Annotated in this window: 51 protein-coding genes and 1 pseudogene (1 of these 52 running past the window's edge); 27 read left to right on the forward strand and 25 right to left on the reverse strand. The window is 48.0% G+C overall.

Translation table 11 applies throughout. The features are described from left to right. The coding region (locus tag HUK38_RS00005) for a type ISP restriction/modification enzyme (RefSeq protein ID WP_202985493.1) at positions 1-997 on the forward strand (997 nt) is incomplete at its 5' end. Positions 998-1059: 62 nt separating this feature from the next. On the opposite strand, the gene HUK38_RS00010 is transcribed toward HUK38_RS00005, so the two are convergent. Next, positions 1060-2394 (reverse strand): TRZ/ATZ family hydrolase, encoded by a 1335-nt coding sequence (locus HUK38_RS00010; RefSeq protein WP_182581726.1) that lies wholly within the window; start codon positions 2392-2394, stop codon positions 1060-1062. A 190-nt stretch (positions 2395-2584) separates the two neighbouring features. Between HUK38_RS00010 and HUK38_RS00015 the strand changes: the two genes are divergently transcribed. The 4 genes from HUK38_RS00015 (at position 2585) to HUK38_RS00030 (ending at position 6457) form a co-directional block, all read left to right on the forward strand. Then, the gene (locus HUK38_RS00015) at positions 2585-3607 is read left to right on the forward strand and encodes a LysR family transcriptional regulator (protein WP_182581727.1); all 1023 of its coding nucleotides are present in this window, start codon (positions 2585-2587) and stop codon (positions 3605-3607) included. Positions 3608-3638: 31 nt separating this feature from the next. Continuing rightward, positions 3639-4823: a 5-(carboxyamino)imidazole ribonucleotide synthase gene (locus tag HUK38_RS00020; protein ID WP_182581728.1), complete on the forward strand. Its 1185-nt coding sequence runs from the start codon at positions 3639-3641 to the stop codon at positions 4821-4823. 68 nt (positions 4824-4891) lie between these two features. Further along, positions 4892-5401, forward strand: a complete 510-nt coding sequence (purE, locus tag HUK38_RS00025) for a 5-(carboxyamino)imidazole ribonucleotide mutase (protein WP_182581855.1) — start codon at positions 4892-4894, stop codon at positions 5399-5401. A gap of 18 nt (positions 5402-5419) precedes the next feature. Beyond that, complete coding sequence (locus HUK38_RS00030; protein ID WP_182581729.1) at positions 5420-6457, forward strand: type IV pilus twitching motility protein PilT; 1038 nt, start codon at positions 5420-5422, stop codon at positions 6455-6457. Between the two features lie 28 nt (positions 6458-6485). Here HUK38_RS00030 and HUK38_RS00035 read toward each other — a convergent pair whose 3' ends face one another. Beyond that, complete coding sequence (locus HUK38_RS00035; protein ID WP_182581730.1) at positions 6486-6938, reverse strand: hypothetical protein; 453 nt, start codon at positions 6936-6938, stop codon at positions 6486-6488. A 124-nt stretch (positions 6939-7062) separates the two neighbouring features. Here HUK38_RS00035 and HUK38_RS00040 point away from each other — a divergent pair, with 124 nt between their 5' ends. Continuing rightward, complete coding sequence (locus HUK38_RS00040; RefSeq protein ID WP_182581731.1) at positions 7063-7992, forward strand: phosphoribosylaminoimidazolesuccinocarboxamide synthase; 930 nt, start codon at positions 7063-7065, stop codon at positions 7990-7992. A 116-nt stretch (positions 7993-8108) separates the two neighbouring features. On the opposite strand, the gene nth is transcribed toward HUK38_RS00040, so the two are convergent. From nth to HUK38_RS00100, 12 genes are all read right to left on the reverse strand, one after another. Beyond that, the gene (gene nth / locus HUK38_RS00045) at positions 8109-8747 is read right to left on the reverse strand and encodes an endonuclease III (RefSeq protein WP_182581732.1); all 639 of its coding nucleotides are present in this window, start codon (positions 8745-8747) and stop codon (positions 8109-8111) included. Positions 8748-8784: 37 nt separating this feature from the next. Further along, complete coding sequence (locus HUK38_RS00050) at positions 8785-9903, reverse strand: methyl-accepting chemotaxis protein (protein WP_238787326.1); 1119 nt, start codon at positions 9901-9903, stop codon at positions 8785-8787. Between the two features lie 185 nt (positions 9904-10088). After that, positions 10089-10463 carry a response regulator gene (locus tag HUK38_RS00055; RefSeq protein WP_182581734.1) on the reverse strand — a complete coding sequence of 125 codons (375 nt, stop codon included), beginning with the start codon at positions 10461-10463 and terminating at the stop codon, positions 10089-10091. A 228-nt stretch (positions 10464-10691) separates the two neighbouring features. Continuing rightward, the gene (locus HUK38_RS00060; protein WP_182581735.1) at positions 10692-10955 is read right to left on the reverse strand and encodes a hypothetical protein; all 264 of its coding nucleotides are present in this window, start codon (positions 10953-10955) and stop codon (positions 10692-10694) included. Then, complete coding sequence (locus HUK38_RS00065; RefSeq protein ID WP_182581736.1) at positions 10943-13660, reverse strand: chemotaxis protein CheA; 2718 nt, start codon at positions 13658-13660, stop codon at positions 10943-10945. The genes HUK38_RS00060 and HUK38_RS00065 overlap by 13 nt, the downstream gene beginning before the upstream one ends. Before the next feature lie 48 nt (positions 13661-13708). Continuing rightward, the gene (locus HUK38_RS00070; RefSeq protein ID WP_182581737.1) at positions 13709-14128 is read right to left on the reverse strand and encodes a response regulator; all 420 of its coding nucleotides are present in this window, start codon (positions 14126-14128) and stop codon (positions 13709-13711) included. 6 nt (positions 14129-14134) lie between these two features. Further along, positions 14135-14974, reverse strand: coding sequence for a CheR family methyltransferase (locus HUK38_RS00075; RefSeq protein WP_182581738.1), 840 nt, complete (start codon positions 14972-14974; stop codon positions 14135-14137). Further along, positions 14975-15604, reverse strand: coding sequence for a HEAT repeat domain-containing protein (locus HUK38_RS00080; protein WP_182581739.1), 630 nt, complete (start codon positions 15602-15604; stop codon positions 14975-14977). Positions 15605-15685: 81 nt separating this feature from the next. Continuing rightward, entirely contained in the window at positions 15686-16759 is a 1074-nt protein-coding gene (gene cheB / locus HUK38_RS00085; RefSeq protein ID WP_182581740.1) for a chemotaxis-specific protein-glutamate methyltransferase CheB, read from the reverse strand. 116 nt (positions 16760-16875) lie between these two features. Next, a complete protein-coding gene (locus HUK38_RS00090; RefSeq protein WP_182581741.1) occupies positions 16876-18492 on the reverse strand; it encodes a chemotaxis protein CheW in 1617 nt (538 codons plus the stop codon). 32 nt (positions 18493-18524) lie between these two features. Next, the gene (locus tag HUK38_RS00095) at positions 18525-20474 is read right to left on the reverse strand and encodes a methyl-accepting chemotaxis protein (RefSeq protein ID WP_182581742.1); all 1950 of its coding nucleotides are present in this window, start codon (positions 20472-20474) and stop codon (positions 18525-18527) included. Positions 20475-20760: 286 nt separating this feature from the next. Continuing rightward, entirely contained in the window at positions 20761-21594 is an 834-nt protein-coding gene (locus HUK38_RS00100; protein ID WP_338065333.1) for an undecaprenyl-diphosphate phosphatase, read from the reverse strand. A 312-nt stretch (positions 21595-21906) separates the two neighbouring features. Here HUK38_RS00100 and HUK38_RS00105 point away from each other — a divergent pair, with 312 nt between their 5' ends. From HUK38_RS00105 to icd, 4 genes are all read left to right on the forward strand, one after another. Next, positions 21907-22104 (forward strand): Alvin_2107 family globule sulfur oxidation protein, encoded by a 198-nt coding sequence (locus HUK38_RS00105; RefSeq protein WP_182581743.1) that lies wholly within the window; start codon positions 21907-21909, stop codon positions 22102-22104. A 204-nt stretch (positions 22105-22308) separates the two neighbouring features. After that, positions 22309-23034 carry an MBL fold metallo-hydrolase gene (locus HUK38_RS00110; RefSeq protein ID WP_182581744.1) on the forward strand — a complete coding sequence of 242 codons (726 nt, stop codon included), beginning with the start codon at positions 22309-22311 and terminating at the stop codon, positions 23032-23034. A 58-nt stretch (positions 23035-23092) separates the two neighbouring features. Next, on the forward strand, positions 23093-25012 hold the full coding sequence (gene mnmG, locus HUK38_RS00115) for a tRNA uridine-5-carboxymethylaminomethyl(34) synthesis enzyme MnmG (protein WP_182581745.1): 1920 nt from the start codon (positions 23093-23095) through the stop codon (positions 25010-25012). A 72-nt stretch (positions 25013-25084) separates the two neighbouring features. After that, on the forward strand, positions 25085-26341 hold the full coding sequence (gene icd / locus HUK38_RS00120) for an NADP-dependent isocitrate dehydrogenase (RefSeq protein ID WP_182581746.1): 1257 nt from the start codon (positions 25085-25087) through the stop codon (positions 26339-26341). Positions 26342-26462: 121 nt separating this feature from the next. On the opposite strand, the gene HUK38_RS00125 is transcribed toward icd, so the two are convergent. Next, a complete protein-coding gene (locus HUK38_RS00125) occupies positions 26463-26669 on the reverse strand; it encodes a cold-shock protein (protein ID WP_182581857.1) in 207 nt (68 codons plus the stop codon). Between the two features lie 429 nt (positions 26670-27098). Here HUK38_RS00125 and HUK38_RS00130 point away from each other — a divergent pair, with 429 nt between their 5' ends. Continuing rightward, entirely contained in the window at positions 27099-27434 is a 336-nt protein-coding gene (locus HUK38_RS00130) for a hypothetical protein (RefSeq protein ID WP_182581747.1), read from the forward strand. Positions 27435-27739: 305 nt separating this feature from the next. Then, a complete protein-coding gene (locus tag HUK38_RS00135; RefSeq protein ID WP_182581748.1) occupies positions 27740-28177 on the forward strand; it encodes a hypothetical protein in 438 nt (145 codons plus the stop codon). An 88-nt stretch (positions 28178-28265) separates the two neighbouring features. On the opposite strand, the gene HUK38_RS00140 is transcribed toward HUK38_RS00135, so the two are convergent. Beyond that, a complete protein-coding gene (locus tag HUK38_RS00140) occupies positions 28266-28793 on the reverse strand; it encodes a L,D-transpeptidase (RefSeq protein WP_238787327.1) in 528 nt (175 codons plus the stop codon). 201 nt (positions 28794-28994) lie between these two features. Here HUK38_RS00140 and grxC point away from each other — a divergent pair, with 201 nt between their 5' ends. Genes grxC through HUK38_RS00155 form a run of 3 tightly spaced genes read left to right on the forward strand, consistent with a single transcriptional unit; the run spans position 28995 to position 33549 of the window. Continuing rightward, positions 28995-29267, forward strand: coding sequence for a glutaredoxin 3 (gene grxC / locus HUK38_RS00145; RefSeq protein WP_182581749.1), 273 nt, complete (start codon positions 28995-28997; stop codon positions 29265-29267). After that, positions 29264-29695, forward strand: a complete 432-nt coding sequence (locus tag HUK38_RS00150) for an RNA-binding S4 domain-containing protein (protein ID WP_182581750.1) — start codon at positions 29264-29266, stop codon at positions 29693-29695. Before grxC ends, HUK38_RS00150 begins: the two co-directional genes overlap by 4 nt. After that, complete coding sequence (locus HUK38_RS00155; RefSeq protein WP_182581751.1) at positions 29692-33549, forward strand: PAS domain S-box protein; 3858 nt, start codon at positions 29692-29694, stop codon at positions 33547-33549. The genes HUK38_RS00150 and HUK38_RS00155 overlap by 4 nt, the downstream gene beginning before the upstream one ends. A 70-nt stretch (positions 33550-33619) precedes the next feature. Here the strand turns inward: HUK38_RS00155 and HUK38_RS00160 are convergent, their stop codons facing one another. From HUK38_RS00160 to HUK38_RS00175, 4 genes are all read right to left on the reverse strand, one after another. Further along, positions 33620-34930 (reverse strand): MFS transporter, encoded by a 1311-nt coding sequence (locus HUK38_RS00160; RefSeq protein ID WP_182581752.1) that lies wholly within the window; start codon positions 34928-34930, stop codon positions 33620-33622. A 75-nt stretch (positions 34931-35005) separates the two neighbouring features. Then, positions 35006-35269 (reverse strand): 30S ribosomal protein S20, encoded by a 264-nt coding sequence (rpsT, locus tag HUK38_RS00165; RefSeq protein WP_182581753.1) that lies wholly within the window; start codon positions 35267-35269, stop codon positions 35006-35008. A gap of 132 nt (positions 35270-35401) precedes the next feature. Further along, positions 35402-36286 carry a class I SAM-dependent methyltransferase gene (locus tag HUK38_RS00170; protein WP_182581754.1) on the reverse strand — a complete coding sequence of 295 codons (885 nt, stop codon included), beginning with the start codon at positions 36284-36286 and terminating at the stop codon, positions 35402-35404. Between the two features lie 33 nt (positions 36287-36319). Further along, on the reverse strand, positions 36320-37111 hold the full coding sequence (locus tag HUK38_RS00175) for a TatD family hydrolase (protein WP_182581859.1): 792 nt from the start codon (positions 37109-37111) through the stop codon (positions 36320-36322). Positions 37112-37401: 290 nt separating this feature from the next. Between HUK38_RS00175 and HUK38_RS00180 the strand changes: the two genes are divergently transcribed. From HUK38_RS00180 to HUK38_RS00190, 3 genes are all read left to right on the forward strand, one after another. After that, entirely contained in the window at positions 37402-37665 is a 264-nt protein-coding gene (locus HUK38_RS00180; RefSeq protein ID WP_182581755.1) for an RnfH family protein, read from the forward strand. 351 nt (positions 37666-38016) lie between these two features. Continuing rightward, positions 38017-39216: an efflux RND transporter periplasmic adaptor subunit gene (locus HUK38_RS00185; protein ID WP_182581756.1), complete on the forward strand. Its 1200-nt coding sequence runs from the start codon at positions 38017-38019 to the stop codon at positions 39214-39216. Further along, positions 39213-42395, forward strand: a complete 3183-nt coding sequence (locus HUK38_RS00190) for an efflux RND transporter permease subunit (RefSeq protein WP_182581757.1) — start codon at positions 39213-39215, stop codon at positions 42393-42395. The genes HUK38_RS00185 and HUK38_RS00190 overlap by 4 nt, the downstream gene beginning before the upstream one ends. A gap of 39 nt (positions 42396-42434) precedes the next feature. On the opposite strand, the gene HUK38_RS00195 is transcribed toward HUK38_RS00190, so the two are convergent. After that, a complete protein-coding gene (locus tag HUK38_RS00195) occupies positions 42435-42776 on the reverse strand; it encodes a hypothetical protein (protein ID WP_182581758.1) in 342 nt (113 codons plus the stop codon). Between the two features lie 171 nt (positions 42777-42947). On the opposite strand from HUK38_RS00195, the gene HUK38_RS00200 reads away from it, so the two are divergent. The 3 genes from HUK38_RS00200 (at position 42948) to HUK38_RS00210 (ending at position 46944) form a co-directional block, all read left to right on the forward strand. Continuing rightward, the gene (locus HUK38_RS00200) at positions 42948-43967 is read left to right on the forward strand and encodes a zinc-binding dehydrogenase (RefSeq protein WP_338065334.1); all 1020 of its coding nucleotides are present in this window, start codon (positions 42948-42950) and stop codon (positions 43965-43967) included. A 229-nt stretch (positions 43968-44196) separates the two neighbouring features. Beyond that, complete coding sequence (ruvB, locus tag HUK38_RS00205) at positions 44197-45207, forward strand: Holliday junction branch migration DNA helicase RuvB (RefSeq protein ID WP_238787328.1); 1011 nt, start codon at positions 44197-44199, stop codon at positions 45205-45207. A gap of 126 nt (positions 45208-45333) precedes the next feature. Then, positions 45334-46944 (forward strand): methyl-accepting chemotaxis protein, encoded by a 1611-nt coding sequence (locus HUK38_RS00210; RefSeq protein WP_182581760.1) that lies wholly within the window; start codon positions 45334-45336, stop codon positions 46942-46944. A gap of 668 nt (positions 46945-47612) precedes the next feature. On the opposite strand, the gene HUK38_RS15555 is transcribed toward HUK38_RS00210, so the two are convergent. Further along, on the reverse strand, positions 47613-47678 hold the full coding sequence (locus HUK38_RS15555) for a PEP-CTERM sorting domain-containing protein (protein WP_194365763.1): 66 nt from the start codon (positions 47676-47678) through the stop codon (positions 47613-47615). Between the two features lie 374 nt (positions 47679-48052). On the opposite strand from HUK38_RS15555, the gene HUK38_RS00220 reads away from it, so the two are divergent. From HUK38_RS00220 to HUK38_RS00235, 4 genes and pseudogenes are all read left to right on the forward strand, one after another. After that, a complete protein-coding gene (locus HUK38_RS00220; RefSeq protein ID WP_182581761.1) occupies positions 48053-48604 on the forward strand; it encodes a CinA family protein in 552 nt (183 codons plus the stop codon). Positions 48605-48660: 56 nt separating this feature from the next. Next, positions 48661-48762, forward strand: a pseudogene (locus tag HUK38_RS15470) (DNA polymerase subunit beta); the annotation flags it as partial. Between the two features lie 207 nt (positions 48763-48969). Continuing rightward, entirely contained in the window at positions 48970-49233 is a 264-nt protein-coding gene (locus tag HUK38_RS14845; protein ID WP_238787329.1) for a hypothetical protein, read from the forward strand. Next, entirely contained in the window at positions 49230-49580 is a 351-nt protein-coding gene (locus HUK38_RS00235) for a type II toxin-antitoxin system PemK/MazF family toxin (protein WP_182581763.1), read from the forward strand. The genes HUK38_RS14845 and HUK38_RS00235 overlap by 4 nt, the downstream gene beginning before the upstream one ends. 9 nt (positions 49581-49589) lie before the next feature. On the opposite strand, the gene HUK38_RS00240 is transcribed toward HUK38_RS00235, so the two are convergent. After that, positions 49590-52637 (reverse strand): Eco57I restriction-modification methylase domain-containing protein, encoded by a 3048-nt coding sequence (locus HUK38_RS00240; protein WP_182581764.1) that lies wholly within the window; start codon positions 52635-52637, stop codon positions 49590-49592. Between the two features lie 199 nt (positions 52638-52836). On the opposite strand from HUK38_RS00240, the gene HUK38_RS00245 reads away from it, so the two are divergent. Further along, positions 52837-53109, forward strand: coding sequence for a hypothetical protein (locus tag HUK38_RS00245; RefSeq protein WP_202985495.1), 273 nt, complete (start codon positions 52837-52839; stop codon positions 53107-53109). Positions 53110-53120: 11 nt separating this feature from the next. Beyond that, on the forward strand, positions 53121-53327 hold the full coding sequence (locus HUK38_RS00250; protein ID WP_182581765.1) for a hypothetical protein: 207 nt from the start codon (positions 53121-53123) through the stop codon (positions 53325-53327). Between the two features lie 50 nt (positions 53328-53377). Here the strand turns inward: HUK38_RS00250 and HUK38_RS00255 are convergent, their stop codons facing one another. Next, on the reverse strand, positions 53378-56587 hold the full coding sequence (locus tag HUK38_RS00255) for a helicase-related protein (protein ID WP_182581766.1): 3210 nt from the start codon (positions 56585-56587) through the stop codon (positions 53378-53380). Between the two features lie 152 nt (positions 56588-56739). Next, positions 56740-57671, reverse strand: partial view of a 2-oxo acid dehydrogenase subunit E2 gene (locus HUK38_RS00260; protein ID WP_182581767.1) — the 3' portion only. It continues 841 nt past the right edge of the window; the window shows 932 of its 1773 coding nt (coding positions 842-1773); the start codon falls outside the window, past its right edge; its stop codon occupies positions 56740-56742.

Raw genomic sequence — 57671 nt, forward strand, 5'->3', positions numbered from 1 at the left:
AATAAGTGAATACGAATCACAAGAAAAAGAACGGGAATTTTCTTTATCCATTAAATGGTCAAGAAACTTAAAGCGTCGTTTTGCCAAGAATCTGAAAGAGCCATTTAACGAGAATCTTATTCTAAAAGCAGCTTATCGCCCTTACTCGTCTTTATATTTGTACAACTCCAATTTATTTATTGACGAAAGTGGATCAAACAATGCTATTTTTCCTCCACAAAAATCAAATAAGACTATTTGTTTTAGTAACATTGGTGCCCGCACAAATTATGTAGTGTTGGCGGTGAAAGAAATTGCCGATTTACATTTTGGATCATCAGTAGATACTTACCAACAATTACCATTTTATTACTTTGATGAATCCGGCACTCGCTCCGACAACATCACCGATTGGGCGCTAGAACAATTCACCACCCGTTATCAAACTGAATTAACCCGCACCGCCCGCGCCCTTGATAAACCCGCCATTTTTCATTATTGCTACGCCGTTTTACACGATCCAATTTACCGTGACAAATACGCGCTTAATTTGAAACGTGACTTCCCGCGCATTCCATTCTATTCGGAGTTTTGGCGCTGGGTTGATTGGGGCGCGGCATTACTTGATTTGCATCTCAATTATGAACAGACCGCGCCATTTCCATTCACCCGCATTGACACGCCCGACGACCGCGCCCGCGCTGCCGGCGTCAATCCCAAAGTGGTATTACGCGCTGATGTGAATAATGGCAGCATTCGGATTGATAGCGAAACCACGCTGTGTGATATTCCCGCTATTGCCTGGACATATCAACTCGGCAACCGCTGTGCGATTGAATGGATACTCGACCAATACAAAGAAAAAACGCCGAAAGACCCGACGATCCGCGCTCGGTTTAATACCTACCGCTTTGCCGATTATAAAGAAACAGTAATTGAGTTAATTGCACGGGTGACGACCGTCAGTATTGAAACGATGCAGATCGTCAATGCAATGCGGGAATTGGGGCGGGACTAATTGATCGTTCCCACACTCTCTAGCGTAAGAACGATCAAATAGATTAGACTGCAGTTTAATGGCTACTCAATTGATAATGCTTCATCCCCAGCGGCAATCTTCTCTTGCCATGCTTGCACCCGTGTTAATAATGAATCCATTGCCAACGTGGTCACTGCTCCATCGCGCACCACCTGCCGTCCATTAATCCACACCTGCCGCACTTGATGACTGGACGCGGCATAGACTAATTGAGAACTGGGATGATACAGCGGTTGCGTATGTGGATCACGCAAATCAATTGCCACCACGTCAGCCGCTTTACTAATTTCTAATGAACCGGTATTCGCGCTAATGCCGAGCGCCTGCGCTGCGTTAATTGTCGCCATACGCAACGCTTGCGGCGCGGGTAATGCAGCCGCATCGCCACTCACGCCTTTTGCTAATAACGCGGCGGTGCGCAATTCACCCAACATATTCAAATCATTATTACTCGCAGCGCCATCCGTGCCTAATGCCACATTCACCCCGGCGCGTTGCAATTTCATCACTGGACAAAAGCCGCTGGCTAATTTCAAATTGGATTCCGGGCAATGAATCACATGCGCGCCGGTCGCGGCAAGGCGCACAATTTCGTGATCGTCTAATTGCGTCATGTGAACTGCCATTAAATGCGGATTTAATAAACCCATTTGATCTAAACACGCCAGCGGTCTTTTACCCTGTGTTTTTAATGCTTGCGTGATTTCATCGCTCGTTTCGTGCAAATGAATATGAATTGGCACGTCTAATTTATTCGCCAAATCCCGCACTCGCATTAACGCTGTATCTGACACGGTATAGGGTGAATGCGGCGCAAACGCGGTGGTCACTAATGAATGACCGCGATACTGTTCATGCAATTCTAATCCACGTTGTAAATAACAGTCGGCATCGGCGGCATAGCGCGTGGGGAAATCAACCACAATCATGCCCGCCACCAGTCTCATTCCCGCTTCAGCCGCGACTTGCGCGGTGATTTCGGGAAAAAAGTACATGTCATTAAAACAAGTCACCCCGCCGCGCAGCATTTCGGCAATGGCTAATTGCGTGCCATCCGCCACAAATGACGGATCAACCCAGCGCTGTTCCGCCGGCCAAATGTGTTGATTTAGCCACGTCATTAATGGCAAATCATCCGCCAAGCCGCGCAATAATGACATGGCCGCGTGGGTGTGCGCGTTAATTAAACCGGGAATTAACACATGTCCGGGCAATTCCACCACCGTTGCGGCATTCAATTGTGCAACGGCATCTTGACGCGGTAATACTGCAATGATCCGCCCGTCATTAATGGCGAGGCTGTGATTAACTAGGGTGCGATTATCCGCATCAACGGGAATGATCCAATCGGCATGAATGAGTAATTCAACGTGCATTTGCAATCTCCTATTCGGTCATTGCAATTGCGATGAATTGCAACGCCGGTGTTTAATATGTCATCATCAGATGACTAGCGAATCAGCGCAAAACGGGCTATTCTCCCGCCCGATTGAATTGTCGGGGGGACGGTGCCGCGGCGCCGTTGATGTTTTACCACGCCTCACGCGCTAGGTTTTCACCTTCACCATGCCGGATTTGCATCTCAGTCGCGCCAGCGCCCCCGCCGCCAGTCACAGCGGCGCGGAGTATTTGATCCGTCATACCACGCTGCGGCAGTTGCAATTATTTGACGCCATCGTGCGGCACGGCAGTTTCACGCGGGCGGCTGAGGAATTGTTTTTGACCCAGCCGACGGTCTCGATGCAGGTGAAAAAATTGGCGGACACGCTCGGCACGCCGCTGTTACAACACAACGGGCGGCTGATTGAACCGACCGACGCCGGCCGAGCGGTGCATCAAGCGTGCCGGGTCATTCTCAACCACTTGGCGACGTTGGATACGCAATTGGCGGATTTACACGCGCTGCGGCGCGGGCGGTTGCGATTGGGCGTGATGACCACCGCCGCGTATGTCGCCCCGGAAATTCTCGGCGCCTTTTGTGCTAAATATCCGGGCTTGGAGGTCGCGCTCAACGTCACCAACCGCGATCAGTTACTCGAACGCCTCACCGCGCAGGATGATGATTTGTACGTCATGGGGCAGCCGGATGAGAGTTTGTTGCACGACATCACCGCCACGCCCTTTGCGCCCAATCCGCTGGTGATGGTCGCCCGTAGCGATCACCCGCTCGCCCGCGAGCGCAGCATTCCACTGGCGCGGTTGGCAGAGGAGAATTTGCTGCTGCGCGAGCCGGGCTCGGGCGTGCGCGCCGCGGTGTTAAAACATTTCACCGCCGCCGGGGTGACGCCGAACGTGCGAATGCAGTTAGGCAGCACCGAAACCATCAAACACGCCATCGTCGGCGGATTGGGCATTTCGGCACTGTCATTGCATTCACTGCGGCTGGAAAGCAGCGGCGGCAAATTGGCGTTACTCGACGTGGTCGGCTTTCCCATCATCCGCCGCTGGCATTTGGTCTATTCCCGCGGCCGCGACTTGTCACTGGCGGCCAAAACTTTTCTCGACTTCGCCGTCGCCAGTGAACCCGAGATTCGCGGCCAACTCGGTGAAGCCATGACAGCGTTCGAGCGCCTGCGGTCGAGTGTGTAATTCCTATGTGATCTCAACGAGAACCATCGCCATGCCCGCCAGATCAACCGCCGCCCCGGCACCCGACCGCTACCCCTATCCTGTCGCCCGCATCGGCATCATCGGCGGCGGGCAACTGGGGCGGATGCTGGTGCGGGCGGCCAAACAATTGGGTTGCACCTGCGTCGTGCTGGATCCCACGCCCAATTCACCCGCCGCGCAAGTTGCCGGGCAGCAGATCGTCGCCCACTGTCACGACGCCACCGCGCTGCGCCAATTGGCGGAAATGTGCGATCTGACCACCTTTGATCTGGAAAATATTGACAGCGCCATCCTGCGCCAGCTCAGTGACGAGGGCTGCCCGATTTTCCCGTCACCGGACGTGTTGGCCGTGATTCAGGACAAATTGCGGCAAAAAGAATTGCTGGCCGCGGCCGGCATTCCAACTGCCGAATTCGTGGCGCTGGATCAACCCGATGCGGCGCGCTGTGCGGAATTCGGCTACCCGCTGGTGCAAAAAGCGCGAGTCGGCGGCTATGACGGGCATGGCGTGGTAGTGATGCACACAGCGGCCGATTTCGCCAAGCATCTGCCAGTGCCGGCGTTGATTGAACGGTTTATCAAGGCTGACAAGGAGTTAGCTGTGATGGTGGCACGCGGGCGGTGTGGTGAAACGCGCTGTTATCCGGTGGTGGAAATGCAAATGCACCGCGCCACCAACATGCTCGACCTGTTGCTGGCGCCGGCGCGGGTGACGGATGCGATTGCCGCCGCGGCCACGCAATTGGCAGTGCGCACGGTTGAAGCACTCGACGGCGTGGGCGTGTTTGGCATCGAATTATTTTTGACCCACGACGGGCAGTTGCTGGTCAACGAGGTCGCGCCGCGCACCCACAACTCGGGTCACTACACCATCGAGGCGTGTTTTACCGATCAATTTGAACAGCACCTGCGGGCGATCACCGGGCTGCCGCTCGGCGCCACTGACCTGCTGATGCCGGCCGCGATGATTAATTTACTCGGCGCGGCAGATCACAGCGGGCGGCCGGTGGTCAACGGTTTGCGAGCGGCGCTGGCGCTGCCCGGCGTGGCGGTGCATTTGTACGGCAAGGCAGACACCCGTCCCGGGCGTAAAATGGGACATGTCACCGTATTACATCCCGATCTCGAACAGGCGCGCCAGCTCGCTGAACAGGTGCGCACCCTGATGACCATCACTGGTGAGAATGCGTTGTGAAACCAAGACCCTTGACTGCGATTCAACCCCAAGTGCCGCCCCCGGCCGCCGCTGCCGTTAGCATCATCATGGGCAGCGATTCGGATTTACCTGTCATGCAAGCCGCCGCCGACATTTTGGCGGAATTCGATATTCCATTTGAATTAACGCTGGTTTCTGCGCACCGCACACCGCAACGTTTATTTGATTATGCCCGCACCGCCGCGGCGCGGGGAATTAAAGTCATCATTGCTGGCGCGGGTGGCGCGGCGCATTTACCCGGCATGACGGCGGCATTAACTCCATTACCCGTCATTGGCGTTCCCGTCTGCGCCACGTTATTAAATGGACAGGATGCGCTCTTATCCATTGTGCAAATGCCGGCCGGCGTCCCCGTCGCAACAGTGGCAATTAACGGCGCCCGCAATGCCGGCATATTAGCCGCGCAAATCTTGGGGGTGAATGATGCGGCAATTCAAGCGCGCATTGAGACCTTTAAACGCGCATTAGAAAACGAAGTATTGCGCAAAGTCGAACAGGTAGCGAGTGGTCAACTCACCGCCGCCACTGTCATTGCGCAACGCAGTCCAGTTAAATAAACAGCGGAGCATGTCATTATGGACATCGCCGAATTACTCGCCTTTAGCGTTAAAAACAAAGCCTCCGATTTACATTTATCCGCTGGCTTGCCGCCCATGATTCGCGTGGATGGCGACATGCGGCGTATTAACGTCCCGCCATTAGATCATCGCGCTGTACACGGGCTGGTCTATGACATTATGAATGATAAACAACGCAAGGATTATGATGAGTTTTTAGAAACCGACTTTTCATTTGAAATCCCCGGCGTCGCCCGCTTTCGTGTTAATGCCTATAATCAAAAACGCGGCGCGGCGGGCGTGTTTCGTACCATTCCGTCTAAAGTATTGACGCTGGAAGAATTAAATGCGCCCGCCATTTTCAAACAAATTGTCGAAGTGGCGCGGGGGTTAATTCTAGTCACGGGGCCGACCGGGTCGGGTAAATCAACCACGCTGGCGGCAATGGTGGATTATTTAAATGACAACCGCTACGAACACATTCTCACCATTGAAGACCCAATTGAATTTGTCCACACCAGCAAAAAATGTTTAATTAACCAACGTGAAGTGCATCGTGATACACTGGGGTTTAGTGAAGCCTTGCGCTCGGCATTACGGCAAGACCCCGATATTATTCTAGTCGGTGAAATGCGCGATTTAGAAACCATTCGATTGGCATTAACTGCGGCAGAAACGGGGCATTTAGTTTTTGGTACTTTGCACACCAGTTCAGCGGCAAAAACGATTGATCGTATTGTGGACGTATTCCCCGCGGCCGAAAAAACAATGGTGCGGTCAATGCTATCCGAATCATTACGCTCGGTTATTTCGCAAACGCTATTGAAAAAATCCACCGGCGGGCGGGTGGCGGCGCATGAAATTATGATTGGGACGCCTGCCATTCGTAATTTAATTCGAGAAGACAAGATTGCACAAATGTATTCTTCTATTCAAACCGGGCAGGCGCATGGAATGCAAACGCTCGATCAGTGTTTAACTGAGTTATTGCGCACCGGGCAAATTAAAAAAGCCGATGCGCGCAGTAAAGCACATAACAAGGATACGTTTAATTAACCGGGTTATTATTGGCAGATGATTAAAATTACTCACCGCGTTGTGCTAACCACCGCTGCCACCAACGCCGCCGTTGTTGAGTCATCATGGCGGGTAAATCCACTGGTGCTAATTGACTAATAATCCAACCCGGCAATGGCGGATTATCACTATACCCGCACACCACACCGAGATTATTCGGATCATAAATTTTAATAAAACGCGGCTCAGTCAATGAATCAACATAGACAATCCCGCAAAAGTCTTCTTGATGTTCACGGCGTAATAGCGCATCTATTTCTATAATAAACGCGCCGATTGCCGCAGCCGAACTGGGTGCAATTGGCGGCGGCTCACCAACCGCATAGATATACCAACCAGCATCCGCGCACTCACGCAGCCGTTGCCATACATCATCTAATTGCGACCAACGCAAAGCAGCAGTAAAACTACCGCGCAATGCTATTAAAAATGGGGAATCTGGTAAAGGAGAATGTGTCATGGTGAATATCGTTAACTCGCTTTATTACGGTGATTAATCATAGCATCACCGGTTATAGTCCATTGCAGATATTATTTGCTGCAATCGTACCATTATTATTGCTGCTTTACTTGATCTATCCAGCATGAATACACCACTTTATCAATCTAACTTAAAACAATTCCCGCTCATCAATCGCGGCAAGGTGCGCGACCTCTATGCGGTAGATGACGAACATTTACTCATTATTGCCAGCGACCGCTTGTCGGCATTTGATGTCGTATTACCGCAACCCATTCCCAGCAAAGGCGAAATTCTCACGCGCTTATCCAATTTTTGGTTTGCACGCACCCGCCATTTAATTCCCAATCATCTCAGCACATTAAATGCCGAAGAGATTTTAATTGATGCCAATGATCGGCAACGACTGGGTGAACGCGCAACCGTCGTGCGCCGCTTGCAACCCTTGCCAATTGAAGCAATTGTACGCGGTTATTTAATTGGCTCCGGCTGGAATGATTATCGGCGTACCGGCAGGGTCTGCGGGATTTCATTACCGCGAGGCTTATTACAGGCCGCGCAATTACCCGAACCGATTTATACGCCATCCACGAAAGCCGCCGCCGGCAGCCACGACGCCAATGTCGCATTTGAATACACGGCCAATTTAATTGGCAATGAACTCGCAACGCAAATACGCGACATGAGTTTAGCCATGTATATTGAAGCCGCACAGTATGCCTATGAACGCGGGATTTTAATTGCAGATACCAAATTCGAATTTGGCGTTGATAATGACGGACGCCTGCATCTCATTGATGAAGTATTAACGCCGGATTCATCACGTTTTTGGCCAGTAGATCATTACCGCCCCGGCAGTAGTCCACCCAGTTTTGATAAACAATATGTGCGCGATTATTTGGAAACATTGGATTGGAATAAAACCGCGCCGGGACCAACCTTACCCATCACCGTCATTGCACAAACCGCCGCACGCTATGCCGAAGCGGAGCGGCGCTTGACTGGTCGAGCGGATGCGTTGTATTGCGCAACTAATACCAATAATGATGATTAAGATTACGCACCATTCATTACTAAACAACTGCTATGCGAATAAAAAAACTGCAAAAATCAAATTAAAAACGAACTTTTTTGATGGAGATCTGGATACGATGCTAACCACGTTTTTATTCACGACAGTTGAGATTTTTCCAGCCATTCACACAAATCAGCAATGATACAGTTGGCACATTGTGGACGGCGGGCGGTGCAAATATAACGCCCATGAAGAATTAACCAGTGATGTGCTGACTGTAAGAATAGCACTGGAACTGCTTTTAATAACTGCTGTTCAACCGCCAATGGTGTCGTCCCTCGTGCTAATCCTGTACGATTGGCTACGCGAAAAATATGTGTATCCACCGCAATGGTTGGTTCATTAAAGAGCGTATTTAATAAAACATTCGCCGTCTTTCGCCCCACGCCCGGCAGTGCTTCTAATGCGTCACGAGTGCGTGGCACTTCCCCGTCATGTTCGGCAATTAACTGCGCGCAGGTGGCGAGAATATGACGCGCTTTACTATTAAATAAACCAATGCTACGAATTGCCGCAACTAATCCCGCCTCACCCAATGCCAAGATCGCCTGTGGTGTATTCGCCAGCGCAAATAACTGCGCCGTGACTAAATTGACACGTTTATCAGTTGATTGCGCTGACAGCATCACAGCAATTAACAACTCAAATGGCGTGGTATAGCGCAATTCAGTCGTTGGCTGGGGATTTGCGGCTGCTAGACGTTGAAATAATTCGGTGCATTGCGACTGTGTCATTAACACGTCATCCTATTCATTCATTGCATTTGGCGAATTAAAATAATTCAATTTTAAGGCCAGCACTCGCTTGATCTAATTGATCGGCGAGAGGTTCTGTATTTTGATCTAACACCGATAGATGACAGGTTTCTTCTTGAAGATAACGCTCACGCAATTGGCGCAAGGACTCTGGCAGGCTGAATGCTTCATGGCTCTCTGAGGGCAGGGTATTCATCCAAACTGATATGATTGCATTTCGTTCAGCAAGGGTGCGCTGCATTCGCCCGAGGCGTTGGCTGGCGACATCTTGATATTGCAATTGACCTAAGACGTCGGCGATATGTTCAATCAAGGTTGCATGATGCTGAATCACTGCATTAGACAGCGTTTTATAGGCTTGACTCATTTCGGTATAGCTATCGCGCAGATGTTGAATTGCATCAATTGCACTCGCGGTTTGATCAATTTGTTCAGTCAAATCACCCACGAAATTTAAACTCAGACTTTGATCCACGGCTTTTAATGCCTGACTTAATCCAATTTCAATCGTATTTGCCGCCGCTGTTGCGCGGTTAGCCAATTGACGTACTTCATTAGCAACAACCGAAAATCCCCGCCCCGCTTCACCAGCGCGGGCTGCTTCAATTGCCGCGTTTAATGCCAACAAGTTTGTTTGTTTGCTAATATCTTTAATAGTAACTGCCAAAATTTCTAGTTGCCGAATCTCCGCAACCGTATCACGAATTGCCGTCATATCGTGATTTAATTTATCGGGCAATTCTTGGACAAATTGGCCAATTTCACTAACACTGTTAATACCACGATGAATTTCTTCTTCAAGGTTATCAGTCGTTTGAGTCGCGGTATTGAGATAATTCAATAGCGTCATTACCACTTGATTTAACTCAGACACTCGCGTAATGACATTTAAAGTTGCCGTTTCACTATCTTGAATAGCGATGGTTAATTGTGTTTGAAAAGCATGATCCAGTATTAAACTTTCTTCAAGGTAACAACCCTGCGCCCGCGCTTCAGCACAGGCACTATTGGCACAAACAGTAGACACTGCCTCACGCAATTCACCAGTTGTGCGGAAATACCAGCGAAAAAACAACATCCCGGCGGACCATTGCACAATAGCAAAAAATAGTACAACCACTAAAGGAACAGCCATTCCCCATTCAATAAACTGTTTAATTAACCAACTATGTCCAAGCCAAATAAGGATAGAAACAATCACGGTTCCAATAAGCGTTGATGCAGTAAAAATGCGTCGCAGCGTCCGCGATTGTATTAAAAGTATTTGTGAAAACGGCGATACGCCAACCGTTCCAGTCGAGATGTATCCATCTAGCGACATTAGGCACCCGGTACAACCTGTTTAATCACTTTTAATAAATCAACACCACTCACTGGCTTGACTAACCAACCAGTTGCCCCTAATTTTTTCGCTTCATCGCGTTTATTTTGCTGACTTTCAGTGGTCAAAACTAGAATAGGTATAAACCGTAATCCGGGCAAAGCGCGGGCGGCACGAATAAAGTCTAAGCCGCCCATATTTGGCATGTTAATATCGGTTAGAATTAAATCCGGTTTAAATCCACCGTTTAGTTTATTTAAAGCCTGCACGCCATCATTGGCGGTTTCTACTTTAAATCCAGCCAATTCTAAACTGGTTTTAAGGCTCATCACCATCGTGGCTGAATCATCAACAACAAAAATATTTTTCGACATGATCTTATTTCCAAAGTGGTTAATAGAAAAATCGTGATTATCACGGTGCTAAAAAATATACAAAAAGAGTACCAGCATTATTAACGGAATCACTGAATACATAAGACAATGCAAATGCTAGAGACTATATACAGCCTAAAACTATATCAAAAATCTGCGGGCGTCTCTATTAAAATTTCGTACCAGAATCAGGATTCAGGTGAACAAATCATTCGGTCAATTTCACGCCTAAAAAGGATTACTGACCGCCACATTAGTATTGACTTTCAATGCCACTTGTAACCATGCTGCCAGATCAGCGGCGGGTGGCCATGCAATAAACGTTGGTTGTGCTGCCATTAAAACTTGCAATGTCGCGCTATGCAAATGCGTACAGCCGCTTAAATCAACTTTGCCATGCGGATGCTGCTGTAGCCAAACTAATAATGGCTCGGCATCTTCAACTGCTAAAACATCTGTCACAATTGCTGTGTTGTTTGTTAATTCGAGCATGAAACCAATTCCTGCAAATCTAAAACTAATAACACCGAACCATCGCCTAATAGGGCAGAACCGGCATAGCCTTTGAGCGGCGCCAAAATCCCATTCAGGGGTTTTAAGATAATATCAACTGTCTCACGAAAATCATCGACCAAAATGCCTAAATGTTCATTGCCAATGCGCACAACTAGCGTTGCATACGCATCATCATCATTGGCATGTGGCGGCTCGGATAATCCGAGTAAGTTATTAAGCGCAACTAATGGGACTAACCGCCCGCGTAATACTACCGTTTGTCGATGTTTCACAATAGAAATGCTATTGCGGGGGACGCGCACCGTTTCGACTACAGCGTCCATTGGAATACCAAAACGGCGTTCGTGGGCGCGGACAATCATTACATTGGTTACAGCCATTGATAGTGGTAATGATAGTTTTAATCGTGTGCCTTTGCCACGTTCACTGGTTAGTTCAATATGTCCATTAACTTTTGCAATGGCGGTGCGCACCACATCCATACCAACACCGCGTCCAGAGACATCGGTAATTTGTTCAGCCGTTGAAAACCCAGGTAAAAACACTAGGTTAATTGCTTCATGATCGGTTAAGCGTTCTAATTGCACCTCGTCAATGAGCCCGCGTTCATAGGCTTTGTGGCGAATAACTTGCGCATCAATTCCACGCCCGTCATCAATAATTTCAATCACGACGCGATCAGAAACCGTCGTTGCGCGAATAATCAAATGACCGGTAGTGGATTTACCAACGGCGCGACGTTGTTCGGAGGTTTCTAATCCATGATCGAGGCTATTACGCACACAATGTACTAATGGATCAGCTAAGGCTTCAATGATATTTTTATCTGCTTCTGTGTCTTCACCTTCCATGGTTAATTGCACATCTTTATTCAGTTTTCGGGCCAAATCGCGGACTAAACGTGGGAAGCGTTGTAAAACAAAAGACACCGGCATCATGCGCACTTGCATAATCGCATCTTGCATATCTTCGGCAATTCGGTTAATCACCGCATATTGCGCTTTTATTTCCCGAGCTAATTCCCGCACCCCAAATAAATTTTCAGCACGACCCGCTAAATAAGGCAACGCATTTTTTGCAACCACCATTTCGCCAATTAAGTTCATTAAGCGATCAACTTTGCCCTGATCCACTTTGAGTGTGCGTGGCGCGGGTAAATTATCCTCAGCGCGCCGCCCAAATTTGGCATCGTCGTCTGCTGCCACCGCGCTCGAATGTTGACCATTACGCGCCGCTGGCAGCGAATGTGTTCCGTTACTGATTGGCGAAATCTGCGGGGCAGGCGCGGTGATGGTCTCCGTAAGTACTTGAATTGACGTTGACTGGGCAGCGAGCCACGCTTGCATTGGCGTCGCAGTTCCAGTCATAAGTGATTGTTCTAACGCAATTTTTAAAGTTTCCACCGCTGTTGGCTGGTCCAAACTGGTGAACAACCCCGCAAGCCCACTCGCCAGAGCGTGCATTCGACCCGCCCAGTGTGGCGGGGTGTCGGTCAACTCAGCGATGGTGCGCGCTGCGGTCAAAATGTCTTGCTGGACAGCAAAGCACAGCGGATCAAGCGCGGCAGTTGTATTGATCGCTGCCGCTGGCGGCGTGGCATTTTGGTCACTCAATGTGTAAGAAGGCGCGATACTGGCAAGTAATGCGTGGTGAATAGTGTGGGCAAGCGGTGTTATTTCAGTGGTTAATAATAACCAGCGTAACGCCGATGCAATGCGTGATTCGGGGGCGGTTAATTCTAATAACGTTCGGACAGCGTGTCGTAATCCAGTTAAATCATTTGTGGCAAGTCGTGTTTGCGCTGTGCGAATAAAATCATCTAATGCAATTCCGGCCTTTTCAATACCAACAAGTGGCCAAATTAAATCATTAAGTACAATTTGTTCAATGATAACTTGCTCGGGTATGTAACGAAAGTGTTCAAATAATTCGTCAATTGGCGCGGTGACAATTAACTCAAATTCTAGGTTACAACGATAGGCGTCTAATTCAAATAATGCTGGCCAGGATTCACGGCTACTGACCCGCCGCCAAGAGGGTGTGGGTAATTGCGTGATTAAAAAAAAGGGGTCTTCACCTTTATAAAAACATTCTTCTTCTGGTTGATAACGTACCCAGCAGTTTGTCATGCCTGCTGCAAGCTGCCGGTAATACGTCATGCGCTCACTTTCGGGTAATATTGCGAGGGTTTTTAATAAAGATTGATGTGTTGGTGTATTTCGAGATAACAACGAATTGGCTGGTGCCCCCGATTGAATTTCAATAGGCGGGGGCGTAGTTTCTGAATGCACATCTGACGAATGACGCAGGGTGCGTAATGCAGTGATTAATGTTTGTGCTTCAGTAGCACGTTCTGCTGTATAGCATCCTTGTGTTTGAATTTCATCCAGCAAAATACTAATAAAATCAGCTGCTGCTAATAAATGATCCGCTAAGGTTTGAGTATAGGTAATCTGTTCGTTGCGAACGGCATCCATTAAATCTTCGGCACTGTGCAATACTTTAGTCAGGTCTGGAAAATCAAATAACCCACTATTGCCTTTTAGGGTATGCACCAACCGAAACAATTCGTTGATTCGTGCAGCATCATGCGGTGCGGTTTCCAAACCAATCAATTGATCGCCAACTGCTTCTAATATTTCGCGGGCTTCGGTCAAAAATTGTTGTAATAAAGAAATCATCCATTGCTCCGCAAAAAACATCAATTGAACTTAAACAAGCACACGCTCTCAATGCAAGATGCCTAGTGAATAGTTAGCGATCATCGTTAATGATTTGTATTGTGACAACCGACCAAGTAATATCGCTGTGCAATCTAATAGATAATCTGGTTTGACAGGTTTAATGATGTAAAGATTTGCGCCGGCTTGATAGGCTAATAAACGATCCCGACCAGCTGCTTCAGTGGAAACCATAATTGCGGGCGCTTGTGGCATATCACGGGTGCGCAATTCACGCAATAAACCGTAGCCATCTAATTTGGGCATGTTAATATCAACTAGGTATAAATCGAATGATTCATAGGCGACTTTTTCTAGTGCTTCAATGCCGTTGACTGCTTCTTCAATCATATAACCCGCGGGTTCGAGAATAGACCGATGATAGCGGCGCACCGTGGCAGCATCGTCAACAACGAGGATACGTTTCATAGCAAATTATCTCCCCCATGGCTTTTGATAAACAATGGCTTCTGGAAATTTTCGCACTCGGAATAAGGAAGAAATGCGGCTCATGGATTCAGAATGACCTAAACAAATAAAACCGCCAGGCGCGAGTGCATCATAAAAAGATTCAGCCGCTTGTTTGCGTGACAAATCATCAAAATAAATCAATAGATTTCGGCAAAAAATCACATCAATACCGCGATACAGACGCATTTCAGCCGGCTCCATAACATTCACACGCGTAAACGCAACGGCGTCGCGGAGCATTTGACTAATGTAATAACTATCGCCTTCACGCCGAAAATATTTATTTAACAAATGTGCCGGTAAGTTTTGCACGGCCCGCTGACTATAATGGCCACGCTGGGCTTGATATAAAATTTGTGTGTCAATATCAGAAGAAATAATTTCTACATCCCATGACACCAAACTTGGCCAATTTTCTAAAAGATAAATTGCAATTCCATAGGGTTCTTCACCTGATGAAGATGGAATTGACCAAATGCGTAGTGGCTGGTAACTATCACGACGCGCAATTAGTTCTGGCAACATTGAATTGACTAAACAGGCAAATTGATAGTCCTCACGAAAGAAATAGGTTTCATTGACGGTCATGACATTAACAAGCGCCTGTAATTCTTCACCAGAGGCTTGAAAACGGAGCATCATAAAATAGGTATTAAAGGTGTCACAGTCATTTGCTTCCATGCGTTCTAGCAACCGCTTATCTACAAAATAACGCTTAGAGTTTTCAAATAGAATGCCCGTTTTACGATAGAAGAATTCTCGAAACTTGAGAAAATCTTCATCGCTAATACTTGTCACAGACATTCAGTGGCACCCCGTACCAATACGCTTGAGCGCAAGATCAGTGGCAAATTGAATAAAGGGTTCATTAGGAAAACGTGCTTTTAATTCATGCAATGCGCTACAGGCACGACTACTTCCCACCTCGCCGAGCAAATCTACTGCAGTGGCGCAGACATTGATATGGGCATCTGATGCAATGACTTTAATTAACCAGTCTTCTACATGTGGATGGCGTAGCGATTCTAATACATTCACAGCAAAAATACGCACATCTGATTCCGGGTCATTTAAAAGGCGCTCCATTAAAGGTGCAATGGCATTAGGCATTTGTTTTAAGGCTTCAATTGCTTGATTACGCAACCAAACATTTTCACTGCGTAAGCAATTAATTAACCCTGAGACTGCAATGTCATCTCCTAGATGTGTCAGTGTTGTTAAAATCACTTCATTTACACTGGGGTCGGTTTCATGGTCAAGTTGTTCAATTAATGCGGCGGCGGCGGTTGGGTATTGGATTAAATCTCGCGCCGACCAGCGCCGCACCAATGGATTAGGGTCGTTGAGCGCTGTTAATAAACCCGCCAGGTCACGCGGTATTCGACGTTCATCCACTGGTGTCGCAGTGGGGGTTAGACTCTTTTTTAATGCCATAGAGTTTATTTAATCACTCATTTTAATTAGCCAATGGTGTCATATTCATAATAGATGACGTTCCAAAATATCTTGCCAAAGTTATCTAACCCATTTAATAATCTGATTGGCAATACGTTCTGATGGTAATACAACTGTCGCACCATCACGCGCAATGAGTTCGGCGGGCATTCCGAATACAACGGCAGTCTGTTCTGATTCGGCAATGGTGCGCGCTCCTCGTTTTTTTAATTCTGCAAACGCTCGTGCACCGTCATACCCCATGCCGGTTAATAAGACAGCTATCACTAATTCTGGATCGCAGGTTTCTAATGCGGACTGCCCTAATAAATCAACCGACGGATGCCATAAAAACCCCGGTTGTTCTGGCCGAGTAATCGCAGTTAATCGTCCTGCCCGTTCAGTTAAGACCATATCGGCACCGCCCCGGGCGATATAAATATTCCCCGGTTCTAATGGTGTTGGGCGACTTACTTCCGATACCATCAATGCACACAAACCATTCATCCGTTCGGCGAATGGCCGTGTGAAACTCGGCGGCATATGTTGAGCAACTAATACCGGCCAGGGAAAAGTTTCGGGTAATAACGGTAAAATATCTTCTAATGTACGCGGTCCGCCGGTGGAAACACCAATCAAAACTACCCCGTGACGTTTAATGCCAAAACGTTGAATGGAGTGTGTCGCGGCTACTTTCTCATTCGCTTGATTAGCGGCACGCATTCGTGCAGTTAAACCACGCGCATTGTTAATTTTTGCCTGTGCTGCCGCCCGCACTTTGTTAATCACTTCGGTCTGAATTTTTTCTATTGATAACGAAATAGTGCCATCGGGTTTTGGCACATAATCTATTGCACCAAGGTTCAGTGCTTCTAGTGTCGCCAGCGCACCTTTTTCTGTTAATGATGAAATCATCACTACCGCCACCGGCCGCTCTGCCATTAACAATGATAATGCAGTTAAGCCATCCATTTCTGGCATGTTAATATCAAGGGTAATGACATCGGGTGTAAATGCTATATTTTCTTCGACCGCTTCACGGCCATTACGGGCGGTGCGGACATCAAAATCACCCTCGTTTTGAAATAGGGTAGATAGTTGCCGGCGCATTAGTGCAGAATCATCAACAATTAAAAGTTTAATCGGTTTTGCCATAATAGAATGTGCGTTTTTTAATTCACTGCGAAGATGATTGGTCGTGATGTCAAGCGTCAGAGACGTTGCGGTTTTTAATCAACAAGCGTTCTACGAGTTACATCACGACCAAATGATTAGTTTGCCAGATTTACCAATTGACTACGATCTTCTTCTGCAATGAGGCATGATGGATCAATCAATTGAATGAGACGCTGTTGTTTTTCCAGATTAGCAACGCGGGCAATTAAGCGTGCCTGTTCCGTAGAGAGTTGTGGCGCTGGCTCAATGACTGACTTGTGGATTTTTAACACTTCGGCAACCGAATCAACAATAAAACCAGTGCGAATACCACCGAGTAAAAATACCATAATACGTTGGCGGTCACTACGGGCGACTGTGGGTAAACCTAAGCGTCGCCTTTGATCCACAACGGGTAATACTGCCCCGCGCAAGTTAATGACACCTTCAACAAAATCAGGCGCTCTGGGAATATGTGTTAATTCATCTGGGACGCGCACAATTTCTTGTACACTTTCAATCGGTACGCCAAATTCTTCCTTGTCTAAACGAAATACGACGACCTGCTCTTCATCATCGGTTAATTCATCATCGTGGTCTTCAATCAGGTTTGCGCTCTGTGCTGCTTGCATTTCTGTCACCGTCGTTAAGGCTTCACGAATTGTGGAATGACGAAATAAACGGTCTGTGGCAATAATAGATACCAAACGCTGACCATTGTTCAAACGACAAATGGCTTCTAAATCAGACAACGCATCATCGCGTGCTAATAACGATGGAATATCATCGACCGCCGAACGGGGTACGCGCAATACTTCATTCACGCTATCGGTCACGACGCCGACGGCTGAATTACCTAATGCAATGACAACAATACGGCTGTGTTCATCAATGGCGCGAACACTAAGATCAAATAAACACCGTAGTGAAACAAGCGGTAATAACCGATTGCGCAATGTCATTACCCCTAATACATGGCTCTGGGCGCGGGGAACATGAACAATTTGCTCGGGGATTTGCACAATTTCTTGTACATTTTCAATTGCAATGGCATACTCTTGATCGTCCACTTCAAAGCTGACTAATTGCAATTCATCGCTATTATCATCGTCATCTGTGGTATTAGTGGTTGTAATACCCCCACCCCCACTGCTATGACCTGGTGTATTGGTGAGTGTTGCAATTGCTGCAAATTCATTACTAATGATCCGCGCAAAATCTAATACCATGACCATTGGGAAACTGCCAACATCCTTGAGCAATCCCGAAAGTAACTCGGTATTAACTGTTGCGCGCAATGCACCGACATCAGCAATTCGGCTATTTTCAATTCCAACGACACTGCTGACACGATCAACAACAAAGCCAAGTGGTTGTCCTTGATCAATGACAACGGCACGACTTGAATCATCATTATCGCGCTCAGGTAAATTAAAAATGCGCCGCAAGCTAATAATGGGCAGCACTTTACCGCGCAAATTCGCTAACCCTTCTAATGTCGGCGGGGCTAATGGAACGCGCACCACATCGGGAACACGAATGATTTCCTGTACTGGCACCATATCAACCGCAAATACTTCATCGCCGCAAATAAAAATCACGAATTGACGCACATCAGAATCATGCTGGTCTTGTTCATCATCAGCGGTTAAACTCATTGCGATTGCTGGCGCACCATCATTCACATTTGCCAGTGGTGCGGGGCGGGGTGTATCGTCATTATTATCACGCATGATAAATCTCTAGGCAGCTAAAAATGACTGGATTAAACACTTTGTAATTCATCCGCGAGTGAAGCGATTTCTTCAATAGCGGCGGCTAATTCTTCAGCCCCCTGACTTTGTTGTTTAGCTGCTGCTGCTGCTTCAGTTGATGCTTTTTCAGCTTCTTGTGCCGCCGCTGAAATTTGGTCTACACCGGTTTTAATTTGCCCAACTGCACTGGCGATTTCATTTGCAGCTGACAAAATATCTTGGGTACCAGTATTGACAATAGCAATGTCAGTTTCAATGGTGACTAATGCGGCAGTGACGAGCTTGGCTTTTTCAGTTTCTGTAATTGCCGAAGCAATGATTTCTTCTAGATCACGCCCGACTATGCCGATTTGATCTTGCACGGCTTTTACTAAGTCTTTAATGCGATCGGCATTTTCAGCTGAATCATGGGCAAGATTACGAATATCGGTAGCCACCACCACAAATCCTTTACCGAATTCACCAGCGCGGGCGGCTTCAATTGAACCATTCACTGCCAGCATATTGGTTTGAATTGATACGGTGGTGATCGCATCAACAATTTTATCAATACGGCGCGAAACCAATTCCAAGTCTTTGACTTGTTTTAAACTAAGACGTGAGGATTCACCCGAATTGAGTACGCCCTGTACTAATGCGTTTACACTATTCTTATTTGATGTCAGCAGAGCGGTAATTGCTTCTACTTTATTACCAGCTTGATTTGCACGTTGTTGGGCGATTTCAATGCCTTTTTCAATTTGGCTAATTGCCGCTGCTGATTCTTCGGTCGCCGATGATTGCACTTGAGCGCTTTTACGAATCTGCTCAACTGCTGCCATAATTTGCACACCGGAGCGATTGATTTCTTGCACTGCTGAAGATAATTGTTCCGCCGCTGATGCAACATCTTCTGCGCTTTTACTAATATCAGTGGAGTTTTTTAATTCCTCGGCCAATTCAGACAAATTTTGCGCGGCTTGTTCACATTCAGATAAGGCTTGACCCTGTTCAGCAACGGTTTTTGCTGCTTCTTCAGATGCGGCGGATTGTTCTTCGGCGGCGGCGGCGATTTCTTCTGTGCCCTTTAATGCTTGCTGTGATGCGATATTGGATTGTTGCGCACCAACGGCAATCTCTTGAATACCGCGAGTAATTTCGAGTGCATCTAAACGGATTTGTTCTAATTGCGTATTAATGATTTTACTATTCTCTACCTCTTGCTGCACATTTGCCGCTGATGTATTGATTCCTTCCGAAATGAATTTCACTTCTTGTTGAATTTGACCAACGAGGTCTTGGATTTGTTTGGCACTTTTTTCTGAGGTTTCCGCAAGAGTGCGCACTTCATCAGCGACCACCGCAAAGCCTTTGCCGTGTTTGCCAGCGCGGGCGGCTTCAATTGCAGCATTTAATGCTAATAAATTGGTTTGATCGGCAATGCGGGCGACCGCCTTAACGATGTCACCGATATTGGCAGCTTGTTTTTCTAATTCAGCGACCATTTTAACTGAGGCGGTTTGACGTTGTGCTGCCACGCCAACATTCGCAATTAATGCGGTGGTATCAGTGCTAATGCGTCCAATTAATGATTCGCTCGTTTCAATCCTTGTTTGTACAGCACGGACATTTTCTAATTGCCGGGCTAATGCACTGACGACTAATTTGAATGCGGCTAATGATTCTTGAGATGCACCGGAGGCTTCTTCCGCCCCGGTGGCAATTTGATCGGCCGAGCGTTTTAATTCTTCGGCAGCCGAGGCCGCTTCATTAATCCCAGAGGCTAATTGTGCAGTTGCCGCCGCAATTCGTTCGGCGGCCTGTTGTTGTTTCGCTAAGGTGCGCGCCCGTTTGCGTTGAGCATCGGCATCACGATTATTAGGGATTGTATTATTGCCAGTATTTGCTATGCGTCCTTCCGTTGCAGGTGAGTGATATGAACGACCAGTGGTGGAGCCTGAGGTTTTTTTTACAAGTGCCATGAGTGTCTCCTAATAAAATAGAGGTGTATCAATGCTAGAATATTTTCACCAACCATTAGTCAAACCATTGCAACGAGCGTGTGACCCGATTGCAAAATGGTTGGGGTTAATATGCAATGTGTCGCAGAATTAGGAAATGAGAGTCGCGTTTTTTAATTAGGTATAACACTGTTCAATCAGTGCTAACGATGACAGAAAAGGGCATTTTAGGCGTGTATTCTTGCCCAACGTTTTTGGGAGTGAATGAAAGGGTTGGTCGCATAATAACAATCAATATGCGGCGCCGTTACCAGGTAATTAGTCCAGTCAATGCGGTGAACAAAACGAGGACACCAAAGCCAATGCGATACCATGCAAATATGACAAAATCGTGGTTAGCAACATAATGCAACAGCGTTTTAATGGTTAAGGCGGCGCTGATAAACGCTGCAATAAAGCCGACGGCGAATAACGGGATAGCATCGCTGGTTAATAAGTCACGCGCTTGGAAAACATCATAAGCCGTTGCGGCCAACATGGTGGGAATGGCGAGAAAAAATGATAATTCGGTGGCGACTTGACGCGATAATCCGAATACTACGCCGCCCATAATGGTGGCACCTGCCCGAGAGACACCGGGGAATAAGGCTAATGTTTGGGCTAATCCGACTTTAAATGCGATGGCGGTGCTTAAATCATCAATATGACGCACCCGCCGCCGGGGTGGTTGGTGTTCAATATACAAGATCACGAATCCACCAATAATCAATGCGCCTGCGACAGTTAACGGCGAAAAGAGATAAGTTTTAATCACGTCGTGAAATAAAACGCCGGCGACCATCGCCGGTAGAAATGCAATGATGATGTTGAATGCAAAGCGCCGTTCGGTTGGTCGGGTGCGTATTCCCCGCGCTACCCGGATTAATCGCGCTCGGTAAAACCAGCATACAGCAAGAATTGCGCCCAATTGAATAACAATTTTGAATACCTTATCCTGTTCAGCACCGCCGCCGCCGAGGACTTGGTCAAGGAGGTCGCCGACGATAATCAGGTGACCGGTGGAGGAAATCGGCAAAAATTCCGTCAAACCTTCGACGATGCCGAGGATGAGTGCTTTAATAAATGGGATAAAATCGGTCACGCGATGGGCCTCGCACTGGTGCGTATTAGCAAAAATCGGTATTCTAATTGACCGCCTCACTCAAGACACTCAGCGGTCGGGTGCTAGAAATCAGGTTGAGCGCGCCAATCTGCGGTATCCTAGCGCAATGTCGAACATATCATAGCGGCACTTTGGGTAGTCACTCCACCAGTTCCGCACGATCACGCTGGTCGAAGGCGGCGGTCATGTGAACGCCAACTGACCCCGGCTTTGGAGTAACGACTGGGCGGCGGCAACGTCGCTCGCTATCCCCCACGCGCAACCGTGGGATTTTCTCGCGGAGGAACCTTAATGAATCAGTTTTACTACGACGCAGTGACAACCATGGAACAAAAGGGCGTCGATGATGAGTACATTCAAGGCTGGCAATGCGGCTTTTTACAAAATCCCAAGCGTGAGGAACAGCGCTTAACCGAGGCTTATGAAGCCGGTTACGCTGACGGCGAAGAAAAAAATACTGATAACTTTGCCAATTGGGTTAATACTTAAAATTGCATTGTGCCACTGTCATTTGTAATGACACCGCCCCGCCCTGTGCGGGGTTAATTGTCTATTTTAAGTCACGTTTAATACGTTTATCTCAACGGTTTACTGTGCAATATTGAATTACTGTAAATCGTTTGATCGCCTCACAATTGGCTATTGTTATGCGATCAATTCCATCGTTTCTGCACTCGCAAAACGAGGTATCTCATGCCACTATCCTCGGCGCAACTCACCATTTTATTTGACAATATCCCCGGCGTTGCGAATACGCGACCATTATGGGGGTTTGCCGCGCAACTGCGCACCAGTAATGGTCAAATCTTATTATTCGACACGGGCAGCAACGGGCGCGTTTTATTAAAAAATATGACCGCACTCAACTGCGATCCTCAGGCGTTTCAATGGCTGTTTTTATCCCATCAACATTGGGATCACATTGGCGGGGTTGATTCGATTATTGAATTAAATCCCCAGCTGACTTGCGTGGTTCACGACGGATTTTCCAAACATCTCACTGCCGATCTAGCCGAATTAACTGCCGGTTGTTTAACCATTGATAATTTACCAGTACAATTCGCCCCGCACCTATGGTCAACCGGCATGTTTCATAGCGAACCGCCCGAACATGCGTTAATTATTGAAACCCAAAGCGGGCTGCATTTAATCACCGGCTGCGCCCATCCAGGCATAGTGCAATTGATTAATCACGTTCAAACGGTATTCAAACAACCGGTGCAAACCGTCATTGGGGGTTTTCATCTCGGCGCGGCGGATGAAACTACAATTGCAAATACCGTCACCGCGTTATTAAGCAGCGGTATTCAGCGCATTTTACCCACGCATTGCACCGGTATTGCGGCCATGACAGCACTGAAAACCGCATTTGGTACACGGTGTTTAACCGGCGGCGCGGGTTGTCAAATCCAACTTTAGTTCCATTTTTCAAATCCAACGCTGGTTCTTATTCCATGTCTGTTGATAATTAACGCCAATGTTAATAGCGCCTCGCTATCAAGTAATTGTGATTGGCGGTGGTCATGCCGGCGCCGAAGCCGCATTAGCCGCCGCCCGTTGTGGTGTGCGCACCTTATTATTAACCCATTCAATTGAAACACTCGGACAAATGAGTTGCAATCCCGCTATTGGCGGCATTGGCAAAGGGCATTTGGTGAAAGAAATTGATGCGCTCGGCGGGTTAATGGCAATAGCCGCAGATCGCGCCGGTATTCAATTCCGTATTTTGAATAGCCGTAAAGGTCCCGCCGTGCGCGCCACTCGCGCCCAAGCTGACCGTCAATTATATCGCACCGCTGTCCGACAAGCATTAGAATGCCAATCATCACTCGATGTTTTTCAACAAGCGGTGGATGATTTAATTGTTCACGGCGACCGCGTCATTGGCATTCGCACCCAAATTGGTTTGGAATATCACGCCGATTGCGTTGTATTAACAGCCGGTACTTTTTTAGATGGGCGTATTCACGTTGGATTAGCCAGTTATCGCGGTGGACGCGCCGGTGATCCACCAGCGCGAGCATTAGCAGCGCGGTTGCGTGAATTACCGCTGCGGCCGGCGCGATTAAAAACTGGCACCCCGCCGCGCATTGCAGCGAAATCAATTGATTACAGTCAATTATTAGAACAGCCCGGGGATACGCCGACGCCGGTGTTTTCTTATTTAGGTAGCGTTGCGGATCATCCGCGCCAAGTCAATTGCCATATTGCGCGCACCACTGAACGGACGCATGACATCATTCGCAGCGGTTTATCCCGCTCGCCATTATTCAGCGGGTTAATTGAAGGCATCGGCCCGCGTTATTGCCCGTCAATTGAAGATAAAATCGTCCGCTTTGCTGATAAAAATTCACACCAGATTTTTATTGAACCGGAAGGATTAGACAGCGGCGAAATCTATCCCAATGGTATTTCAACCAGTTTGCCGTTTGATATTCAACAGGCGCTGGTACGGTCAATGGCGGGATTTGAAAACGCGCATTTAACGCGGCCGGGCTATGCCATTGAATACGACTTTTTTGATCCGCGTGATTTGCAACCATCATTAGAAACCAAAGTGATTCAAGGGCTGTTTTTTGCCGGACAAATCAATGGTACGACCGGGTATGAAGAGGCCGCCGCGCAGGGGTTATTAGCCGGTGTTAATGCGGCTCGTCAAGCATTATCATTAGACCCCTGGTATCCACGCCGCGATGAAGCCTATTTGGGCGTGATGATTGATGATTTAATGACAACGGGTACGAATGAGCCGTATCGGATGTTCACCAGTCGCGCCGAATATCGCTTGTTATTACGCGAAGATAATGCTGATTTGCGATTAACGCCAATTGGCCGTGAATTGGGTTTAGTGAATGATGAACGCTGGCGGTTATTTGAAATTAAACGCGAAGCAATTGAAATTGAGCGGCAGCGATTAAATGATATTTGGGTGCGGCCGGCGACGGCGACGGCGACGCCGGCGTTGACGGCGCTGTTGGGCGAGCCGCTGCGCCGCGAGGCGCGGGCGTTGGAGTTGTTGGCGCGCCCGCAAGTGAGTTACGCCGCGTTAATGGAGTGTACTGGATTTTCGGTTGCGACGGTTGACGCGGCGGTGGCGGAACAGATTGAAATTCAAAGTAAATATGCCGGTTACATCACGCGGCAGCAGGCAGAAATTGATCGTCAGCGGGCGCAGGATCAGCAGCCGTTGCCGGCAGATTTTGATTTCGATCAGGTGCGCGGGTTGTCGTGCGAGGTGTTGGAAAAACTCAAGCGCACTCGTCCGGCCACGCTCGGTCAGGCGGCGCGCATTCCCGGGGTGACGCCGGCGGCGGTGTCATTATTGTTAATTCATTTGCGGCGCTATCGGGCAATGGCGGGCGCGGCAGTGGATTCAATTCCAACTGGCGACTCTTGATTGCATGTTTTTATTTGGTTGATGATAGATTAAACCACGATTTATTTCACGGTTCATTATTAAGAGTGTATTATGGCTTATCAACATATTCAAATCCCAGCGCACGGTGAAACAATTCAAGTTGATGCAGATTATCGCCTGCATGTTCCGAATCATCCCATCATTCCTTTTATTGAAGGCGACGGGATTGGAATTGATATTACACCGGTGATGCGGCGGGTACTTGATGCGGCAGTTGAGCGCGCTTATGGCAATGAACGGTCATTGGTGTGGATGGAAGTTTATGCGGGTGAAAAGGCGACGCGGGTGTATGGTGCGAATGAATGGTTGCCGGCTGAAACCCTGGCTGCGGTGCGCGAATTTCCCGTTTCAATTAAAGGGCCATTAACCACGCCGGTCGGTGGTGGTATTCGGTCATTAAATGTTACGCTGCGTCAAGAATTGGATTTATATGTGTGTTTGCGGCCGGTGCGTTATTTCGCGGGGACGCCGAGTCCATTGCGTGAACCGCAACATACCAATATGGTGATCTTTCGTGAGAATTCGGAAGATATTTATGCGGGAATTGAATGGGCGGCTGGCTCGCCGGAAGTGCGCAAGTTAATTGACTTTTTGCAAAACGAAATGGGCGTGACTAAGATTCGTTTTCCCGCGACCTCGGGTGTAGGAATTAAACCGGTGTCCGCTGATGGCACTAAACGGTTGGTGCGTAAAGCAATTCAATATGCCATTGATAATCACCGTCATTCCGTGACGCTGGTGCATAAGGGCAATATTATGAAATTCACCGAGGGCGCATTTAAGCAATGGGGCTATGAATTAGCGCAGGATGAATTTGGCGCAACTTTAATTGATGGCGGCCCCTGGTGCCGCATGACTAATCCCAATACTGGGACAGACATTATTATTAAAGATGTGATTGCCGATGCGTTTTTGCAGCAAATCTTATTACGCCCGCGTGAATATGATGTAATTGCCACGCTGAATTTAAATGGCGATTATATTTCGGACGCATTGGCGGCGCAGGTGGGTGGAATTGGCATGGCGCCGGGGGCTAATTTATCGGATAGCGTGGCGATGTTTGAAGCGACGCACGGCACCGCGCCGAAATACGCCGGTAAAGATCAAGTGAATCCCGGTTCAATTATTTTATCGGGTGAAATGCTATTGCGGCATTTAGGTTGGGTTGAGGCGGCGGATTTAATTATTAAAGGGTTGGCGGGTGCAATTCAAGCGAAAACCGTGACCTATGATTTAGAGCGGTTATTACCAGGCGCGACGCTTTTGAGTTGTTCGGCGTTTGGTGAGGCAATGATTGCACAAATGTAGGCGGGGTTTTAATTATTAGTGCAATGCTAAAAAACGATGCGTCGCACGACCGACGCATCACAACCAATCAATTTAATCCAACCAATGCGGCATCATCACCGGCATCAGTTTATCATTCGTATTACACAGCACGTTGCACATGGGCGGCGTGTAATCCTTTCGGCCCCTGCGTAATTTCAAATTCCACCTTTTGCCCTTCACGCAAGGTTTTATAACCCTCCATGTGAATTGACGAAAAGTGAACAAACACATCAGCATCTTGATCGTCTGGTTTCACAAATCCATAGCCCTTGACATTGTTAAACCATTTCACAATTCCAGTCGTCATCATTGCACTTCTCCGTTGCGACGTGGGTCGCTATTTCATACTTTGATGGTGTGGTAGTTATTGCGATGATGTATGTATATTTAAATAAAACGGCGGAGTTATCTAACATCAATGCTATGTCAACCAGCGCCTACTTTATTAAAAATTGCATCACCTTTATTATTCACTCAATCACAGTGCGCACCACTTAGCACCGTTATCACGATGGTTAACCGTGCCATCGTGACTGCTAAGTATAATAGATTTAGCGCGGATGTAACGGCCGAATGCAAAAAGGGTGTTGAATATCACACGATCCCCCGCTCGCCCGCGCTATTTTGTTGTCAGGGCGACTCAAGTTTGACGCACCCCTGCCGTTAGCCCCTGTGACTCCTCCGTATAAACATCGCACGCCTGTCCGCAGCGGCGATTTGACTAGGTGACAAAACAATGATGCTCAACCGCGCCACATCCCTCAATACTAATGCACTCGCCAAAAGTCATTTCACACGACACAGCACTGATGCCGAAGTTGCGCTGGCATTAACGGCGGGATTTTTACCCGCATTTCGCCATGATGAATCCGGTGAAGTGCGCCTTTGTCAATTGGCCGACGGGCGCATTGCCTGTTTGCATTTATTAGATTCATTACCCGAAGCGTGGGTCGCGGAGCGCGATCATCAAGGTCGCCCGGTGGCGTTAATTGATAAGGTGCGCGCTGGTTATTGGCGGGGGAGTGAATTCTGGACGCTGAGTGATTTAGTGCATCCGCATTTGGATAGTTAATGCGGTATTTGAATTAAAAGCGTCTCCGTGTCAGCATCATTGATCCCGCGCCCCTGTGCTGCCTGTCTAAGGCAGTTAGGGGGTGTTGAATTAAATGCCATAGCGACATGTAATAATTCAAGAGTCTGTTATACAGAGACTTTGCTACCAACAATGACGGCAAACTGCTAAAGCGGTTTAATGAGTGAGTGTGTGGTTGACACCAACCAGTTAAATATTCAAATTGTTTAGGAAGAAGCTAACGACTGTGCGCTGAGTTGCAGTCTAATATCCACTCCAACAAGAATTGAAAAGCGCCTTTTTCTGTGCTAGTTTTTAAACCAGTCAAATCCAAAAAACGCACCGCTATTTCCATCAGGTTTTTATTAAAAAGTGTTGGTTTTTATTGGCATAGTGGTTATAAAAGAATTGCTATCACCGGGATGCTGGCAAGTGTCGTATTAACAACTTTATTGTGTGGCGCTATCTTAACTGACTTCAGCACTTTAGGAGTTGGTTTCTGTTTGGTGATAGTTGCATTGTCAGCAATGCTTGATACATTGGGGTTAATACTGATTGTTACCTATTTTATCTTTTTCCGTTCTTATATTCCCGAGTCACTTCTGACTGTTGATGTTCGCCCCCGCATTGACCATATCGCCCTGTTGTTTTCTTATCCAATCATTGCCAGCTTTATTATCAATCGTGTCAGCACATTTTCTATGGCAAAACTATTCGGATACCCGTTTCCGGAGCGGGATTAAATCAAATGTTGGGTTTTTATAATTGGTGAAGACCGCTGGTATCCGAATAGTTAGCGATTGTTCACTGCCTATTAAATTGGTTAAACAATCACGCATAGCGCCCCGCCTCGAATGGCGCCATTTGAATATCAACCAGCGTTCCAATTGTCACTGCATTAAATACCGCAATTAAATCATGGCTGTGCATCCGAATACAGCCATGTGAATGCGCTACGCCCAACGGCGCATTTTCTGGGCAGCCGTGAATATAAATAAACCGCCGCAACGTATCCACTTCCCCACCGCGATTGCGCCCGCTTTCTAAACCCGTTAGCCATAAAATCCGCGTTAAAATCCAATCACGTTCTGGATAAAGCGCCGCCAATTCCGCGCTATACATCTCACCCGTTGGACGGCGGCCGCGAAATACCGTGCCAATTGGACAGCCTTCCCCAATTTTAATACGCACCCGGTGACGCCCCCGCGGGGTACAGCCGCTGTTGCGCTGCTCACCAGCACCATTCGCCGCCGTAGAAATAGCGTAAAAATCAAGTACTTGACCATTTGCGCACACCGCCAGCCTCTGCGCCCGCAGCGAAATGTGTAAATAATCCACTGACATCGCCCGCAATTCCATAAAAGTCTATCCTCATCACACCCACGCCAGTAGTGAAAACGCGGCGCTTTGGGGTATTATTCTTTGTCTGCTCATCATCACCTGGATTGAGAAAATCTGCAACCAGAGCAATTGTTTGAATTGGTTTATATGCATTAAAATACATCGCTAATAATTCGGTTTTTTATTCATTATCTTCAAATCACACATCAGGAACAGATAATGGTCAAAGTTGAAATGTATAGTACAGCTTGGTGTCCCTATTGCATCCGCGCCCGCCATTTATTAAAACAAAAAGGCGTGGATTATACAGAAATTCGCATTGATCTCAATCCAGAACAACACGCCATGATGATTCAACGCAGCACCTGCTTTACTGTACCACAAATTTTTATTAATGATCGCCCGATTGGTGGCTATGATGACCTCACACAGTTGGACGCACTGGGGCAATTAAATCAATTATTACAAGCAGCGGAATCAGGCACACTATGAGTAAATCAACACCAATAGAACAGCGCCAAACTATATTAACAGAGCAACGTTTAGATAAATGGTTATGGGTCGCTCGCTTTTTCAAAACTCGTCAATTAGCCATCGCTGCAATTAACGGCGGCAAAATAAAAGTAGATGAACAACGCTGTAAACCAAGCCGTTTAGTGCGCCCCGGCAGTCGAATACAGATTCAAAAAGGCATATTGACTTGGCAGATTGAAGTATTAACCTTGCCGACTCAACGCCGGCCGGCTGCTGAAGCAATACAATGCTATTGTGAAGCTCCAGCCAGTCAAGAAGCGCGTCAAGCGTTAATTCAATCGCAACGAGACACGGGTCATTACCCGCATATCACAGGACAGGGGCGGCCAACAAAACGCGATCGGCGGCAACTGGATGCCTTAATTGATTCGACTATTACCCAATGAACCAACCCCGATTATTGCGGTCATTATGGTTGCTACCGTCGCTGGTCATCATTGCAGGAATTGCACTCACCCTATTGAGTTGGCAGCAATTTCAGGTGAATGAACAACGCCTAGTTAACATATGTCAAGTGCAATTAAATGCCATTGCTCATCAAATAAAACAACCAATCTGCGCACAACCACACCATGCTGTGCTGTCCTTATTGGGAGTAACTGACTTATTTCAACAATCGTATTCGTTAAATCAATCATTATTTAACTATACTGATATTGCAGAATCACTGCCACTCATCACACATGTTGGGATTCAAACACTGGATGTTTTTAGCAATGACAATCGCAATGTGCGAATACCATTGTACGATGTCAAATATCAAGCAAATTACATTGTGGTGTTGGGTATTTTGATTACTTTATTCTTGGCAATGCTGACATGGTTTTTATTACGGCGCTGGGCGTTTATTCAGGCATCTATTGCACACTTGCAAAGCAAACTCGCTGAAAACAACGAGCATTATTGCCAAATATTTGAATTAAGCAGCGCAATTCAGTTGGTTATCAACCCACAGAGTAGATGTATTGTTGATGCCAACTCAGCTGCTGTTGCGTTTTATGGCTACACGCACCCGCAATTAACCGCATTAACCATAACTGATATTATTTTATTATCAAACGACGCTTTACAACAGCAATTATCGGCGGTGATTGATGGAACGCAGCGACAATTTCATTGTCAACATCGCCTGGCATCCGGGGAGGTGCGTCAAGTTGAAATTTACTCAGTCCCCATACAAATTGGCAACCAAATTTTATTACACACCATTGTCCACGATATTACTGTGCGTTATGAAATCGAAGCCGCATTACAAGCCTCCGAAGCAAAATTGCGCACCATTTTTGACATCTTACCTATTGGTATTTCTATTACAGACCGCACTGGAAAAGTGATTGATTGCAATGGCGCATCAGAGGGATTGTTAGGATTATCCTGCACCGATCATTTACAGCGTCATTATGACAGTCCGGAGTGGCAAATTGTGCGTCCAGATGGCTCGCCTATGCCGCCCAGAGAATATGCGAGTGTCCGTGCTTTTATTGAAAAACGCCCAATACATAATGTGGAAATGGGCATTGTCAAGCCAAACGGAATGACTTGGATATTAGTCAATGCTATTCCTTCAACACATCCTGATTACGGTGTCATCATTACCTACGCTGATATTACAGCGTATAAACAAACACATTCACATTTGCATGCCTTAACCGAACGTTTGCAATTAGCAACCGATGCGGGTGGTATTGGCGTTTGGGAATGGGATATTGTGAACGATCGCATCATTTGGGATGATCGGATTTATGCGATGTATGGATTAGAACGCGCCGAATTTGAAGGGACTTATGCGGCATGGCTAAACCTTTTACATCCAGATGATGCGGTGTTATTTACACTTGAACAAGCTAAAGATTTTTTTTCTAGTCAATACGATTCTTGTGCCACACAATTCCGCGTCTATTGGCCGGACGGCAGCATCCGTTATCTTGCTACATCCGCCAAAATTTTGCGAGATCACAACAACAATCTTCAGCGTTTAATCGGTGTTAATTGGGATATTACCGAACAGCAACAAGCGCAGTTAGCATTACAAGCCAGTGAAGCGCGAGCGCGTACTATTATTGATGCATCACCCATCCCCTTTGTGTTAATTGATGTTGTTAAACAAACGTTTGTTTATCTTAATCCCGCATTTATTCGCCATTTTGGTTACACTGAAACCGATATTCCCACCGTGACTGCATGGTGGCCATTGGCTTATCCTGATCCAATTTATCGTCAACAAGTACAAGAAACTTGGAAAATTCGTCTTGAACAAACACAATGCGGACAGGCATTTGACCCAATGGAAGTCAATATTCGCTGTAAAGATCAAAGGCAATGCACGGTTATAGTTGTTGCGACACCATTAGAATCACCCTTTACCAACTTATTTCTCGTTTCCTTATATGATGTGACCGAATTACATCGGGCGCGTGAATTAGCCGAACAGGCAGCGCGTATTAAAACCGAATTTTTGGCCAATATGAGCCATGAAATCCGCACTCCCATGACCGCAATTATTGGTTTATCGGAACTTGCACTGCATAAACCATTAGCGCCTTCTATTCGGGCTGATTTAGAAAAAATCCATTATGCAGCCCACAGTTTACTTAGAATTATTAATGATATTTTGGATTATTCTAAAATTGAATCAGGACACTTTTATATTGAGCAACAAGACTTTAGTTTAGATATTTTATTAGAAAATATGCGGCATTTATTTGCGCTGCGCGCTGAAGAAAAAGGGTTGATAATACAATTTTATTTAACACCAGAAATGCCTCGCTGGCTCAAAGGTGATCCGCTGCGTTTACAACAAGTGTTATCTAATTTATTAAGTAACGCAATTAAATTCACAACCGCCGGACAGGTACAATTAAGTATTAGCATAACAGCCAGTTCATCTAAACAAATCAATTTATGCTTTATCATTTGCGATACCGGTATTGGCATGGATAAAGCAACCGTCGGCCGACTTTTTCAACCATTTATGCAGGCCGACGGTTCAATTACCCGTCGTTTTGGTGGCACCGGATTAGGATTGGCGATTAGCCAAAAATTGCTACAACTCATGGGCAGTCAATTAACAGTCAAAAGTGAATTAGGACACGGTAGTTGCTTTAGTTTTGAATTAGTATTCGGGATAGCCACAAGTGAACTAAACAATCAAGCACCCTTATCCGTGTTGAAGCAATCTGCTTGTGATACAGTGCCATCCAATTTAGTAGGAAAACGAATTTTAGTTGCCGAAGATAATTTAATTAATCAGCAGGTTATTCAAGGAATTTTGAATTTATCGGGAATAGATGTTGATGTAGTGAATAATGGTCAAGACGCCTTGAATCGTCTTGAATTAACTTCATATGACGCCGTCTTGATGGATATTCACATGCCAGAAATGGATGGCCTCACAGCCACGCAAAAAATTCGCCAACAAGCGGCCTTTGCCGCACTGCCCATCATTGCTTTAACTGCCAGTGTGACGCTTGAAGAACGCGAACAAGCATTCGCATGTGGTGTGAATGCAATTTTAGCTAAACCGATTAACTTGGAGGAATTGCATACGACATTGCAATACTGGACAATGCCAAATGCAACAGATATGACCCAGCCACCTTATCTATCGCTGACTAACATTGGTGTTAATCAAACTGAGCCGCCGCAATTGCCCTTTGTATTGCCCGGTTTTGATTTACGTTTATTAAACCAAGCGTTGCATAATCCAACACAAATTATTAAATTATTACAGCAATTTGCCACGACAATTCAAGACATTGCCGAGCATATTCAACAAGCATTAGCAGCGGGTGATCGCGTTGCGGCGCAGGCATTAGCGCATCGTTTAAAAGGTGTTGCTGGTAATGTCGGTGCGACCGCTTTGTATTCAGCAGCAATGCAATTGGATTTAGAATTGCAACAGCTTGAGCCAGTGTCTGAAACAACATTGGCGGCCTTTTATCGCGCCCATGCCGACACCCGCGCCGCACTGGAACAATTGAATACACAAGCATCGCCGTCACCAATTAAATTAGGTAATCCTGCGGCATTTTTGGAATTAGCCAATCATGCACGTCAATTATTGACAGCGCGTGATCTATTAACCGATGAACTGTTAACCGCATTAGAAGCAACGGTTTCCAGCAATGACGAAGTGAGCTATACGGCGTTTAAACGTCAAGTACAGCAAATTGATTATCGGTTGGCACTAGCGACATTGGACCAATTATGTCAATGTGCAGAACGTGCATTAGAGAAGTAAATAAACCGAACGGCGATGGGCGGATTTAACTCAAATTGACAGCACCGCCCATCAATCAACAGGTTTAATGTCAGTTGTGCGCTGCTATCAAATGAAGATCATGGCGCCGCACCATCACGCTGGCAATCAACAATAAAACATTAATCACGCCAACCACCACAAACGGGGCGCGGGGATCAACGGCGTCGAATAGATAACCGCCAACCAATGTAATTAACAAGATGCCAATAGCGCCGAAGATATTAAATGCCGCCATAATTGAACCGCGTTTATCTACCGGTGCTTCTTGTCCAATCAGTGATTGCGCGCCCAGAAATACGCTAATCTGTCCAATGCCCAGTAGAATAAAAAAGCCAATGCCGTAGGTCGCTAACGGGTCATCAAGCAATAATAAAACCAAATTACCAACCGCTGATAACCCCATGCAAATCGCTAATGCGGTGACGCGATCAATGCGATCTAATATTGCGCCGAGAATTGGCGCCCAGGCCAGCGCGGCAATTTGCGCAATAATAAAAATAAAGGTGCCGTGTTTAATCGCTTCTGCCGGTTCCATGCCCGCTGCTTTACCAGCCAACGTCCCCCACAGAATTAAAAAGGTGGCGTTAATGGATTGATCGCCGCGTGCAATAAAAGCGGCTGAATAGGCTAATGCAATGCGCGGGTTGCGGATGGCGGTAAACCCGCTTTTGAATAATGTATTTATGGATGGCCGTTCATCGCGTTGAATTGGAATGCCGGGGCGCAAGCCAATCATCACTAATCCCGCCACACCAATACAGGCCGCCGCAACGATGAAATGGGTGTATTGCCCAGCGGTTTCGCCATTCCACCCGGCGTTCATAAATATCTTGGGTAAAGCGCCGCCCAATCCTTGAATAAAAACGATGCCCAAACCCGTTAATACGCCAATTAACGCGACCAATTTACCGCGTGAAATCTCGGCGGGATAATCCACCATAATCGTTGATAAGGCGCCGGCAACTGCGACCACGCCCAAGCCATAAATCAGCCGATACCCGTATAATTCGCCGACCGATTGGGCGAATGGATACAACACATAAGTCAGTGCCAGTAATAAAAAGCCGATGGCGTAAATCGAGCGCCGCCCGAGGCGGTCAATTAAAATCCCGGTTGGGAGAAAAAAGATCAGCGTAATCATTTCGGTTAAAAACACCAAATGGCCGCTGATGCTGCCCTGTTCTGAGGCGGGGATTTTTAAATGCTCATTGAGAATGTACGTCTGGCCGCTGCTAATAAAAATCATCAGGCCAATTGAAAAAAAGCTGATGATTAGAAAGTTGATGGCGTGATAGCGGCTCACGTCCGGCGCTAATAGAATTGGGCCGAGGCGCTGCGGCGGTAATAAAGGATTTATCATAATATCTCCGCCACAGGCTAAATGCTGGGAATGATGCGGTGGTTTGGCCGGTCATAAAAACCAGCGCGGGGTGAATTACGCCATGGCTTTTAAGCGCGCATTTAACCGACTTTTATGCCGCGCTGCTTTATTGGCGTGAATTAAACCTTTGCCAGCGGCATTATCAATGACCGGCACCGCTTGTTGATAAGCCGCCACGGCCGCTGTTTTATCTTCGGCTAAAATGGCTTTTAATACCTTTTTAACAGCGGTGCGAAAGCGGCTGCGTTGTGCGGCATTACGTTGGCGATGCACTTCTGATTGATGCGCACGTTTTTTAGCTTGGGCGCTATTTGCCATACTGATTGTCTCCGAATGCGTAATAATTAAATGAAATGGCGTGGTTGGGTTGACCAATTAAAGAGTGCGCAATGTAAATGATAAGTGCTGATTCGTCAATGGTTATCAAGCACGGCGCGGCAATGAACGTGTTCACCCGGGTTTAACGGCGGTGGCAATGACATAATCCAGCCCGGCGTACACTGTTTGCGCATCAAAGGGTAACGCCAGCCGCACGGCAAACCGCAGCAACGGGTGCAGCCGCGCCAGCACTTCGGGATGGGTGCGCAAATATTGGTGCAGCGGCGGGTACACCTCGTCACGAATTGAGCGCAATTCAACGTGCGCAAACCCCGCGGCGGCGAGGCGTTTGGCGTACTCGGGGGCGGGGTAGGCGTTCGCGCCGGGGATGGCAAAACGGCTGGCGATCAGCGCCCAGTTGAGGCGTTGCAGCAAGCGCCAGCGCCAATCCGTGACCAGCGGCAGCGGGATGATGTCGGCTAACACCAGCCGCCCGCCGGGGCGCAGTACTCGCCACGCTTCGGCAAAAAAACGCTCGCGGGTGCGGAAGTGAAAGGCGCATTCCAACGCCACGACCTTGTCCACCGAGCCGGCGGTTAATTGCATCGCCGTTGCAGAACCGTGCCGTAAATCAATGTGTTTGGTTAAACCGAGGGCGGCGACGCGCTGGCGGGCGACGACCACTTGTGAGGTGGTGATGTTCAAACCAATGATGCGGCGCGGTTGATGATGCTGCCACCAATATAAATCTTGATCGCCAAATCCAAAGCCGACATCGAGTAGGCAATCTTGATGATTTAATTGCGCGGTGTCCGCCACCAATGCGGCCAGTGCATCGCAGGCGGCGTCCACGTCAATTGCTTCCGTCCAATAACCGAGATTGAGATAACGCCCGCGCTGGGTGGGCGATTGATCGGCTAATAAATCATAAATGGCCGCGACTTCCCGATCCTGCAATGGATTAAACAGCCAATCAAGAAAAGACAAATGGGTTTTGAGAGTTTGCCACCGATTCATGGGTTTATTCATCACGCGGATTGAAATAAAAAGTCAAGGTGTGAGGACGGGACGGGCGGTGTTGAATAATTGAAAAAAGTTTGCCCGTGTGACTGCTGCCAATTCATCTACGCGCATTTGTTTTAATTCGGCCAATTGCGCGGCGGTGTATTGGACATATTGCGGTTCATTGCTTTGCCCGCGATGCGGCACGGGGGCCAAATAGGGCGCATCGGTTTCGATCAATAGGCGATCTAACGGCACTTGGCGGGCAACGTCGCGCAATTCATTCGCGGCTTTGAAGGTGATAACGCCGGTGAATGAAATATAAAAACCGAGGTCAAGTGCCTGCTGCGCAATCTCCCAGGTTTCAGAAAAACAGTGCATTACGCCGCCCACTTCATTTGCCCGTTCACGCTTTAAGATGGCCAAGGTGTCATCCGGCGCGGCGCGGGAATGAATAATTAACGGTTTGCCACATTCGCGGGCGGCGGCAATGTGTTGAATAAAACGGCGGTGTTGCCAGGTTAAATCACCGTGGCTGCGGTAATAATCTAAACCGGTTTCACCAATGGCGACCACGCGCTCATCGGCGGCGAATTGTACTAATTCAGCAACGGTCGGCTCATGCGTGACCGTTTCATTCGGATGGACACCGACGCTGCACCAGACATCTGAATACGGGGCAATTAACTGGCGCATGGCTGGGTAATGCGTTAAATCAATCCCGACGCAAAGCATGGCTGACACGTTGGCAATGCGCTGCTGTGCCATGAGGGCGGCAAAATCACCCGCGTAGGGCGTTAAATCGAGGCGGTCTAAATGGCAGTGAGAATCAACGAACATCGCGGTATCATATGGAGTTGGGCGGAACGGGACGCGGGACGGATGCGCGGTTGTCGGGCGGTGATGCGGTGAGTGCGCGAGCGCATTGCCCGAGCGCGGACAGGTCGTCACCCTGTCCACTTTAGCACTACCGTGAAAAGATGCGGTAGTGCTAAAGTTATTTCACAGCCCGACGGGTGGCGGCAGGCGGCAGCCGGCCGAGCGCGTCGGTTGACAGGATCCGCTCGTGCGATTGGTGTTTATTCAATCGCGTTCATTCCATTTTTTCAATTCCAAGTTTAATGATTCCCATGCAAACAACCATTATCTATGCGCAATCCAAGCGTCAAATGAGTTTAACGGTCACGATCCCCGAGGGCGCGACTATTCAAGAGGCGATTGAAAAATCGGGCATTTTGAATCAATGCCCGGAAATTAACCTCGATGAAAATAAGGTCGGTATTTTCGGCAAAATTACACCGTTAACCACCGCGTTGGTCGAAGGCGACCGCGTGGAAATCTACCGCCCATTAACCGTTGATCCGAAAACGGTATTGCGCGGCGGGGCGCATTAACCGTGATAACCCGCGCATCTCATTTGCCCTGCGATGATTAAATCAATATCTATTCGCCCGGCGCTAGTCAAAGGGCGCTAATTTATTCATCCGCAACACGCTCATTTAATAAACAGGTGAATTCGCAACAAACGGCTGAATTCACCACGAATGCGCTAATTAGCGCATACTTGCATTTAGAAAACCGAGTTCTAAGTGCTGATTAAAATTGATCGTTCCCATGCACCCGCGTGGGAATGCACTCTTCCTTAAAAAGTCAATTATCTAAACGGCGTAATTTGTGACGTTTAGAACCCGAATTTTTCAAGCACCGATTAAAATTAACGCCCTAGTTTTCAGGTCAATTCATTTATGGCGACTAGCCAAGTCTGGCGGCGGCGCGGTCTGCCAATTATCATTATGTTAATTGGCATTGCAGGATTTATCATTCTCAAAGCCACCCGCCCCGTGCCGCAAACAGTCACCGCGCACGAGCGCATCTGGCGGGTGCAAGTCATTCCCGCCGCGCCCGCCGCCCATCATCCAGTGTTAGCGCTGTTCGGGCGGGTGGAAGCCCCCGATCAGGTGCGCCTGACCATGCCCGTCACTGCCCGCCTGCAAACGGTGCGCGTCCGCGATGGGCAGCGCGTCAAAGCCAATGCCGTCTTGGCGCAACTGGATTCGCGGGATTTAGAACCGCGCTTGCAACGAGCGCAGGCGGACGTTGACAAAGAACAGTTGAATTATCAACACGATGCCGCCGCGCTGGTGCAGGAACGTGAGCTGCTGCGCTTGGCGGAAGTGGGCGTGACGCGGGCGCAGGCGGTGCAGAATAAAAATCTCGCGTCCATTTCCAGCGTGGACACCGCCCGCGAGCAATTGGCGCGAGCGCGGCTGGCCGTGACCCTGCGCCAGCAGTCAATTGATGCGCATCCGGCGCGACTTGCCGCGTTGGAGGCGACGTTAGCCGAGGCGCAGCGCGATTTTGATCGTGGCACGTTGCGCGCCCCATTTGCCGCCCGCATTGCCAGCGTCACCGCCGCCGCGGGTGAACAATTGCCGATAAATCAAACGGTTATGACGCTCTACCCACTCGACGGGCTGTATTTGCGCGCCAAATTGCCCGGCTGCCACTGCGACGAATTGCGTCAAGCATTGGCGAACGGCGTTGAATTAACCGCGCAGGGGCAGATCGGCGGGCGGGCGATCACGGCGGTACTGGAACGGATCGCCGGTGAAGCCGACGCTCGCGGCGTGGATGCGCTGTTGAAACTCACCGCGCCAGCCGCCGTGCCAATCGGCGCAGTGGTGGACATGCGCTTGCAACGCCCGCTGGTGGATAACAGTTTAGCGTTGCCATTCAGTGCGTTACACGGCGGCGACCGCATTTTCACCGTTGACAACGGGCGGCTGCGCGGCGTCACGATTGAACGCATTGGCGAGCGCGGTGGTGACGGCGATCAACCCGTCGAAGTCCTCGTCCGCGCCGCCCAACTGCCGCCCAATGCCCCGATCATGGTTACACATTTACCCAACGCGATTGACGGGCTGCGGGTGGAGATTGCGCCATGAAACGCGGGTTAATTGCGCTCTTCGTCCGCCACCGTCTGTTGGCTAACCTGTTGATGATCTTGATTTTTGTCCTCGGCGGCGTGTCAGTGATGCGCATGAACGTCCAATTTTTCCCGACCTTCGCACTCGATATTTTGTCAGTGCGCGTGATTTGGAGCGGGGCGTCGGCCGAGGATGTTGAAACCGCGATTTTAATTCCGCTGGAGGAACGCCTGCGCACGGTGGACGGCGTGAAAAAATTGACCGCCACCGCCGCGCAAGGCATCGCCAGTTTGGCGTTGGAATTGCACGAAGGCACTGATCCGATTGAGGCGCTCGATCAGGTGCGCCAGCGCGTGGCCGAGTTCAGCAATTTGCCCAAAGATGCTGAAACGCCGCAAGTGAGCCGCATTTCGCGTTACGAATCAGTGGCGCGGCTGCTGGTCACGGGGCCGAGTTTGGCTGATCTGCGCCCGTGGATTCGCCAATTTGAACGCGATCTGCTGGCGCGGGGCGTAGATCAGGTGCAAATCACCGGGATGCCCGACGAGCGCATCGCCATCGAAATCCCGTCCCGCGCACTGGAAACGCTCGGCTTGTCGCTCGACGGCATTGGTGCGCAAATTGCTAAACAGGCGCAGGATTTGCCAGCTGGAATCGCGGGTGAAGCCGAGGCGGCGCGGGAATTGCGCTCGCTGGAGCAGCGCCGCGAGCCGTTGACCTTTGCCGACTTGACGGTGCGGGCGGATGACCAAACGCACCTGCGGTTGGGGGATGTGGCGACCATCATGCGCGAGCCACGGCCGGCGACCGTCACATTAACCCCGGTGGCGGTCGGATCGAATGCACCGCCATTAGCGTTATTAAATGAAAATGCCGCGCCGCCGGTCACAGTTGAATTAGTGATTCAACGTGCCGAAGATGGCCATTCATTAATTGCCGCGCAGCGATTTGACACCTGGTTAAATGACGTCCGCCCGACCTTACCGCCCACCATTCAATTAACCGTATTCGACGCCAGTTGGCAGCAAATTAAAGAACGGATTGATTTATTAGTGGACAACGGGCTGCAAGGATTCACGCTCGTTTTATTATTGTTATATTTGTTTTTACCCGGGCGCGTGGCAGTGTGGGTGGCAATGGGCATTCCCACCGCGTATTTAGCTGCATTAGCCTTGTTATGGGCATTTGGCGGCACCATTAACATGATTAGTCTATTCGGTTTATTATTAACGCTGGGCGTCATTGATGACGACGCTATTGTGATTGGTGAATACGCCGAAACCCGTTTTCATATGGGGATGAATCCCACCGATGCCGCCATTGCCGGCGCCCGCCGCATGTTTTATCCGGTAGTCGCTTCGGCATTAACCACCGTCGCGGCCTTTTTACCGTTAATGCTGGTCGGCGGCATCATGGGCAATATCTTAGGCGATATTCCATTTGTCGCCATCATGGTGTTAATTGCCTCGTTATTAGAAGTATTTTTAATTATGCCGGCGCATTTACGCAGCGCCTTTAGTCACCACGTCGGCGCCACTATTCCGCAATGGCGGCAGCGGATTGATCGCAAGTTTAATCGCTTTCGCCATTCAGTCTATCGCCCATTAGTCAAGGCCGCAATCAGACGGCGCGGCATTACCATTAGCACAGTATTAGTGTTAATGATCTTGACGGTTGGTTTATTAGTTGGCGGGCGGGTGCAATTCGTCTTTTTCCCCACACCCGAAGGGCAAGCCGTATTCGCCAATGCCAGTTTTGTCGCCGGCACCCCGCGCAGTCACAGCGCCGCCTTTTTAATTGAAATGGAACGCGCATTACGCGCTGCTGAACAACAATTGGGTGGCAATTTAATTGAAGCGGCCGTTGCTCGATTAGGCGGGACGGTCGCGGTTGAAAGTAATAGCGGCTCCAATGGCGATCAATTCGCATCAATTATGGTGCAATTAGTCCCGTCGGAATACCGCGAGGTGCGGAATGAAACATTTTTAGCCGCGTGGCGACAACAGATGAAGATGCCCGCTGGATTAGAAAATCTGGTGATTTCCGCACGGAAAACGGGTCCGCCGGGGCGGGATTTAACTGTGCAGTTAATTGGCGATCATGCCATGCAATTAAAGATGGCGGCATTAGAATTAGCGCAAAGTTTGGAAACAATTCCGGGCGTTTCCGATATGTTGGATGACATGCCATTTGGGCGGGAGCAATTGATTTATCGCTTAACGCCGGCGGGTGAAGCATTAGGCTTAACCACCGAAACACTCGGGCGTCAATTGCGCGCCGCCTTTGATGGTTATTTAGCGCAGCGCGTTCAAGTGGGGCAGGATGAATTAGAAGTGCGCGTGTTATTACCGCGTCACGAGCGCAGTCATTTAGACGCTTTGGAACGGTTGTTAATTCGCACTCCGACTGGTGAATTCGTGCCATTAACCACCGTTGTTCATTGGGAAACGCGGCAAGGATTTGAAACTCTGCGCCATGCTAACGGGCGATTAGCAGTGGAAGTATCTGCTGATATTAACCGCGCTTTAACCACACCCGATATGGTGCGCGCTGCATTGGAAAAAGAATTATTGCCAAAATTAGTCACGCATTATCATATTGATTATAGCTTTGAAGGGCGGGCGGCCGATCAACGTGAAACGCTCGGTGATATGAAACTGGGGTTGATCTTAGGGCTGGGATTTATTTACATCATCTTAGCCGCCGTCTTTTCCAGTTGGGGCTGGCCATTAGTCGTGATGACCGCCATTCCATTAGGATTAATCGGCGCAGTCGTCGGGCATTGGTTATTAGGTTTAGATTTAACGCTATTGTCACTATTTGGGTTATTTGGCTTGTCCGGCATCGTGGTCAATAATGCAATTATTTTAGTTAGCATGTATCACGAATTGCGCGAGGACGGCATGGCGATTGAACCGGCATTAGTTGAAGCGGCCACGTCACGCTTGCGGGCGATGTTATTAACCTCAGCGACAACCGTTGTCGGTTTAGGCCCGCTCATTTTTGAAACCAGTTTGCAAGCGCAGTTTTTAATTCCAATGGCCGTGTCATTAGCTTTTGGCGTCGGGTTTTCCACGATTTTGGTATTGATTTTTACGCCCGCGTTATTAGCCTGGCATGAAAGCGTTGCGCAATGGCTGCATGATTGGTGGTTTGGTGAACCGAATCAAAGCGTGTCAATTGTAAAGTCATCATAAACGGCGGGTTTAATTGCCGAGTAGCGTGAGTGCTTTTATTCAATCGCAAAAGCTGACTAATTGTCCGTCATTATTCACTGTCCAGCGACTGCCATCGCTGGCGGGAATACCTATTTCATTTCGCCAGCGCTCTGGTAATGGACGTGGAATCGCTAATAATCCACCGCTGGCGGTTAGCATAAACGTGAATTCTAATCGCCCCGTGACTGCTCCACTCAGCACGACTCGCGCTCGCCAACAGCCATTCCATTCACGATAGAATTCATAGGTTAATTCCGGTTCAATGCCAAATAATTCAGTGAGCATGTCATGAATTAACGCTCGAGCGGCGGTGGCACGGTGAGAGAAATCCGTTAGCGGAATTGGTGCAGATAATGTCATAAGGATCAATTGATTCAATTAAAGTGTGTGCGACAGTTAACAAGCGCATTGTACTCGCTGAATTGTAGCACTTATTGCGCATCATTTTAATCAATTTATGCTTGATTCTCAAGTATTTTTCCATTCGCTCGTTCGCCATTCATCAAATATGTTTTAATCAATAGGTGATTTATGATGCACGCCATTGTCATGCACACCCCGGGTGATCCTAGCGTATTACAATACGTTGAATTACCCAAACCGCAATTAAACTCATCCACCGCATTACTCGTGCAATTAAAAGCCGCTGGCGTCAATCCGGTGGATACGAAAATCCGTGCTAAAGGGCCAATGTTAATTAACACTAATTCACCAACTGTTTTGGGTTGCGATGGTGCGGGCATTGTCACGGCAATTGGAAGTGAAGTGACACGCTTTAATCCCGGCGACGCGGTGTGGTTTTGTTATGGTGGATTAGGTGGATTAACTGGCAATTATGCCGACTACATTTTAATTGATGAAACCATAGCGCAACCCATGCCGCATACGCTCGATTTCATTCACGCCGCCGCGGCGCCATTGGTATTAATTACCGCATGGGAAGCCTTGTATGATCGCGCTCAATTGCATTCTAATCAAACTGTTTTAATTCACGGCGGCGCCGGCGGCGTTGGTCATGTAGCAATTCAATTAGCCTGTTTGCGCGGCGCCCGCGTCGCCACCACCATTAGCAATAATGAAAAGGCCGCGCTCGTGCGTGAATTAGGTGCGGAATGCGTTATCAATTATCGTGACACCGATATGAATACCGCCATTGCCGAATGGACACAGGGGCGCGGTGTAGATGTTGTATTAGACACCATTGGCCCCGAAGTCTTTCGCCAATCTATTCCATTAGTCGCGCCCTATGGCAATTTAGTCACCATTCTTAATCCCGGTGGTGAGTTCGATTGGATTGAAGCGCGGGTTCGCAATTTGCGCATCAGTTTAGAATTGATGTTGACGCCGCAATTGCGCACTTTACCCGATGCTTTATTAGCACAGGGGCGCATTTTACAACACTGCGCACAATGGTTTGATAGCAATCAACTGCGTATTCATATTGCCGCAACTATGCCACTTGCCGAAGCGGCGGCTGCCCATCAGCAATTAGAAGCAGGCGGTATGATGGGTAAATTGGTATTAACCCCGACAATAGCGAATGCGGTTTAATACGCCGTTGTTTGGCGCGCTGGTCTGTTAAGTTCTATTAAACCGACAATCATTTTTAACACCTTCGTCATTCCCACGAAAGCGGGAATGATGGCTGTCTTAACTGAGGAACTTAACAACCCTGCACGCTGGAGCGTAAGAAAAATTAAAAACACTTTATTACTGTTCATTCTCATCTATTAGATATTCATCATTTAGAATGGAACGCAATCCTCTTTTTAAACCAGACATGAACCCAGATGAATCACTATTAGAGCGCACCATTCGTCCGCGCCGTTTAGCCGAATACATTGGGCAAATGCGGGTGCGTGAACAATTGGAAATTTTCATTAGTGCAGCGCGGCAGCGTAATGAACCACTCGATCACACACTTATTTTTGGCCCACCGGGGTTAGGTAAAACGACATTAGCGCATATTTTAGCGCATGAAATGGGCAGTCAATTACGCCAAACCTCCGGTCCGGTATTAGAAAAAGCGGGTGATTTAGCGGCGTTATTAACCAATCTCAATGCTGGTGATTTATTGTTCATTGATGAAATTCACCGTCTCAATCCAGTGGTTGAGGAAATTCTTTATCCAGCATTAGAGGATTTTCAACTCGATATTATCATTGGTGATGGCCCGGCGGCGCGATCCATTAAATTAGATTTGCCACCGTTCACATTGATCGGCGCCACCACCCGCGCTGGTTTATTAACTTCACCATTGCGTGATCGCTTTGGGATTGTGCAGCGTTTGGAATACTACAATACGGCAGAGTTAATTGATATTGTGCAGCGCTCGGCGGGGATTTTTAATATTCCAGCCGATTTAAATGGGATTAAAGAAATTGCACGGCGTTCGCGTGGCACCCCGCGCATTGCCAATCGTTTATTACGGCGAGTGCGGGATTATGCCCAAGTGCGCGCTGCGGGTCATATTGATTATCATGTCGCAGCCGCGGCGTTATTATTATTAAATGTTGATGATTGCGGATTCGATCACATGGATCAACGCCTGCTTCACATCATTATTCACCAATTTGCCGGTGGTCCAGTGGGAATTGATAGTCTTGCCGCAGCATTGGGTGAAGAACGCGGCACAATCGAAGATGTCATTGAACCGTTTTTAATTCAACAGGGTTACATTATGCGCACCCCGCGTGGGCGGGTGGCAACGGCGGCAACTTATCAACATTTTGGTTTAACTCCGCCTAATGCAACAATCAACTCAAGCACTGAATCATTATTAAATCTGTGAAAACTGCTGTGTTATTTTTAACAGAACAGTTCGCATCATCTATTAAAAAAACTGCCATCCCATTCTACAATTGCGCCGTCACTTAACACAACCCGCACTCATCCGCTTGGTGGCAGTTTTATTAACATGCAAAACAAATACCTCACGTTACCAATACGATTATTACTCGCTGTCATTACTATTAATTTAGTCACTGCCATTGTCTTTACCACCTACACCTATACCAGTCAAGCGCAACAAATTATGCGTGGTATTGATGCTAAATTATTAACAACGGCGGCTGGAGTAAAATTGGTCATGGATGAATTTCACCAACAGTTCGCAATAAATCACACCGTGACGCCAGATGAATATCAACACTGCATGGATGAATTATCCATGTTTGCTAATGAAGCGCAGGTGGAATATGTCTATACAATAATTAGTCAAGAACAGCATATTGTATTTACCGCATCCAGCTATACTGAAAAAGAAAAAGCGGAGAGCAACTTTACTGAATTTCTCAGTGTGTATGATGATGCGAGTGACAGCATTGCGATTGCAATTGAAACGCAGCAAATTCAATACGACGAATACAGTGATAAATGGGGAACATTTCGGTCGGTATTTGTGCCAGCACAGACCGCAAACGGCTATCGCTATGTCATTGGTGTTGATATTTCGCTGGCCGATATTACCGCCACTCTTAATCAGGTACTTGTGAATTGCATTTTAATTGCATTGGGCGTATTTGTGATGGGGATTTTGGTTTCGTTGTTTTTAATGCGTTTTATTAATAATACCCTCGAATCTTTTGCTGCCGCTGTCAACGAAATTGCCAATGGTCATTTGAATATCACGGTTAGCTATCCCGCCACAGATCAACTTGGCATATTAGCAATTGACATCAATCGCATGGCCGATAATTTGCGTTTGTTAATTAACACCATGCAACAATCAGCCGATCAAGTGGCGACAACGGCAGAACAATTGAGTGCTACTTCCGAGCAAATTTCCAATGGTACAAATCAAGTTGCTGGACATTTAACTAGCGTTGCGGCCGCGACTGAACAAATGAGCGCCACTGCGGCTGAAATTGCCCAGAATTGCATTACAGCGGCGAATGAAGCGCGGCACGCAAGCCTTTCAGCAAATAGCGGTGTTGCCATTGTAATTGAAACAATTGATGCAATGCACTGTATTGCCGATCATGTTAAACAGACAGCGGAACAATTAACTGAACTCAATATCCGTTCTAATGAAATTGGCAAAATTAGCGCACTGATTACAAGCATTGCCCGTCAAACCAATTTATTAGCATTGAATGCGGCAATTGAAGCAGCAAACGCGGGGCAATATGGTAAAGGATTTGCAGTGGTGGCCGATGAAGTGCGCACTTTGGCTGATCAAACCACGCAAGCGGCGGCAAATATTATTCAAATCATTGCGACGATTCAGGGGGGAACCCAGGCGGCGGTCAGTGCAATTGATGCTGGATTAAAAAATGTCGCGCAGGGGACAGCAAGTGCAAGTCATTCCAGCACGGCATTGCAAATGATTTTAGAACAAATTGATACAGTGACGGCACAAGTAGATCAAATTAGCGCGGCAGCAGAAGAACAAACTGTGACTACTGTGAGTATTAGTCAAGACATTCATTATATTGCAGAAGTGGTGCAGCAAACTGCGCTGGATTCTCAATGCACTTCACAAGCAACACAACAGCTTGCTGAATTAGCGGGGCATTTACGCCAATAGCAGTCAGGAGTTATGCAGTTGGCAGAGCATACAATAATCTGACAGCATTACGGATGATTTTATTTTTCGCTTCTATAAAACTAATTCCGGTACGACAAAAGAAGCGTTCTAATCCGATAAAGCTCTAATTGCCAAACCAATGTGATTGCGTTGTGCAATTGCTAAACGAGACGCTAAAAACGCCGCCGCGAATGTCTCGCAGGCGTAAGCGTTATCCATAACGACAACACAATTAGCTGGTAATTTTGGCAATAAATCCTGAGTTATCCATAAAAGAAAAATCTGGGAATTAATTGAACCAACAAATAATACGACTGTAATTAAACAAAAATTGACTATAGCTCCAATGGCATTTACTTGTCCTTTTTCATGCCAATTGCGTTTATCTGAACATTTTTTCCAATAGCGGCATGTCAAACGATTAACTGACACTCATTCTTCGTCATTCCCGCTGTCGCGGAAATGACGATTGAGTTTGTGGATTAATTGCCGTGTTGAATTAAATTATTTTAGATTGACTATGGTATAGACACAACCGCCGTTGTATTTATGACGGTCAGCGCCGCTATTTTTACCAGTGAGGTAGTCGTCAATTAAGAAGCGTGACTCATCGGCGAGATGAAATAGGCGCTTGGGCTATTTGATGGCGTGGCTTTGTCTAAAATAAATTAACGGCGCCGCCGTGCTAATAAACCAACTAATCCGGCGCTAATTAACCAGAGGGTGCCGGGCAATGGAATGCCGTTGTTGCGAGCGGCTCATCGCACTCATGTAGATAAATCCGGTGCGGGCATCGAATGGCATAGTGAAGCTCCCAATTGAATTAATGACGGGGGAATTTTAACAAATCTAGGAGTGGCACACTTAGAGAGTTAAGCCATTAAATGCTATTTAAAAGAACGTTATTTTAACTCGGCGCGAAAATACGATTTGTTGTGAGCAGTTAGTTTTTTAACCTTTAAACCGTTTAACTTCCGAGTGAATAACAACATGAGTTATAATAATAATTTGCCATGAACTGTGCCGATCATTATCAATGATGCCGGTCACGCTTTGATTGTGCGTACCGTTTTCCACACCATTATTTCAATTCAACCGTATTATTAACATGACCGATTCACCAACACTTCTCACCACCCGCGCCCACACACTCGGGCAACAATTGATCGCTCGCCACTGGCAATTAGTCACGGCTGAATCCTGCACCGGCGGGTGGATTGCAAAGGTATTAACCGACAGTGCCGGCAGTAGCGCGTGGTTTGATCGCGGCTTTGTCACCTATAGCAACGCGGCGAAAACTGACATGCTCGGGGTGCCGGCGGCGTTAATTGCCCGCGACGGCGCGGTCAGTCCAGCAGTGGTGCGGGCGATGGCAATTGGCGCTTTGCACGCCAGCCACGCCCAAATGAGCGTTGCAGTTAGCGGAATTGCCGGCCCCGGCGGCGGGAGTGCCACCAAACCGGTCGGGATGGTGTGTTTGGCGTGGGGGATGCGGGCGGCGGCGGCGTCTGATGCACCGATTCAGGTGATGACGCGCACGGTGCAGTTGCGTGGTGATCGGGCGCAAATTCGCGCGGCCACCGTGCGATTGGCGCTGGCGCGGTTGCTGATCCTATTGAAAAATGAGGATGTGGCAAATGAATCGCCGCTCTGTAGTTGAATTACTCACCCAAAGTAAACCTGAATTGCAAGCACGTTTTGGCGTGACTCATCTTGCATTATGAAGATTTATTCGGTTGCCCGATTGATTTAGTGACAGAACAAGCACTGCAATCTGAATTGCGACCTTATGTAGAACGGGAAAAAGTCAATGTCTAAAATGCTGACATCGGTTAATTGTGCATCAGTTGCGAAGCCAATCACGCGCCCGTCAGTCAATTCAATATCAACCATGCAATCAATTGTCCAAACGCGCAGGGCGACGGGTTCGCTATTCACGTTGATGGCATTCATGGTATTATACCAAATACGATCAACCAGCCATACGATTCATGTACACCACGGTATTTAATGATGCACCGTCAAATGACCATTACGCTTGATGAAACTGTGTATGACGCATTGCACCGCACCATGAGTGAACAGCAGATGCGTCAGTTCATTAAAGAGTTAATTCGTGCGCATGTTTTCACGAATACGTTAGATACCGGTTATCAAGCGATGGCTGCTGACAATGAACGTGAAGCAGCAATTGCATTCAGCGTCATGGGAATGCAGCAGGCATTGCGTGGTATGGAAGATGAACCCGACCTGTACACGCTTGCTGATCTCAAGGAGCGGTGGCAATGAAGGAAGCGGGGCAAATCGTATTGGTGTCATTTCCGTATTCCGATCTGTCTAACGCAAAACTGCGTCCAGTGCTGCTTATTCGACCGGCATCTATTCGATTTAATGATTGGCTCGTCTGCATGGTGTCCTCTCAAATCCACCAAGCGGATAGTCATCTTGATGAAATTTTATTATCAAGCGACGCTGAATTTGCGGCAACTGGATTGAAAGTCCCGAGTGTGTTGCGTTTATCTCGACTTGCTGTATTGGATGATTCATTGCTCATTGGATGTTTAGGATCAATTAGCAAGGATCGGTTGTGGCGTATTCGTCAACGACTCGCCGCATGGCTGATGGCAGACAATTGAAGAATACGCTTATTTCCCCGCCCCTTCCACAATCGCAATTTCATCAGGCGTCAATTCGTACAGGGCATACACCAATTGATCTATTTCCCGTTCTAATGCGCTGGTGTCGGCTTTGGGATTATTAGATTTGGCAGCGAGGATTTGGTCAACTAATAATTCAATTGATTGTTGTTGCTCGGCAGTTTTAGGTATGACAAAAGGCAATGCTTCAAGCGTTGTTTTATTAATAGCCATGTAGCCGCCTGCCAAGTGCTTATCTTTAAATTTTATGTTCATGTAATATGATAAATACTTGCTATTAAGCACGGCCAATAAAAATTTAGGATCAAATCCTCCATAGTCGTGAATAGCATAAACGCCCACGCCCAAGGCTAATGGCGCTTCCCAATAAACAGCCTCAATTACTTTCGTCATTCCCGCAATTACAATTTTTTCTCGTGTCCAGAACTCCCATTTCGTCGCTGCTATCTTGTTATATCTCTTGATAAATGCTTTTTTATAGGTTTTACCCATGTACCTTACGTTATTAAATTTGATTGAATACCGGTCAATAGAACCACTCACAACAAACGGTATACGATCCTCGTCGGGCATATCTCCAATGTAGGGAACTAATTGTTGCGCTTGAAAACCAGTTGTACCTGATGCAAATTTAATATGATTATCACGAAAGGTTTTAAATTCTTTCATCTTTTTCCTAGCAATTAAACGGTTGTAGCGCAGGTCTTCTAATTTTTCAATTTCGTATTCAGCAAATGAATTTGAAGTTTTGTTGCCAACAAAAATAATTGGATACACTGCGGCGTTTTCAAATACGTCATGCTGAGAAACATCAATCACCGCTTGCAGTCCATGTTGTTTCAAATGGTTGATGACTGCTTCTGAATATATCGAAACGCAAACTTTGTTGGGAATAATCCAACTAAAAGCGCTTGTCTTGCTGCCAATAATTACCCCCTTTAACAAAAAGAGCGTGTAAATGTCAAACGCACCTTTTACAAGCGGATATTCTTTTCGATACGTTTTCCGCAATGATTCGTCTGTTTTTGCATGAGCTACAGCCGATATGTACGGCGGATTCCCAATCACCACATCAAACCCACCTTTAGATTGAAACACCTCCGAAAAATACAATTCAAAATCAAACGCCGCCTTGCCATTCGTTAATTGGTGAATAATCGCCTCAATCTCCCGCCGATACTGCGCCTTTTTATCACGATCTGATTCATCAAAATAGCGCGGTTTTAATTGTTCAAGTTGCCGAAACAACGCCTCGTTAAATAAATCTTTACTCACCCCCAACAGCGAATTGCCCACCACAATTTTATAATCCAAATTCGGCAACGGTTTAATCTGCTCCACCTCTTCTTCATCCACCACCAATGACAACCACAACCGCAATTTCGCAATCTCTACTGCGCCCGGATCAATATCAACCCCGTATAAACAGTGTTGAATTGCATGACGTTTAAATAAATACGCCGAGCGCGGCTGCGCGGTATTAAAATACGGCATTAATGCTAACCGCACCCGCACTATTTCCATCATCATTCCCACCGGAAATGCGCCTGATCCGACCGCTGGATCACACACGGTCATTGCCGCCAACGCCTCATCAATTAACTTCGCCTGACGTTGAATCGCCGCCGGCATTTCCCGCCCGGCGTAATGTGTTTTGACAGATTCATAATTCAGCAATTGCTCACCCGACCGCACCAGCGTTTCCAAATCTGCTCGCGGCACTGCTGTCAATTCAGGCGTGTTTAATTGCGTCTCTAAATAGTTAATTAAACTTTCCTGACACATGTAATGCACAATTTCACGCGGCGTATAATACGCGCCCAACCCTTTGCGGCGATTATCTTCAATTAAGTTTTCAAACACCTTGCCCAACATTTCGGGATCAATTGCCACATCCTTCTCTAATGGCTCCGCTTCATTCACGGTAAAATTGTAGCGATCAAAGACATCAAAAATCCCCGTGCCAATATCGCCCGCCGCCGTGCGTTCATTATTGGTGAATAATTCATTTGGTAATAAAACGTCCACCTCGCGCCAATGGTAATTGCCCAGCGGTTCAAATAACCCGCCATTCAAAAACGGCAGCCGACAATTGAATTGCGCACACCACGCGGCATGACCGCGATCCGTCGCCAACGTGTCATACAACAGCGGCTCTAATACGTCATTAAATAAATTGGTGTATTGACCATGCGCACCATTGGTTAATTGCCGTAAAAAATCCCGCGCACCACTGCCCCAATTGCCATCTTGTTTAACACCGAGCCAACCTTTCTTTTGCAAAAAATACAAAAACACCAACTGCCCTAATAACTTTTTAATAAACTCAACGGGATTGATCTGCGCCCGCGTGAATTCCGCCGCCAGCGCCGCATCATTTGCCACCAATTCAGTCAATGCCGCCTCGCATTGATTAAATAACTGGACGTATTGTTTGAAAAACTCTTTAGTAACGGATTCAACGCTAAACGCCTCTTCAATCTCCGTTAATGTCGGCGTCCGCCGCACTTCCTGTAATAACCCAATAAACCGCGACTGCGCGGTGTGGCAACTTTCATTTGCCCCGACCAAATAAGAACTGCGCCGCGCTGGCGTTAATTGCGTTTTAATACCAACCGTCCCCGCCGCCGTTTCAATGGCGCTGTATTCCATTTTGACGTATGAAAACCGCCATTGCTGTTCACTCGGTGACACGAAAGCGACCAGCGCCGCATCCTTTTCATTACGCTGTTTAAGATGATCGGCAATAAAATTGCGCAGCGCCGTCCGCGCCCGTTCTAATTGCGCATCATTCGTCAAATGAACAATGAGTACGTCTAATTTATCATCATCTGGCGCGGTGTAAGTGCCGAGCCGTTCATAATGATTGACAAACGGCTTAAACGCATCTTTAATATATTTTTTCGGCCAAACCGTCGCCTTGTTTTCATCAAAATTGTCGTTGAGTAAATTGCGCGTGAATTCCAAAAACTTGACGCGATTGAATGCGTGGGAAAATAGATTAGCAATATAAATGCGGGCTTGTTGTGGGTTCATGGTGATTTAGCTCTTAATTCTCTCTCCCGGCGGGAGAGGGTTAGGGAGAGATGGCTCTTAATTCCCTCTCCCAGCGGGAGAGGGTTAGGGAGAGGGAGAAATTTAGCTCGTTTAATTGCGTCACTTTGAAGGATAATTTGCTGATCGGTTCAGTCACAACCAACAACTATTTTAACACCCCTACTTGGAATATTCGCTCATGTCAAACGCAACGACTTTCAACCATATTATTGAAACTGCATCGCAACTCCCCTTAGAACAACAGGAAATGTTAATTGAAATCCTACACAAACGCGGGATTGAACAGCGGCGCACCGCAATTGCAACTGCGGCACAGCAATCAATTGCGTTATTTCACGCCGGCGAATTGCCAGCGCAGTCAGCCGCAGCAGTCATTGCGATGCTAGGTGGCTCTGAACCGCAGCTCGATGATATTCCCAGACGACAATCACTCATCAAACATAGCAATTAACGGAGATGGTCATGTCACAAATCGTTTTTGATGCACCGGAATTAAAACAACTGCTGAAACAAGTATTGACAGAAACACTCATTGAACAGCGAGCGTTATTGCGTGAAGTGTTCATTGATGCACTAGAAGAAGTGGCATTAGCCGAAGCAATCCGTCAAGGTCAAACAACAACACTCATTGATCGTTCTCAATTCCCTCTCCCGGCGGGAGAGGGTTAGGGAGAGGGAGAAATCTAATGAGTTTAATTGCGTCAAAACAAATAACAATATCACTCACCCCCAATAAGATAAGACGACACAATCACTTCAACCGGCGCGCTTGGGCGGTGAACTGTTTTAGCACGATCTATTTGCAACAACTCCGCTGGAATTAAACGACGCAGCACCGCCAACACGTTCATTGGCAATAGATTCGCTGGGGATTTCAATTCAGCCGCCACTGTTTTAGCCGTCGCTTTGGGCAATAAACCCGCCTCCACCAAACGCAATACATCGTGAATAAACTGCGCATCCGCAGCGGTGAATTGCGGACACCGCCGCACCGTTTTATCTTTTAACCGCTTCACAATGTAATGCTCATGTTGATGATCCCGCGGCGCCGCGGCGGGTTCAATGTCACTGGTCGTCGCAGTGATAAACGCCGTTTTATTTTGCTCCAATAACGCATAAAACCGCTGCGGAATAGGTTGGCGCACTTCATTCAGATCAGCAGGTTTTAATAGCGTCGCCGCAGTCACGAAATCCAATTCAACTGGCGCCGCGCCAGCGCCACTGCTCATCAAAAACTTATCCAATTGCCCCTGCCGAAAATAACTCAATACCGCTGGCATGGTTGACACCGCCGCAATGGGCACTTGTCGCGTCGAGCGCGCTTTATTTGGCAAACGTTTAATGCGTTCAAACAACGCGGGTTGTTGATCGCGCACGGCACGAATTTCAGTTAAAAACGGCAATTCAGAATCAGTATCGCCCGCCTCACCCGTGACCGTTTCTTTAGAATGCCAGCGCGTAAATAAATCATGCGACACGATTTCTTCATCATCAGTTAATAGCCGCGCATCCGCGCCCAGCATTTGAATAAACCCATGAATTTTCGCCTCCGCCGCCTCGCGCAATTTAATTAAATCATTGCCCTCATCAGTCGGGAAAAAATTATAGGTGTGAATGCGCTCAAATGCACTGCCGACGCGATTGACTCGCCCGACGCGCTGAATTAAACGGGTTGGATTCCAGGGAATATCATAATTAACCACGATATTAGCGCGATGCAAATTAACGCCCTCGGCCAAAATGTCCGTTGCCACCAAAATGCGGTAATCATCTTTGGGGCGATGATATTTGGCATCAAAATTGGCGATCACCGCTTGGCGGACACACGGCGCGGTTTCACCCGTCACCAGCAACACCCGTGACTCGACCTGATCGCGGATGTTGGCGGCCAGATAGGCGGCCGTTTCCTGCGATTCGGTGAAAATGATGACTTTAGCGGTGCGCAGCAACGGCGACTGCTGCAACTCAGCGCGAAAGCATTCCCACTTCGGATCGCGGGTCATTAACTGCCACCCGTCGCGCACACCGTGCAACACCGCCAAATCCTGTTCCAAATCCGTCAAAAACGTCGGCATGAAGTCAGCCGCCGCCAATTGTTCCGCCTGATCCGCCTCCAGCAACCGCGCAATGCCGACGTCATCATCCTTGTCCAGCAGGTCAAAAATCTTGCCGCTGTGCCGCTTGCTGATAAACACCCGCCCGTTGTGATACTCAGTAATGACACGCTCATACGTCGTGATAAACCGCGCCAACGTGGCTCGAAAGGCGGCAAAACTGCTCTCCAGCCGCTTGACCAGCAGAATTTTCATCAGCGCGGCCAAATTGCGTTGACTGTGAATGACTTGCGCGTCCGCTTCGCCCCTGCGATACGTCAACTGCATGTAACGGGTGTAGCGAAACCGCTGCGTCAGCGCGTACATCGTGTCATCAAACACCCGCGCCTCGGTCGCGTTGAACTGGTAAAACAGCGGCGTCGGATCAGCCACGTCGGGAAAACGGATGCCCTGCCGCGCCAAATCCGCGCCGTAATACTTGGCAATTTCGGTGCGCGTGCGGCGAATCATCACATATTTCAAGACCTTATTGCGGATGTCACGCGCATTGTCCTGCACCGTGCGCACATACTCGGCGCGATCGCGTTGCCGATCTAAACCGTCAAGCCGCCGCCGCAACTTGGCAAAAAAGGCGTCCAAATTGCGCACATTTGGGATGGTGCTATTGCGGCCGGGCTGGAACAGTTTGATTTGGCTCAAAATATCCTGCGGTGAATTATTCAGCGGCGTGGCCGACACCAGCACGACGCGCTTGCCCGCGCAAATCTGCTGCAATTGGGCGTAACTTTGCGTCGAATCGCTGCGAAAACGGTGCGATTCGTCAATAAAAACCGTCGTGAATTTGCGCAAATCCTGCGTACAGAGCGCCGCTAATTTGCCCACCGATTCGCAGTGATGACCGCGCACACCAAAGTCGCGGAATACGGTTGGCCACGCATTGGGATTATTGCAATCTAATAAATGCGGCGGGGCAATGATTAAACACGGCGTATTTAATTGTTGCGCTAATAACGCCGCCATGTACGTTTTACCCAATCCCACCACGTCCGCTAAAAACACGCCGCCGTATTCATCCAAAATCTTGCGCGCACTCGCCACTGCTTCCGCTTGATATTGCAATTGCTTAAAACCGTCGGGGAAATCAGAACCGACATCATCAATAGTCAAGGTTAATTCGCGCCGGAAATAGACCGCTAATAATTTCAAATATAATTCATACGGTGTGAAGGGTGCGTAAGGCGAGTGTTTAGTAATCGTTTCAACGTAATCTGCACTGACATCCACCGCCTGCGCCCATAATTCATTAAACTTATCCAGCGCGAATTGATAATCAGCGCGGTTTTTTAATTCAACATTGAATTCGAGATTGTCCACCAAACCCGCCGCGGTGAAATTACTCGACCCGGTAATCACCCGCCCGCGATCACGGTCGCCGTCGTGAAATGTCAAAACGTACAATTTGGCGTGCAATTGGTGCGATGGATAAGCGCGAATCGCCAATTTGCCAGATTGAATCCACGCCACGAATTGCGTGACGCCGTTTTCAATTGCGGCGCTGTCTTCGGCGGCGGTTAATTCATTGAGGATGGTGGCGGGCAATTGTTGATGAACACGGGCGCTTGATTCGAGCGGGATTTCCTGCTGCGCCGGTGCCGATTGAATTAACGCGGCCGTCGGGCGATCAGTGTTAATCCCAATCAGAATCCGAATCTGCTCGGTGTTGATTAAGGCGGGGTGGAGTTGATGAAATCCGCTAATAAAAAAATAGCCGACGAGGCAATCAAAACAGCGGGTGTTTTGGGTTAATAAAACTGTGAAACGGTCGCGGAGATGCTGGCCGTGTTCATTGGTGATGAAAGTCAGATCGGTAGGCATGGGTATTAATAATTACCGGGCGGGTGATGACGAACAGATCATCAATAAAAAACCCAGCGCTGTCAATTAACAGAGCTGGGTTTTTTTGATGAGCGTGGCAATTAATCAATCACGATTGTTTAATCCCACGCTGTGAAAAACAGATTAAACCGTCACAATAACAATTGCCGCATGTCGCCCAACAATTGCGTTAATAACGTGGTGAAGCGCACGCCATCCGCGCCGTCCACCACGCGATGGTCATACGATAATGACAGCGGCAATTGCAAGCGCGGCACGAATTGCTTGCTCGTCGCATCCCACACCGGCTGCGTGGTGGCGCGTGACACGCCCAACACCGCGACTTCGGGCGCGTTGACAATCGGTGTGAACGCCGTACCGCCAATGCCGCCCAAACTGGAGATCGAAAACACGCCGCCCTGCAAATCGCTCGGCGCTAATTTGCCGTCCCGCGCTTTGGCACTCAGCGCCGCCAACTCGGTCGCCAGCGCCAGCAGTCCCTTGTGATCCACGTCGCGCACCACCGGCACCACCAGCCCGTTGGGCGTGTCCACCGCGACGCCGATGTGGCAATACTGTTTCAACACTACCTGCTCGCCGTTGTCAATCAGCGACGCTTTCAACAGCGGCATCCGCGCCAGCGCCGTCGCCACCGCTTTCAACACGAACGGCAGCAACGTCAATTTGACCCCGGCGGCAGTGACTTGCTGACTGGTGCGGAACGCCTCCAGATCGGTGATGTCGGCCGCGTCAAACTGCGTGACGTGCGGCACGGTAGTCCAACTGCGGTGCAGGTGCGCGCCACTCACGCGGCGGACTCGCGCCAGCGGCTGCGTTTCCACCGGCCCAAATTTGGCGAAATCAGCAGCGGTCAAAGTCGGCGCAAATCCCCCCTGCCCCCCTTTGTCAAAGGGGGGAGACGCGGGTGCGACTGGTGCCACGGGTGAACTGGTCACGGTAGGCGCAGTTGCGGATGAACTGGTCGCCGCCGCTGGTGCCGCTGCCGTGGCCAAACGCTGTTTAACAAATGTCTGCACATCCTCCTTGACGATGCGCGATTTCGGCCCCGTGCCGGTGACTTGGG

This window comes from Thiospirillum jenense (genome assembly GCF_014145225.1).
In the GTDB taxonomy this organism is placed as follows: Bacteria; Pseudomonadota; Gammaproteobacteria; order Chromatiales; family Chromatiaceae; genus Thiospirillum; species Thiospirillum jenense.

Coding starts and splice junctions, on each gene's coding strand:
- HUK38_RS00010 (WP_182581726.1), bottom strand. CDS start 2,394: ATGCACGTTGAATTACTCATTCATGCCGATTGGATCATTCCCGTTGAT.
- HUK38_RS00015 (WP_182581727.1), top strand. CDS start 2,585: ATGCCGGATTTGCATCTCAGTCGCGCCAGCGCCCCCGCCGCCAGTCAC.
- HUK38_RS00020 (WP_182581728.1), top strand. CDS start 3,639: ATGCCCGCCAGATCAACCGCCGCCCCGGCACCCGACCGCTACCCCTAT.
- purE (WP_182581855.1), top strand. CDS start 4,892: ATGGGCAGCGATTCGGATTTACCTGTCATGCAAGCCGCCGCCGACATT.
- HUK38_RS00030 (WP_182581729.1), top strand. CDS start 5,420: ATGGACATCGCCGAATTACTCGCCTTTAGCGTTAAAAACAAAGCCTCC.
- HUK38_RS00035 (WP_182581730.1), bottom strand. CDS start 6,938: ATGACACATTCTCCTTTACCAGATTCCCCATTTTTAATAGCATTGCGC.
- HUK38_RS00040 (WP_182581731.1), top strand. CDS start 7,063: ATGAATACACCACTTTATCAATCTAACTTAAAACAATTCCCGCTCATC.
- nth (WP_182581732.1), bottom strand. CDS start 8,747: ATGACACAGTCGCAATGCACCGAATTATTTCAACGTCTAGCAGCCGCA.
- HUK38_RS00050 (WP_238787326.1), bottom strand. CDS start 9,903: ATGGCTGTTCCTTTAGTGGTTGTACTATTTTTTGCTATTGTGCAATGG.
- HUK38_RS00055 (WP_182581734.1), bottom strand. CDS start 10,463: ATGTCGAAAAATATTTTTGTTGTTGATGATTCAGCCACGATGGTGATG.
- HUK38_RS00060 (WP_182581735.1), bottom strand. CDS start 10,955: ATGCTCGAATTAACAAACAACACAGCAATTGTGACAGATGTTTTAGCA.
- HUK38_RS00065 (WP_182581736.1), bottom strand. CDS start 13,660: ATGATTTCTTTATTACAACAATTTTTGACCGAAGCCCGCGAAATATTA.
- HUK38_RS00070 (WP_182581737.1), bottom strand. CDS start 14,128: ATGAAACGTATCCTCGTTGTTGACGATGCTGCCACGGTGCGCCGCTAT.
- HUK38_RS00075 (WP_182581738.1), bottom strand. CDS start 14,974: ATGTCTGTGACAAGTATTAGCGATGAAGATTTTCTCAAGTTTCGAGAA.
- HUK38_RS00080 (WP_182581739.1), bottom strand. CDS start 15,604: ATGGCATTAAAAAAGAGTCTAACCCCCACTGCGACACCAGTGGATGAA.
- cheB (WP_182581740.1), bottom strand. CDS start 16,759: ATGGCAAAACCGATTAAACTTTTAATTGTTGATGATTCTGCACTAATG.
- HUK38_RS00090 (WP_182581741.1), bottom strand. CDS start 18,492: ATGCGTGATAATAATGACGATACACCCCGCCCCGCACCACTGGCAAAT.
- HUK38_RS00095 (WP_182581742.1), bottom strand. CDS start 20,474: ATGGCACTTGTAAAAAAAACCTCAGGCTCCACCACTGGTCGTTCATAT.
- HUK38_RS00105 (WP_182581743.1), top strand. CDS start 21,907: ATGAATCAGTTTTACTACGACGCAGTGACAACCATGGAACAAAAGGGC.
- HUK38_RS00110 (WP_182581744.1), top strand. CDS start 22,309: ATGCCACTATCCTCGGCGCAACTCACCATTTTATTTGACAATATCCCC.
- mnmG (WP_182581745.1), top strand. CDS start 23,093: ATGTTAATAGCGCCTCGCTATCAAGTAATTGTGATTGGCGGTGGTCAT.
- icd (WP_182581746.1), top strand. CDS start 25,085: ATGGCTTATCAACATATTCAAATCCCAGCGCACGGTGAAACAATTCAA.
- HUK38_RS00125 (WP_182581857.1), bottom strand. CDS start 26,669: ATGACGACTGGAATTGTGAAATGGTTTAACAATGTCAAGGGCTATGGA.
- HUK38_RS00130 (WP_182581747.1), top strand. CDS start 27,099: ATGATGCTCAACCGCGCCACATCCCTCAATACTAATGCACTCGCCAAA.
- HUK38_RS00140 (WP_238787327.1), bottom strand. CDS start 28,793: ATGGAATTGCGGGCGATGTCAGTGGATTATTTACACATTTCGCTGCGG.
- grxC (WP_182581749.1), top strand. CDS start 28,995: ATGGTCAAAGTTGAAATGTATAGTACAGCTTGGTGTCCCTATTGCATC.
- HUK38_RS00150 (WP_182581750.1), top strand. CDS start 29,264: ATGAGTAAATCAACACCAATAGAACAGCGCCAAACTATATTAACAGAG.
- HUK38_RS00155 (WP_182581751.1), top strand. CDS start 29,692: ATGAACCAACCCCGATTATTGCGGTCATTATGGTTGCTACCGTCGCTG.
- HUK38_RS00160 (WP_182581752.1), bottom strand. CDS start 34,930: ATGATAAATCCTTTATTACCGCCGCAGCGCCTCGGCCCAATTCTATTA.
- rpsT (WP_182581753.1), bottom strand. CDS start 35,269: ATGGCAAATAGCGCCCAAGCTAAAAAACGTGCGCATCAATCAGAAGTG.
- HUK38_RS00170 (WP_182581754.1), bottom strand. CDS start 36,286: ATGAATCGGTGGCAAACTCTCAAAACCCATTTGTCTTTTCTTGATTGG.
- HUK38_RS00175 (WP_182581859.1), bottom strand. CDS start 37,111: ATGTTCGTTGATTCTCACTGCCATTTAGACCGCCTCGATTTAACGCCC.
- HUK38_RS00180 (WP_182581755.1), top strand. CDS start 37,402: ATGCAAACAACCATTATCTATGCGCAATCCAAGCGTCAAATGAGTTTA.
- HUK38_RS00185 (WP_182581756.1), top strand. CDS start 38,017: ATGGCGACTAGCCAAGTCTGGCGGCGGCGCGGTCTGCCAATTATCATT.
- HUK38_RS00190 (WP_182581757.1), top strand. CDS start 39,213: ATGAAACGCGGGTTAATTGCGCTCTTCGTCCGCCACCGTCTGTTGGCT.
- HUK38_RS00195 (WP_182581758.1), bottom strand. CDS start 42,776: ATGACATTATCTGCACCAATTCCGCTAACGGATTTCTCTCACCGTGCC.
- HUK38_RS00200 (WP_338065334.1), top strand. CDS start 42,948: ATGATGCACGCCATTGTCATGCACACCCCGGGTGATCCTAGCGTATTA.
- ruvB (WP_238787328.1), top strand. CDS start 44,197: ATGAACCCAGATGAATCACTATTAGAGCGCACCATTCGTCCGCGCCGT.
- HUK38_RS00210 (WP_182581760.1), top strand. CDS start 45,334: ATGCAAAACAAATACCTCACGTTACCAATACGATTATTACTCGCTGTC.
- HUK38_RS00220 (WP_182581761.1), top strand. CDS start 48,053: ATGACCGATTCACCAACACTTCTCACCACCCGCGCCCACACACTCGGG.
- HUK38_RS14845 (WP_238787329.1), top strand. CDS start 48,970: ATGACCATTACGCTTGATGAAACTGTGTATGACGCATTGCACCGCACC.
- HUK38_RS00235 (WP_182581763.1), top strand. CDS start 49,230: ATGAAGGAAGCGGGGCAAATCGTATTGGTGTCATTTCCGTATTCCGAT.
- HUK38_RS00240 (WP_182581764.1), bottom strand. CDS start 52,637: ATGAACCCACAACAAGCCCGCATTTATATTGCTAATCTATTTTCCCAC.
- HUK38_RS00245 (WP_202985495.1), top strand. CDS start 52,837: ATGTCAAACGCAACGACTTTCAACCATATTATTGAAACTGCATCGCAA.
- HUK38_RS00250 (WP_182581765.1), top strand. CDS start 53,121: ATGTCACAAATCGTTTTTGATGCACCGGAATTAAAACAACTGCTGAAA.
- HUK38_RS00255 (WP_182581766.1), bottom strand. CDS start 56,587: ATGCCTACCGATCTGACTTTCATCACCAATGAACACGGCCAGCATCTC.